Consider the following 57671-nt stretch of genomic DNA (forward strand, 5'->3'; position numbering starts at 1 on the left):
TGATCAGGCTTTATCCATACCGCATCTAAGCCAAATGCAGGGTCTTTGGTTTCAACCCCTTTAATAGGGCCAAATACTTGCCCAGGGTTGATGGCCAGTTCATCGCCATGTTTGAGTTCGCCTTCACCACTTGAAACACCCATCATGGTAATACGGTACGCATTAGGGTCTAACTCTAAGTTATCGCGAATATGTACAGGCGGTACCAAAAAGCCAAGCTCCTGAGATAACTTTTTACGCACCCCTTTAATTCGGTTGAGCAGCTCACCACCTTGAGATTGATCAACAAGCGGAATAAGCCTGTAGCCAACTTCTAAGCCAATAACGTCAATTTGTTGTACATCGTCCCATCCAAGCTCTTTTTGCTCTTGCTTATTTGCAACACCAGTACCGGCAACGGTACCACTTTCAGCCTCTTGGGCTGCTAGAGCAGCGGCTTTTAATTTTTGCTGCTGAGTAAAGTAAGCTAAGTAGCCAAGGAGTGCGCCTAAACTTAAAAAAGCAATATGAGGCATACCCGGAACTAACCCCATAATGATTAAAATACCTGAGGCGATAAATAATGATTTTTCGTTACCTAATTGGGCTTTAAATTGCTCACCCATGTTATGTGATTCGTTTTGGCGAGTAACAACAATAGCAGTACCAATAGAGAGTAATAATGAAGGGAGCTGCGCCACAAGGCCGTCACCAATGGTAAGTAAAGTATATACTTCCATTGCGCGGCTAAAGCTCAAATCGTGTTGGATCATGCCCACAAATAAGCCGCCAACAATATTAATAATTAATATCACGATACCGGCAATGGCATCGCCTTTTACAAACTTACTCGCCCCATCCATAGAGCCGTAAAAGTCGGCTTCGCGGGTTACTTCACTGCGGCGCTCACGTGCTTGCTCTGCACTAATAAAACCAGCGTTTAAGTCGGCATCTATCGCCATTTGTTTACCCGGCATAGCGTCTAGCGTGAAACGAGCCGATACTTCAGAAATACGCCCAGCACCTTTGGTTATTACTACAAAGTTTATGATGATCAGAATTAAAAACACCACTAAACCTACCGCGTAGTTTCCGCCAATAACCACTGAGCCAAACGCTTCAATTACTTTACCAGCCGCATCGCCCCCGTTGTGACCCTCAAGGAGCACCACGCGTGTACTGGCAACATTTAGGGCTAAACGCATAATTGTAGCGATTAACAGTACCGCGGGAAACATGCCAAATTCGAGGGGTTTCATGGTGTAAACAGTCACCAGTAAAACAACTAAGGCAAGGGCAATATTAAATGAAAATAATATATCAAGAAGAAATGGCGGCAGCGGTAAAATAACCATACCCAGCGCTGCAAGTACTAATAGCGGTGTGCCAACACCTTTGGCATACTCTTTTTTATCTTTGTTAAGTTGTTGTAATACCGCTTTAAAATCCATAACTCTACAATTCAATAAATTGACACTAGCCTGAAATTGCAATAACTATTCCAAGTATAGAGCCAGCAATAGATTCATTGAGTATTGATACAAAATTTAAAGCAAGTGAGAGACAAGAGCGAATGGGCTTTATGGTTTGAATTTGCAGCCCCGTGTTGGTATTTAGGCAAGGCGCCTCTTCAAAGTGTGGTTAGCTTACCCTAATCGTATTTAAAATCATCCGGAATAGGCAGTTTAGACTTAAGCGGAATAGGTCGTTTACCACGCCCTTTTTTAAAGCGTTTAAGCTGAAATACATAGGCTAAAACTTGTGCGACAGCGGTAAATAGCTGATCTGGGATCTGTTGGCCTATTTCGGCGGTATGATAAAGCGCCCGCGTAAGCATAGGAGATTCTACAATCGGTACTTCGTTACCTTTGGCTATCTTACGAATTTGCATAGCCAGTTCATCTACCCCTTTGGCAAGTACAATCGGTGCACCTGCTCGCTCAGTATCATATTTTAGCGCCACAGAATAGTGAGTAGGATTGGTTACAATTACGTCGGCATCGGGGACATCTTGCATCATCCTTCGCTGCGACATTTGCCTTTGTGTTTGCCTTATTCGCGCTTTAATTTGCGGATCACCCTCTGAGTTTTTGTACTCGTCTTTGATCTCCTGCATGGTCATTTTAAGTTGTTTGTTGTGGTTATAACTTTGATAAGGCGCATCTATTGCGGCAATAATCACCAAGGTGCACGACAACCCTAAAAACATCCACGAGAGTATTTCAAGGGCATGAATTATATTACTAGGTGCGCTTTCAATACTTAAATGCAAAATTTCATCAAAAAAAGTTTGAATCAAAAACACCGCAAAAATAGCCACCAGCGCAAACTTTAATATAGATTTTACAAGCTCTATCGCTGCTTGTGGGCCAAACATGCGCTTAAAGCCCTTCATTGGCGACATTTTACTGGGCTTAGGTGCTGCAGCTTCCCAACTAAAATTAAAGCCGCCGAGTAAGGTATTTCCTATAAATGCTGCAATAACAATAATTAAAACAAACATCGCCATAGGAAACAGCAGCGCACTGGCCACCTCACTCCACACCGCAAACATTTTAGTGGTGTCGTAGGTTTCACTGCGATTTAAAGACAGCATCCTACCCATAATATTGTATAAGCCTTTGCCTATTTCGGGCCCATACAACAGCAACGAAATTGCAGAAAAAATAAGTACAAACATAGTCCCTAGCTCTTTTGAGCGTGCTATTTGACCTTTCTTTTTAGCATCTTCGAGCTTTTTGGAGGTGGGTTCTTCTGTTTTTTCTTGTCCTGAATCTTCAGCCATTGCCCCTCCTACACCGTACAGCCAACAAGGCTACACATTAGCTCAATCATTTTTAACCACTGAAATTCAAATTGGGTTACAAAATTACCCAAGGTAGCCCAAATAATCATTAAACCGGCAACTAATGTAAACGGAAAACCTATTGAGAAAATGTTTAATTGCGGTGCTGCGCGGGTCATAATACCAAATGAAATATTAATAATGAGCATGGCCGTAAGGGGGGCTAAAGCCAATACCAGTGCAGTGGTAAACATCCAGCTGCCCCACGTTACTATGTCCCAGTAATGATCAACAGCCCACCACTGGCCGTTTATAGGCAACACCGAAAAACTATGCACCACCATTTGAATCATCATTAAATGGCCATTAAAAACAAAAAATAACAAGGTCGCTAAAATTAAGTAAAACTGGCCAACTGCAGGCACACTCGCACCATTTGAAGGGTCTATAACAGAGGCAAAGCCCAAACCGGTTTGCATTGCCAGTATTTGCCCAGCAAGCACAAAGGTATTTAGCATTAGCGTAGAAGCAAACCCTATCGCAACACCTATCAACATTTGCTGTATAACCACCAGCACCATTTCAAAAGAAAATAAATTAGTAAATGTTGCAGGAGGCAGCGCTGGCACCACTAAAAACGTTACCACTACCGCCAATCCCATTTTAATGCGCGTAGGTACGTTTTGTGCGCCTAAGCCCGCCATAATCATGATCATAGAGCTGATGCGAACTAAAGGCAGTAAAAAATCACTTAACCATTGAATAACAACAGAAAAAGGAAATTCCACAATTAGCCTGCAATTTCAGGAATGAGTAACACTAGGCGGGTAAAAAAGTCCATTAGCTCTTGAGTAAGCCAATGCCCACCTACAATAAGTGCCCCAATGGTAATTAACAAGCGCGGTAAGAAACTTAGGGTTTGTTCATTAATTGAGGTTGCCGCTTGGAACACCGCCACCACTAAACCAACAAGTAAACCAGGTACCACAATAGCTGATACCAGCTTAATAACTAAAAACAGTGCATCGCTAAGAATATCAACAAAAATCTCTGGTTCCATGTTGTACTCCTAATGTTTAAAAGTGCGAATGTAAAACATGGTTTATGTCCCTAAGCCAAAGCTTTTGGCTAACGTGCCCATTACTAAGCTCCAGCCATCGACTAGTACAAATAACATTATTTTAAAAGGCAAGGACACTATCATGGGCGAGAGCATCATCATACCCATGGCCATTAATACCGAGGCAACCACTAAATCCACAATTAAAAACGGTATAAAAAACATAAACCCAATAATAAACGCGGTTTGTAGTTCACTGGTCACAAATGCAGGTATTAAAACAATAAGTGGCGTGGCCTCTGGCGAGTCAAGCTGGTCATAACCTGCTATTTTGGCAAACGTTTCTAAGTCTTTTAATCGTACCTGCGAGAGCATAAAGGCCTTCATGGGCTCCTTTGCAAGCTCTAATGCTTGTACCGAAGTAACTTGTTCATTTAAATAGGGTTCTATCGCACGCTCGTTAACTTGCTGATAAATAGGTGCCATAATAAAAATACTTAAAAAAAGCGACATCCCTAATAAAACTTGGTTTGAAGGTGTTGATTGTAAACCAATGGCTTGGCGCAAAATGGCCAGTACAACAATAATACGGGTAAACGAGGTCATCATAATTATGGCGGCAGGAATAAAGCTCAGCGCCGTCATAATTGCCAGTACTTGCAAGGTTACAGAGTAATCTTGCGTCCCGTCGGCATTGGTTGTAATGGTTAGGGCGTCTATGCCCTCTGCACTACTTGCAGCAGGTACAAATAACACAGCTAAAATAATCAGCAGCCACTTTATCATAGGGTTAATTCTTTTTATTTTGATTCGTTTGCGGGTTTAGTAGTTTGCTAAATCGCTTAGCAAGTTCTGGCAGTTCTTTTTCACTTAACGGCGTGTCTAATTTATGTAAGTAGTTAATACTGTGCGGGGTGACCCCTAATAAATGCTGTGCATTATCTATTTCAACCACCATTAAGCGCTCTCGTGAGCCAAGCGGTAAGCTTCGTACCACTTTAAATTCTTCGCTATTAGCTAAATTTGGGTTAAGTTTTTTAACAAAAAATGCCAGCACTACAATCAGTACTAGCACCGCAATTAACGACAACACCATAGACAAAATGTCGGCCGTAGGTGTTAACGTTTCTGCCTTTGTAAATACTGAGTTTGTTAAAGCAGCAAGGGAGCTCATCGTAATTTTTTGATCCGCTCTACCTGGCTAATAACATCCGTTAAACGAATACCAAATTTATCATTCACTACAACCACTTCGCCATGGGCAATGAGCGTACCATTTACTAATACATCCAGTGGTTCACCGGCTACACGGTCTAGTTCAACAACAGAGCCTTGGTTTAGCTGCAGTAAGTTACGAATATTTATTTTAGAGCGCCCGACTTCCATAGAAATAGTCACAGGAATATCTAAAATTGTATCGAGTTTACGCTTTTCGTCACCGCTAAGTTCATGTTTAGCATCACTTAGTTCATCAAGCTCTGCTACATGCGCTTCGGCGCTCTCATCACCGCCTTCGGCTTCAGCTAGGGCTGCTGCCCATTCGTCCATTGTGTCTTGATCATCGCTCATACTTTTAACCTTTTAATCAATTACCAGTCTAAGTCTACACCGTCAGAAAGGTGTAAATCATCTTCTAGTTCTGCTAATTCTGCATCTGAATCAATTTTCTTGCCGCCTTTGGTAAATACATGCAGCTCAGATTTAACTGAATCAGGGCGTTTAATTTTTTCACTAATTTGTAGCGCAACGTTATCGCGAGAACGACCCATTTTAGCTCTAAATGTAGGTAACTCCTCAACAAATACCGTAATATGCTCTGGCATTTCTACCGGTATAATATCGCCCGCTTTGAGTTCCATTATTTGTTTAAGAGACAAATCCACCTCAAGAAGTTGAGTCGACATATCAACCTCAACGTCCATAATTTCATCGCGTAAAGCTTTGCTCCAGCGCAAATCGGTGTCTTCTGTATCCGATTGTACACCCGCATCTAATAGCTCTCTAATGGGTTCAAGCATTGAATACGGCAGAGCAATATGAAAATCGCCGCCACCGCCATCTAATTCAATATGAAAAGAGCTAATAACCACAACCTCAGTAGGGCTCACAATGTTAGCCATTGCTGGGTTTACTTCTGAATCGAGGTATTCAAACGACACGTCCATAACCGGCGCCCATGCTTCTTTGTAATCTTCAAAGATAATTTTTAGTAGCATTTGCACGATTCGACGTTCGGTAGGGGTAAATTCGCGGCCTTCAATTTTGGCATGGTAACGCCCGTCACCACCAAAAAAGTTATCTACCAAAATAAACACTAAACGTGCTTCCATGGTGATAAGGCCAGTGCCTTTTAGCGGTCTAAAACGCACCATATTTAAGCTTGTTGGTACAAATAAGGTATGAATGTATTCGCCAAATTTAATCATTTGTACGCCATTAATCGACACCTCTGCGGTGCGGCGCATCATGTTAAATAAGCTTATTCGCATATGACGAGCAAACCGCTCGTTAACAATTTCCAGGGTCGGCATGCGACCACGCACGATCCGATCTTGCGAAGAAAAGTCGTACTGTAATGTACTGCCTTCGCCGTCTTCACCTTCGTGTATATCTTCCTCTTCGACTTCATCAACGCCGTGTAAGAGTGCATCAATTTCGTCTTGGGATAATAAATCGCTCACGCTAGCCCCTTATTGCATCACAAAGCCGGTAAACAATACCCGCTCAATTACTTTAGTGCCTTCAACATCATTCAGCGCAGCTTGCACTTTTTCAAGCGCAGTAAAGCGTAATGTTTCTTTGCCTGCACTGGTGCTGAGCTCATCAGCTGTAGTGGTTGAAAACACGCTTAATAAGGTGCCTTCAATCAGTGGGATGTGCTTTTTAGCGGTTTCTTCATTTACATCGCCACGCACAAGTAATTGCACTTTTATTTGTACAATTCTATCTCTGCTTGACCCAGGTACATTAAACACAAAGGGTCTTGGCATAGCAACATACAAGGCACTGCCCATTTCAGCTGAAGAGCCTGAAGGTGTAGCCGAGTCGCTTTGCGCTGCGGTTGTTGTTTCTTCATCTAATGTTTCAACGGGTGCATCATCGCCCGCCATAAAAAAATAGCCTGCACCACCGCCAACAACAAGCAGGACTGCCACTATGATTATGATCAGCTTTTTTTTGCTTTTACCGGTTTCTTCTATTTCTAAACTTGTTTCTTCGGCCATTGTGATTCCTTTTTTAGCAAAGGTACTTGCTTGTTTTAGTTATTATAATAGCAGTACTTAGGCATAGTAATCTATTGATGATGAAGTTTGTTGTCGAGAACTTTGTGGGTTAGCCCCATCTTGCTCATCATTTTTATCCTGCTGTGTATTTTTATTAGCCGTTTGACCTTGTGATTGCCCTTCGCCTTCATCGCTTTGCTCACTACCAGATTGCCCGTAAGAAATCGTACTTTCACCTAAATCAATTCCCTGCTCGGCTAACATTTCACGTAAGCGCGGCATTGATTGTTCAAGTGCTTCTTTAGCTTGCTGGTTTTGCACTACAAAATTTATTTGTGCTTGTTCAGCATCACTTCTGATACGAATTTGCATGCTGCCCATTTCTGGCGGATCTAAGCGAATTTCAGCTTCTTTATTGCTAATGCTTAGCATTGAAGATACACGCTCTTGAAGCATTTTAGCTGCATCACTTTTAACAATATTAATAGCCTGCATCATACTTGCATCTATATTTACCTGCTTAACCTGCGCGGTGCTGCTTTGTAATTGCTGCGACTGTATAGCTTGGCTCTCTAAAATAGACTGCTCATAACGAGCGTTGTCGTACTGAGTATTTATTTGTGCCTGCGTGTTATTAATGCCATCGGTTATCAACGTAAACACCTGAGCTACACGCGATAAACCAGTATTTGTTTTAGGCTCTTTAAGTAAGCTTTCCTGCTCGGCCTCTAGGGCGTTTAACTCTTCTGGATTTACACCGTCTTGCTCAGTGCTAGAGTGTGCTTCAGCATTAATCATGGCTTTATTTTGCGGTGTATTCGCATTCATTGCAGCATTACTGGCTTGCTGCGCATTTAAAGCCGTATTTGCAGAGCTCGACACACTTTGCGCTTTGCTCTCACTAAGCTGCGTATCAAGCATAGTTTGTAAGTTGCTTATTGTTTCATTTACTTTTTTGAGTGTATCACCTGTTGGTTGCTCGTTACTCACATAGCTTTTCAATTGGCTAAGTAGCGCCTGCTTTTCATCGCTATTTAAGTTTTTTAACTGAGATTGAACTAGATCACCGCGCGTGCTTGTCTCTTTTTCGTTTTGTACGACAAACTCTGTCAGTAATTGTTTAACGGAGCTTGCACGATCATCACTTTCACTTGGCGTGGTTTCAGTAAATGAGCTTTTAACGTGCTCGTTTAATTGTGCACGTTGCGCTTCGCTTAATGAGTTGAGTACTTTAGATGTAGTTGATAGCTCTGATTGCGTAGATGAACGAGTCAGTTCTTTGGCTAATTGCTCTATGTCTGCATCGCTTATAGGCAGCGCACTTTCAGCATTTAATACAGTGCCTGGCGCTTTTGTATTCTCAGCACCTTTATCTTTATTATTTACAGAGGCTACACTGCTATTAGCTTTATTAATTTGTGTTTGCACCGCTTCTGCTATTGGATTTTTAGCGGCACTACTTGCTAGGCTCTCATTTTTTAAAGACGGGGCTAAATTATCTCCAGCGCTTTGCTTAGCTCCTTTAGTTTCAAGCTCGGCGTTCGTAAACGCGCTTTTTTTGCCATTGCTATTATCATCAGCTAAAAGAGTATCATCGGCTTTAGTCGTTATGGCATCGGCCTCACCAGTTTCACCTGATTGCGAAGCTAAAAAGCTGACACTTTTATCACTCTTTTTTGCACTTAAATCGCTAAAATCATTATCGCTACTGCCATGTTTTTTTACACTTACGTCAATCTCTTGCGAGGAGTTTATTTGTGCTAAAACGCTATCGCCAGATAATAACGTATCTTGCGTGTCATCACTTAATGAAGCTGTCGGTTTTTTGCTATTGGCTAGCTGCTTATCATCTGTTGGCAATAAAGAGCCTGCTTGGCTAGGAGCCTCAGAATTAGCAGGCAATACAAAGGGTTTGTCTGCATCTTGTAGCTGGCTTAAAAAAGCATCACCAGATTCGTTACCTGCAGGTAAGTTATTGTCTTTAAATGCTAAAAAAGAGTCTTTTTCAGCTGTTGCCAACATTGAAATATCGTTTATTGCCATAATTCACCTACACAGCACTGCGGCAAGTTGCCACCGCACTTTGCCAAAATTAATTACCACCTACCAACAAAGCAATAAACGCGCCAGAGTTATAAACTTTTACGGCGCTGAAAAAATTGATTAGCAGAAAACTCGTCCAGCATTTTTTGCTCACTCTTTGCCATTAACGCCGCTGCTTTTAGGTTTTGTTTTTCAATTAATTTTGCTACGGCTTTTGCTTTTACCTGTTGCTTTAACCACAAAGCTTTACGCTGTGTTACAACTTGCTTAGCGGTATTGACCGTACTGGCTTGCTGGCGAATCGCTTCTTCAATTTTTGCTATAAAGGCATGGTACTGGCCAAAGCCCGCGCTTGATAAACCGGACTTTCCTTTCACATGTAATTGCTGAGAGTATTCTAATCTAAAGTTATTTAACCCTTGCAGCTTTTGTTGGTTAGCTTGTAAATTTTGATTGGCTTGTAAGTAGCTCATGCGCAGATTTTCTTCTTTGTCGTTTTCGAGCTTAAGCAGTAAATCGAGCTTATTTTTTGCCATTATGCTTGTCCTAGTAATTGGGCTAGTCCGTGTAAACCATCGTCGTAACTTATTACATCGCGCATACCTTGCTGTAAAAACGCATTTACGCGCGGCATCAAGTTTATAGCTTGATCAAGCATTTGGTCAGCCCCTTTTTGATACGCACCTAAGGTGATCATATCTTTATTTTGCTGATACATTGAATACACTTGTTTTAATACGCGGGCCTGCTGCATATGAGGCTCAGACACCACTTGCGGCATAACACGAGAAATTGATTTTTCGATATCTATCGCGGGATAATGACCGCTATCGGCTAAATCTCGAGAAAGTACAATATGCCCATCTAAAATAGCACGTGCAGCATCGGCTATTGGGTCTTGCATATCATCGCCCTCACTAAGCACTGTAAAAAACGCAGTGATAGACCCTTGCCCTTCGCCGCCATTACCCGCTCGCTCCACCAGCGCCGGTAATTTAGCAAATACAGAAGGCGGATACCCTTTTGTTGCAGGAGGTTCGCCAACCGCTAGCGCTATTTCGCGTTGCGCCATGGCGTAACGGGTTACTGAATCAAGCAATAACAATACGTGTAAACCTTGATCACGAAAGTACTCAGCAATGGTCACCGCACTTTCACAGCCTTTTAAGCGCATAAGGGGCGATGCATCAGCAGGAGCAGCTACCACAACAGAGCGTTTGCGCCCTTCTACACCGAGTATCTCTTCAATAAATTCTTTTACCTCACGGCCACGCTCACCCACTAGGCCAACCACAATAACATCGGCCTCACTGCCGCGGGTCATCATACCTAAGAGGACCGATTTACCAACACCAGAGCCTGCAAACAAACCCATACGCTGGCCTTGCCCTACAGTAATAACTGAGTTTATAGCCCGTACACCTACATCCATAGGTTGGCTGATTGGTCTTCTAGCGAGGGGGTTTATGGGGTTTTGTGCAAACTTTAAATAGTGTTCGGCGTTAATTTTTCCTAGGCCGTCAAGCGGGCGGCCTAAGCCATCCACAACGCGGCCCAGTAGGCTCATACCAACGGGCAAGCCGGTATCATTTACTTGTGGAATAACACGCGCACCGGGTAACACACCGGAAATGTGGTCATTAGGCATTAAGTAAAGGGTTTGCTCACTAAAGCCCACCACCTCAGCATCTACAAACCCTGACATAGTTTCTATTTTGCATTGGCTCCCTACAGGCGCACGTAGCCCTTTCGCCTCAAGGGTTAAACCGACTACTCGGGTTAAAATACCCGCTACAGCAGGTTTAAACGCTGCAATATGTTGTTGGTATTGATTTAAGCGTTCGCTTAGAGGTGCACGTTGAGCTGCCATAACACGCCACAAAAAAGATTAGATACCGCTATTATGCAAAAAGCTATCCAACGTTTCTTTGACACGGGTTTTTAGGGTCATATCTAAAGACGATTGTGGCGTTTTAACTTCGCAACCGCCGCGCTCGAGTGTGGGTTCTGCAATTAGCTGCCAATTATTATCTGCAATAGTTTGCTCACCATAGCTTTGCTTTACCAGTTCTAGGTCATCTGGGTTTAAATGCACACGAACTTTTTCTTGCTCAGTATTTAATGCATCTATGCTTTTTTTAAGCGTATGTAAAATAACATCGGGCGATGTTTTAATTTCTTGATAGGTTATAGCTTCTGCCAACATAACCGCTAATTGCACTAAGTGCTTTTCTGCCAGTTCGTCCACTTTATCAAGCGGAGCGCTGAGGTTGTCGATTATGCTACGCAAGCTGGTTAACTGCTCTTCTATTAACGGCTTAACGTCTTCTTGGCCTTGTGTTTTACCAAGCTCTAAGCCTTCTTTGTAACCTGCTTCTTTGCCCTCACCAACCCCTTTTTCAAAGCCATCTATGTAGCCTTGTTCGTGCCCTTGCTTTAAGCCTTCCTCATAAGCATCTTGCCTAATGCGCTCAAGCTCAGCCATAGTTAACGAAGGCAGTTCAGGCTCTTTCGGCTGAGTGTCTTCTACAGCTTCTTCTTCAACTTCTTTTTTATACAAATCAGAAAGCGGTGTGCCAAAAGCCGTTGAACGATTGCCAAAACTGCGCTCATCAGGAGCAACGTCAGGTATTGGCCAGTTTTTTAAAAGCTCATCAGCTTCATCTGCATGTAAAGGGCGACCTTTTAATTTAGACATAGCTTACAGGAACTCCTCGCCACCGCCGCCGCCTAACTGAATCTCACCCGAGTCAGATAGACGCCTTGCTGTTGAAAGCACTTCTTTTTGGGCAGCTTCTACTTCACTTATTCTAACCGGTGCCATTGCTTCTAAGTCATCGGCAAGCATTTCGGCAGCACGTTTAGACATATTACCCAAAATTTTATCTTTAAGCGCTTCGTCAGTCCCTTTAATTGCTTTCATTAGTACGTCTTGCTGTACTTCACGCAATATGGCTTGAATACCGCGGTCATCCACATCCATAAGGTTTTCAAACACAAACATAAGATCTTGAATTTGCTGAGACATTTCTTCATCGTGTTCACGAATAGAGTCCATCAACTGCCCTTCTACATTTGTATCTAGGTAGTTCATGATATCTGCCGCGGCTTTTAAGCCACCCATTTTAGCGGCTTGTGCACCTGCTTGGCCGGCAAATTGCTTTTCCATAATTTCGTTAAGTTCTTGCAATGCTGCAGGTTGCACTTCTTCAAGGTTCGCAATACGCATAGTTAAATCTAGACGCACTTTTTCAGGAAATTGCGCTAGGATTTCTGCCGATTGCTCAGGCTCTAAATACGATAAAACAATAGTTTGAATTTGCGGGTGCTCATTACGAATAATATTGGCAACTTGCTTTGAGTCCATCCATTTAAGTGAATCTAAGCCTTTAGCGCCCGAGCCCATTACAATTTGGTCTATTAAACTAGCTGCTTTATCTTCACCTAATGCGGCGGTAAGCGCCTTTTTAATAAAGTCTTCTGACTGGAAGCCAATTGTACTAAAGCTTTGTATTTGTTCTATAAATAAATTGTGAACTGCGCTTATTTTAGATTGTGACAAGTCATCTAGCGCGGCCATTGCCATACCCACTTTTTGCACTTGCTTAGGCTCTAAGTGTTTAAGTATTTGCGCTGCGTCTTCTTCAGATAAGCTCAATAAAAGAATCGCGGCTTTATCTACGCCATCTAACTTGTCAACATCAAACGCTGGCGGGAGTTGTTTTTGTTCTTGATCAGTCATCTTCTGTTAACCACGCTTTCACTACTTGTGATGAGAGTTCAGGTTCGTTCGCTACAAGTGCTCTTACCGCTTTAAGCAAATCTTCGTCGCCATGTAAATCTGGCAGCTGTAGTGTACCATCGCTTGAGAAGCCTACAGAAGCAGAATCAAAGTCTTTATTTAGCATATCTAGCGTGCTATCGCCAATATCCACCCCAGAGCTTAATGCATCTTCATCGTAGTCTTCGAGCGTATCATCTGGGTATATTAAGCGTTTAAGCATAGGCTTAACAACTGCCATAATAAGCACAATAATAACCAGCGCACCCAGTACTAAGCGGACGATTTTCATAAACCAGTCCTGCTCCCACAGCGGTACTTCTAAATCTAAATCAACCGCTTCGCGCACAAATGGTACGGTTACCACCTCTAATGCATCGCCACGTTGCATATCAAAACCTACCCCACCTTGTAATAGACGACGTATATTTGACAAAGCCTCTACCGAGCGCGGCGCCATAGTTGTTTCGCCGTTTTCACCTACTTTAGGCACATAATCAACGGCAACCGAGACGCTAATTCTGCGAATAACCCCTGTTTGTTGGCGCTTATGCGAAATGGTGGTGTCTAGCTCAAAGTTACGTGTAGCCTCTTTATGCACTCGGCTTGGGTTCGTTGCCGTACCAGCATTGCCTTGACCTGCCACTTCTGGAATAGTTGAATTCATAGGTGGTTGATTAGTGAGTGCCCCAGGGATACCTACCGCTAAGCCACCAATGTTGTTCTCTTCAAATGTGGTTTCGCTTCTTACTGCTGGTAAGTCTGGGTTGTAGCGCTTTTGTGTTTCTTCTACTGAGCTAAAGTCCATATTTAAATCAACTTGCGCCGTGTAGTTACCTAAGCCGACTACAGGAATAAGAATACTGTCTATTTTTTCTAAATACTCTTGCTCACGCTTTCTTTCAATGTCGTACTCTTTACGAGAGCGTGCTGCTAATGAGTCTTGTGAACCTGAATTAAGTAAGCGGCCATTTTGATCTGTTACCGTAACACGTGAAGGCTCAAGCCCTTGTACTGCAGAGGCAATCATATCAACCACTGAGTCAATCTCTTCGCCATCAAGCATTCTGCCGCGCTTAAGAGTCAATACCACTGTGGCTGATGGCTTTTTCTCTCTGCGTGCAAATACGTTTTCTTTTGGAATGGCTAATAAAACTTTAGCGCGTGTTACGTTGTTTAATTCTTCTATGGTGCGGGCAAGTTGTTGTTCGCGGCCGTGTTTTAAGCGTTCACGCTCTAATCGTTGGCTAACACCAAAGCCCATATCTTGCATTATGATGTCGGTGCCTGAAGTAGGACCTTGCTCTAGACCTTCACGGGCCATCAGCAATTTAATGTTTTGATACTCGCTTTCATCAACCGAAATTACGTTGCCATCTAGCTCGTAGTCAATTTTTTGTGCATCTAAAAAATCAAGGGTTTGGATCAGCTCTTCTGTTGGCATTTTACCAAGTGGACGCATGTCTGGCTGACGTGCCCAAATAATCACGAATATGGCAATAGCTAAACAAATAGCCAGCGCAATAATAAGGGTGACTTGGCGAAGCACATCAACACCATTTAAGGCGCTTAAGTAGCCCGACTTTTGTTCTTGTTGCTCGTTATCTTCGCTTTGGTCAATACCGCCGCCAGCAAGAGCAAGATCTGTTGATTGATTAGATTGCGCCACAATAATTCTCCACTACCTACTTAAACAGGCATGTTCATAATTTCTTGGTATGACTCAACAAGTTTATTTCTTACTTGTACTGTAGCCTCAAATGCCACTGACGATTTTTGTGAGGCAATCATTGCCTCAGCAAGCGATACACTTCTATCACCCATTTCAACAGCCACTACTTTTTGTTTGGCATCTTGTTGTAAGCCATTAACCGTGTTTAATGCATCACTTAGTAAGTCACCGAATTGAGCAGACGATGTTGGCTGAGCTTGAGTAGGTAGCTTATTGATTTGATTTGTATGGCCTGCTTCTAAAGCCATTGATTGCATTTCTTGAAATAGCGCGCTGTTTTGAATTTTCATAATTTTCTCTGGCAAATGCAGTTAACGTTCATAAAGGGAATAAAGCACAAAGTGTGCCATAAAAATAAACCTTTAATTACATAAGGTTAACCATTATTTTTGAGAGTCAGAGATTTGACAACCCTAAACTAAGCGTGGTTAGTTTAGGGTTATATAGAAGAAAGGAATAAAGTTATGCGGGCAGCGAAATACCTAAATCACGCATTTGCGCTAGTTTATAACGTAAAGTACGCGGGCTGATCCCAAGTGTTTGGGCAACATCTTTACGTTTGCCTTGGCAGCGCGCTAGGGTCTCTAATATTATTTTATGCTCTTTATCTTTTAGCTCATCTTTATAGCTGCCAGTATCAACACTAGGCAGAGAGCTACTCGCCTCTGCAGGCGTTATTTTGTCATCATAATACGCGCCACTGGGAGTGTTCGCATGTTCAGCCGCTATCTCCTGTTTAGGCGTACTGTTAATTGGCGCTTGCATTAAGTTTTCAATAAAAATAGCCTGTTCGCCAATTACATTGCCCGTTCGCAAAATAAGCGCACGTTGAATTACGTTATCAAGCTCGCGTACATTACCAGGCCATGCATGGCTTAGTAATTTTTGCTCAGCGGCACTATCAAGCGTTGCTAGCGGCTCTTTACTTTTAACTAAATGGCGCTCTATTAAATGCTTAGCCAATACAATTATATCCCCTGGACGCTCACAGAGCGGTCGCCACATTAGGGGGAATACATTTAAGCGATAATATAAGTCTTCTCTAAATTGGTTATCTGCAACGGCTTCTTTTAGGTCGCGGTTACTGGTGGCGAGTACTCTTACATCGAGTGAAATTGTTTTACGGGCACCTAAACGCTCAACTTCACGCTCTTGCAATACCCGTAATAGCTTAGCTTGCAGCCCTAAGTCCATTTCGGTTATTTCATCAAGTAATATGGTGCCACCCTGAGCTTGTTCAAATTTACCTGGGCATGCCTGTATTGCACCGGTAAACGCGCCTTTTTCGTAGCCAAATAAAGTGGCTTCAAGCATGTTTTCGGGAATAGCCGCACAGTTTATTGCCACAAAAGGCGCATCGCATCGGTTTGATTTATCGTGAATGTAGCGCGCTAACACTTCTTTACCAGAGCCACTAGGGCCTAGCACCATAACACTTGCATCTGAGCGCGCCACTTTGCTCGCCAGTTCTAAAAGCGCAATACTGCTTGGGTCGGCAACAATTGGGCCGTCAGTGTCTTTTGGCTTTTCGGGTAAATACCGACTAACCATATTTAAAAGCACCTCAGGGGCAAATGGTTTAGCCATATAATCAATTGCGCCTAAGCGCATTGCCTCTACTGCATCATCAATCGTTGCATAGGCAGTCATCATTAATACGGGGAGATCTGGGTAGTTAAGCTTAATGCTCCTAAGTAAATCTAGGCCGCTCATTGCGCCCATTTGCACGTCGCTGACCACTAATGAAAACTCAGATTTTTTTAATTGGATCATGGCTTGCTCAGCACTATCGGCTGCAACACAGGCAATACCCGACATTTCTAACGTGTCTATGAGTGCTTCTCTTAAACCTGCATCATCTTCAACCACTAGTATTGTATTACTCATGCTGTTTTCTCCTGCGTTGAGGCCGTGCATATGGGCAGCAATAAACTAAAACATGCACCACCATTGGCATTATTAACCACTTCAACACGTCCTTGATGCGCATTAGCCACAGAGCTTACAACAGCAAGCCCAAGCCCTGTACCTTGGCTTTTTGTGGTATAAAACGGTTCAAAAATTTTCTCTATTTGGCTCAACTCTACACCAGGGCCGTTATCGCATACGCTAATACGCACGGTATCGGGTTCGCTGCTATCGCGCTGCGCTTTTAATGTCACCTGGGCTTGGCTGCCAATAATTTGAATACTATTGTGAATAAGGTTTTGAATAGCACTGGCCAGCGCGGTTTTATTACCGGTAATTTCTATGTCTGGCTCTGGTAGCTCAACAACAAGTGAGCTGTTATTTAAGGCTACCATTGCATCGGCACCTAGTTTTACCTCGTTTAAAAGCTGCTGCATAGAAACCTGTTCAACCACTTGTTGCTCGCCGCTTTTAGCAAAAAGCAGCATATCGTTAACTTGGGTTTCTAAATCTTTTAAACGTGACATTAACTTAGTTTGAAAGTTATCGCGAGATGACTCTGGTAGCTTTTTAGAACCCAAATTAGCCGCGTATAACATAGCCGCCGAAAGCGGTGTACGCACTTGGTGCGCAAGCGATGCCACCATTTTACCTAACGCGCTTAAGCGCTGCATATGGGCTACGCGCTTTTGCAAACGGCGCGTTTCTGTTAAATCTGTCATTAATATTAATTGCCCAGGCTCTGGCGCTAGCGCAGTAATATCAAGCTTTATAAGTCGCCCATCTTTGAGCGACACTTCATGTCCATCATCTTGGTGGGGACGAAAAGAGCGTTGAATAATGTTAAACCACTTCTCTCCTTCGAGCGGCTCGCCTAACATATCAATCGCGATTTGATTGGCTTTTGCAATAAGCCCTTTGCCATCAAGCACAACAACACCCGCAGGCATAGTATCAACTAAGTGCGACAGCCAACTTGCTTGCTGTCTTAAATCACTTAATTCACCAATGTACTCTTCTTGAAGTAAACATGGGTTATACTGTTTTGCAGTAATAAACTGTGGTTTAAGTACACTCGCAAGGGCCATAATCAAATCTCTTAATGATGTAGATATAGGGCTAAATGCACAATTTATACCAATATTATTTTATATATTTTTCATTTAGTTACCTTACAATATCGCGTAACAAAAAAATGACGCACACTAAAAGGAATAATAATGAGTGAGCAAAATAAATACCGTTGTGAGTGGCTCGACGCCACAAAGCCTGATTATGTGAAATACCATGATGAAGAATGGGGAGTCCCCCTTTATGACGACACGAAATTATTTGAATTTATTACCCTCGAGTCGGCGCAAGCGGGCTTAAGTTGGTACACCATTTTAAAAAAGCGCGCAGGCTATAAAAAAGCATTTGCTAATTTTAATGTGCAAAAAGTGGCTAACTTTACAGCCGATGATATAGAACGGCTAATGCAAGATGAGAGCATAGTGCGTAACCGCTTAAAAATTGCTGCCACAGTTAATAATGCTCAACAGTTTATTGAGATTCAAAAAGAATTTGGCAGCTTTAGTAATTACCAATGGCGATTTGTTGGCAATAAACCAATTATTAGTGATTTAAATAGTGTTGAAGACACCCCTGCAATTACCGAGGAGTCAAAAGCGTTTGCAAAGGATTTAAAAAAACGAGGTTTTAAATTTTTGGGCCCTACAACGGTATACGCACATATGCAGGCCTGTGGCATGGTAAACGATCACAGTAATGATTGTTTTAGAAGAGCCGAGATTATTAAAAATTATTAGCTGTAAGCTGTAAGCTGTAAGCAAGAAATTAAAAGAGCCAAACTCGGTAATTTGTAGTGATTCGGCACTTGCTAAGTTTGGCTAATCTCGCGATAGATTGTACTTTTTCATTTTTTCGACAAGCGTTGTACGCCTTACACCTAATATTTCTGCGGCGCGCGCAACAACGTAATCAAAACGCTCTAACGCTTGGGTAATTAAGCTTATTTCAAGCTCTGCTAAATAATCTTTAAGCTCTATGCCCTCTTCGGGTAATACGCCAGATCCCGGTTGGCTAAATTCAGGCTCTGGTTCATTATCATAATCGCTAAAGCCTGAGCTAAAAATATCGTTAAAGGCATCTTTTTCAAGTAGCTCTTCAGGGTATTCTGGCTCGTATGCGTCTACCTCGATGTAGCGATATTTATTGGGTAAATCGGGTACATCCACTACTTTTTCAGGGAACATAATCACCATGCGCTCCACTAAATTAGCAAGCTCTCGGATATTACCAGGCCAAGCATGCTCTTTTAGGCTCTCTACTGCGCGCTCTGTAAATTTAGCCGACGTACCACTTTGCTCATTAACACGGCGCATTAGCTCTTTAAGTAATAAAGGTATGTCGTCAGCACGTTCATTAAGTGACGGGTTTTCAATAGGAAACACGTTTAAACGGTAATATAAATCTTCCCTAAAGCTGCCCTTTTCAATCATTTCCTCAAGGTTGCGATGAGTAGCGGCGATAACCCGTACATCTGCTTGAATCGCTTTTGTGCCACCTACACGCTCGTAGCTGCGCTCTTGTAATACCCGCAATAGCTTAACTTGCATTTGCAGCGGCATATCGCCAATTTCATCTAAAAATAGCGTACCGCCTTGCGCTAATTCAAACCGCCCTTTACGTGCAGAAATAGCGCCGGTAAATGCCCCTTTTTCGTGACCGAATAGTTCGCTTTCTAGCAACTCTCCAGGTATGGCACCACAGTTTACTGGTACAAATGGCCCCGTATTGCGTTTAGATAATAAATGGACGTTACGCGCAACCACCTCTTTACCTGTACCCGACTCACCTAAAATAAGCACGTTTGCATCGGTTTTAGCCACCTGCTCAATTAAAAAGCGTACGTTTTTAACAGCATCGGTTTCGCCAACTAAACCATCAAATGTTTTGTGTGGTTTATGCTGCTTGTGGCTACCAGGCAACATACGTTGGTACTGTTGGCAGTCGTGTAATAACTGTGTGGTTACTTCGTGATTAAACGGCTCACAAATTAAGCCCACTACATTAGCAATACTTAATAAGGGCTTGAGTGTTTCACCAATCAGTAAAAAAGGCAGGGTTGGAAAACGCTTAATTAAGCTTTCATGATCTAAGCCTTGCAATGCACCTAAAATAACAATGCATTCTTGTTGTTGATACTTACTAGATACTTGCTCAAAATCACTTTCATCAAGCAACTGCACAGCTTCCCCAATAAAGGTAAGCGATGCATTTAATCCTATTGCACGGTTATTATTATTATCTAAAATCAAGATCATAGTTAGCGAGCCATAATTTCACTAATTTATTATATTAGCTAAATTGTAAGCGAGATCTGAATGGATGCAAGTAATAGCGGCGGTTTTTTGACATAAACGCCAAAAAATAGTCACTTAGCACTAAAATTTAATGCTAAAGAATTAAAGTAAACCTAATATAGATTCGGCTGAACGATTTTCCTGACCACGCAAGGCAATCGATGCTTGCGATAAAATGTCATTAGCTACTTGATCAGACAAAGCTTTTGCATAGTCAGTATCTTCTATTCGGCTTTGGCTCGCAGCAATGCTCTCTCGCTGGTCACCTAAACCTTTTATCGTACTTTCTAAGTTGTTTTAAAAAACGCCTAACTCAGCCCTTTGCGTTAATTTCCTCTGCTGCTTGGTCTAATATCAACGACAACTTGAGATCCTGTTCGACTTGTGGAAAGTGATTGAATATTCATGGCTGCCACCTACAAACCGATTGCTTAATTTATAGCTTAATTTGCCAAATTTTATACTTTGTACCATGGTTTAGATAAATTAACTTGGCATCTGACTTGCTTGTGTATTAGTTAATAGTTAAATTACTGAGAATTTGTGTCAAAATTCTCAATTTGCGTACTTCACTTTTATAAACAACTACGCCAATGATAAATAACTTAGGTAACACTATGTTCGACAATAAAACGATTTTAATTACCGGTGGTACTGGTTCATTCGGCAAAAAATACGTCAAAACGCTACTAGAACGCTATAAACCGAAAAAGATCATCATCTTTTCTCGAGATGAGCTAAAACAGTTTGAAATGCAGCAAGAGTTTGACCAACCGTGCATGCGATACTTCATTGGTGATGTACGCGATAAAGAAAGACTTCGTCGTGCCATGCGTGGCGTAAACTATGTGATTCACGCTGCAGCATTAAAACAAGTACCCGCAGCTGAATATAACCCGATGGAGTGTATCAAAACCAATATAAATGGGGCTGAAAACGTTATTGATGCTGCCCTTGATAATAATGTAGAGAAAGTCATTGCACTGTCGACTGATAAAGCAGCGAACCCAATCAATTTATATGGTGCGACTAAACTTGCATCAGACAAATTATTTGTTGCTGCCAACAATATTGCAGGCGGCCATAAAACAACTTTTGCTGTAGTAAGATACGGTAACGTAGTGTGTTCTCGAGGCTCGGTCGTCCCTATATTTCAAAAGTTTATCGACCAAGGTCGCGACCACATCCCAATTACTCACGAAGAAATGACGCGCTTTTGGATAAGCCTACAGCAAGGTGTTGATTTTGTTTTGACTAACTTTGAACGAATGTTAGGCGGCGAAATTTTTGTACCCAAAATCCCTTCAATTCGCATTGTTGATCTTGCCAAAGCCATGGCCCCTGACTTACCAATTAAGATTATCGGTATTCGCCCAGGTGAAAAGTTACATGAGGTCATGTGCCCTGCCGACTTATGCTTTGAAACTTACGAATATAACGATCATTTTGTTATCGCACCAGGCATCAAGTTTAGCAGCCGCAGTAATGACTTTACTGTGAATGCCCTTGGCGAAAAAGGTGAAAAAGTAGCGCAAGGTTTTGAATATAACTCGCTAGATAACACTGATTATATGAGTATTGAAGAAATCAAAAACTTCAATATCCAAGCGTTGCTGTGAAAACTATTATGACAAACAAGGTAATTCCTTACGGCAAGCAAAGTATTTCACAAAGTGACATTGATGCGGTTGTTGATGTATTAAAATCTGACTGGTTAACACAGGGGCCTGCGGTCCCGGCATTTGAAAGTGCAATTACAGAGTATTGTGGTGCTGACTATGGCTGTGCCACTAACAGCGCCACTTCAGCCTTACATGTAGCTTGCCTTGCTTTAGGTGTAGGTAAAAGTGATATCGTATGGACGTCGCCAATCTCCTTTGTCGCATCGAGTAACTGCGCACTCTATTGTGGCGCAGAAGTTGACTTTGTTGATATCGACCTTGAAACAGGCAATATGTCTGTTGGTGCCCTTAAAGAAAAACTAGTAATCGCCAAACAAAACAAGCGACTCCCTAAAGTCGTGATACCTGTTCATTTAGCTGGTCAATCATGCGATATGGAAACAATCAATGAACTTGCCGAAAAGTATGGTTTTAAGGTTATTGAAGATGCCTCGCATGCTATTGGCGCAAAGTATAAAGGCCAGCCTGTAGGCAGCTGTGTTTATTCAGATATTACTGTGTTTAGCTTTCATCCAGTCAAGATAATTACCTCAGCTGAAGGGGGCATGGCGGTTACCAACTGCGCTGAGCTTAACAAAAAAATGAGCCGCTTGCGAAGCCATGGTATTACAAATCACCCTGATGAACTGACCGAACCAAGTCATGGCCCTTGGTACTATCAACAGCTAGAGCTTGGTTTTAATTATAGAATGACTGATATGCAAGCTGCATTAGGGCTGAGTCAGTTGAAACAGCTAGATAATTTTGTATCAGCCCGTAACGATATAGCAAGCAAATATAATCATGCATTTGTAAATTCAGGTTTAGGTATAACTCACTTATCACAATCGGATGATTGTTACTCGAGCTACCATTTATATATCGTTCGTTTAACACAGTGTGAAGTAGAAAAGCACAAGTCAGTCATTACCGGTATGCGCAAGCATGGAGTTATTGCTCACTTGCATTATATACCTATCCATTTACAGCCTTATTATCAAGCTTTAGGCTTCTCGGAAGGTGATTTTCCTGATGCTGAAACCTACTACAAGCAGGCCGTTACAGTTCCACTTTTCCATGGCATGACTATTGAGCAACAAGGTGAAGTGATAAATCAGTTGAGAACGTTATTAAGATGTGAAACATGAATATAGCGATTATTCCTGCCCGCGGTGGTAGTAAACGTATTCCTCGTAAAAATATTAAAGATTTTCATGGTAAGCCAATGATTGCCTACTCTATAGAAGCCGCCTTAATCAGTGGTTGCTTTGATGAGGTATGTGTCTCAACAGATGATAATGAAATTGCCGAAGTAGCTTTACGTTACGGCGCTACCATTCCTTTTATAAGGCCGGCAGGCCTTGCTGACGATTATGCAAGCACCCAAGATGTGATGACACATGCACTTAACTGGTATAAACAAAATAACAGGGGTATTACACACGTGTGTTGTATATACGCAACCGCTCCTTTTATAACACCGGAAGCATTACAAAATGGACTTTCAGCGCTTAAGAGTGATGATTTAGATTATGCATTTAGCGCAACCAGTTATTCTTTCCCTATTCAAAGAGCAATAAAACTTACAGAACAGGGCACCGTAGAAATGTTTCAGCCAGAGCATTTATCAACTCGCTCTCAAGATTTAGAAGAAGCATATCATGATGCTGGGCAGTTTTATTGGGGAACCGCACCTGCATTTATAAATCGCAAACCCTTTTTCTCATCGAGAGCTAAAGCTATATTGTTACCCAGAAAATACGTACAAGATATTGACACACAAGAAGACTGGGAACTGGCAGAAGCACTGTTTAAGGCACTAAAATGAGAGTTGTGTTTCGTGTGGATGCTTCAATACACATAGGGAGTGGTCACGTTATGCGGTGCCTAGTACTCGCTCAAGAGTTAAAGCGCATAGGGTATAATGTATTATTTGCAACACGAGAACAAAAAGCAGACTTGAATACATTAATTAATACCCGAGGTTTTGAAGTAATCGCACTGCAAAAGCCCTACGAATGGTCCACTCCAAGTCATTCAAGTGACTACGCAGCTTGGCTGCAAATGACTGAAGAGCAAGACTGTCTTGATTTTATAAAAAAAGTAAAATATGCAGACTTAGTTATTGTTGATCATTATGGAATTGGCGCAACTTGGCATGAAATCGTTAAAAATAAATTAAATTGTATTTTAACGGTGATAGATGACCTTGTTAGAGTACATCGTGCCCACATCGTCGTTGATCAAACACTAAACAGACAGCCCACTAGTTATGAAAAAATATTTCCTTGTAAAGCACTGACAGGAACTGATTACGCACTATTGAGTCCAGAATTTACAAAGCAGAGACAAAATCAGCAACAAAACAGTCCAAGCTCCCATAATATCTTAATAACGATGGGAGGAATTGATAAACCTAATGCAACATTAGAAGTACTAAAGGCATTAGCAACAGTAAAAAAACCACACCCAACGACAGTGCTTATAAGCCAACGAGCTCCCCATTACTCAGCGATAAAAAAGTTCGCAGAAAAGCACCCTGACTGGGTAAAACATATTGAATTTGTTGATAATATGGCCAGTTTCATGAGCCAATTCAGCCTTGCGATAGGTGCGCCAGGTTCTACATCTTGGGAGCGAGCTTGCTTAGGTATTCCGTCAATATTAGTACCCATAGCAGATAATCAAAATGACATCTCAAAAGCTTTAGTTAATGCTAAAGCTGTAAAGCTCATAAAACTAGAAGATATTTCTAATCAGCTTATCTCCACCATTGAGTATCTAGTTAAGTATTGGCAGTACTACAGCAAGCAAAACTTAGCACTGTGTGATGGTATGGGCGTTAAAAGGGTTACACAAACACTACAAGAGGCCTTGCAAACATGCTGAAGGTTACATTAATCTGCTCAGATAAAAATCATCCTGTATTTAGGTGGCTGCATAAGTGGAAAACAGAAAATGAGCATCAATATGTTATTAACTTGCTCACGCGCTTAGCTGATATAACCAGCGAAGGGGACCTGCTTTTTTTAGTTTCTTGCTCTGAAATTGTCACAAAAGAGCACAGAAAGATGTTTCAATACAGCCTAGTGTTACACGCAAGCGACCTACCTAAAAATAGAGGGTGGAGTCCACATATTTGGTCAATTCTTAACGGAGAAAATGATATTACTCTATCTTTACTAGAAGCTGAGGATAAAATTGATACGGGGCGGCTATGGAAAAAAACAAAAATTAAACTTAATGGTACTGAGCTGTACGACGAAATTAATGAAAAACTCTTTAGTAGCGAGCTTCAATTAATATCTTGGGCATGTAAAAACCTTGGTTGCGTTACACCAACACTGCAAAATAGTAGCGCAGCCAATTATTTACCAAAACGTACTGCAAAAGACAGTGAGCTCGATATCTCAAAATCTCTTGAATCACAGTTTGATCTCCTAAGAGTATGCGACCCAAATAGATTCCCCGCTTTTTTTTACATTCGTGGCTGCAAATATAACGTTAAAATAGAGAAATGTTCTGATGAATGAGTACATTACAATAGGAGGCAGAAAGGTTGGTCCTCAGTTCCCTCCTTATATTATCGCTGAATTATCTGCAAATCATAACGGTGATATAAAAAGAGCAATGCAAATTTTAGAAATGGCCAAGCATAGTGGTGCAGATGCGATAAAAATTCAAACTTACACTCAGGATACGCTGACGATAAATTGTGACAAACCAGAATTTAAAATTAAAGGTGGCTTATGGAACGGCCGCACTTTATACGATTTATACACCGAAGCACATATGCCGTGGGAGTGGCATAAACCGCTTTTTGAAAAAGCTAACGAATTGGGCATCACAATTTTTAGTTCGCCATTTGACTATACAGCAGTCGACATGCTTGAAGAATTAGGCGCTCCAGCTTATAAAATAGCTTCATTTGAGGCAATAGATTTACCCCTTATCGAATACGTTGCTAAAACAGGCAAACCGATGATTATTTCAACTGGCATGGCCAATGAAAAAGAAATACGCGAAGCTGTAGATGCGGCAAAAAATGCGGGATGTAAAGAATTAGTTGTACTTCATTGCGTTAGCGGCTACCCCGCCCCTGCAGAAGATTATAACTTATCTACCATTCCTGATATGGCAAAACGTTTTGCCGTTTTGACTGGGCTTTCAGATCACACTATCGACAATACAACGGCAATTACCTCTGTGGCATTAGGGGCTTGCTTAATTGAAAAACATGTAACACTAGACAGGAAAGGCGGCGGCCCTGATGATAGTTTTTCACTCGAAGAGCCTGAGTTAACCCAACTATGCAGAGACAGCAAAACAGCCTGGCAAGCACTTGGAAAAGTAAATTATCAACGCAAAAAAAGTGAAGAAGGAAACATGGTTTTCAGGCGTTCACTTTATGCAGTTAAAGATATCGAAGAAGGTGAATACTTCACCACTGAGAACGTAAGAAGTATCAGGCCAGGTTACGGGTTAGCACCGAAGTATTTAAACGATGTAATAGGAAAACGTAGTAAAATAGCAATAAAGAAAGGTACGCCACTTTCATTAGAGCTAACTAAGAAATAATTCATCCACCTTAGGTGATGCCATCACCACCTAAGGTATAACTCATAAGGCTATAAACCAAACCTGGTAGTATAATCTTCTTTTATCGCCTCCAAGTAATTGCAAACAATTTGCGCACTTTGGCAATAATTTTCTAACGCTAATGACTCATCATAATGGCTATATAAAGAATTAACCAACATAGAATGAGTATGTAAAATAGTGCCGCGTAATAACTCATCAAAGTAGCTAATGGTCGTGTTGTGGAAAATTGAAAGCCTACGGACTTGCTCGTCTAATACTTCCAACACAGCTTCAGTAGAAGTCGGTCGGTTAGATAGTTGCTCAATAAATAAATTACATAAGTCTAAAAACAACGGTACATCATTATGGAGTGCAGCAAAAGCATCACTAGTATAAGTTTCTGGGCTTTTAATCATATTAGCTATATGTGAAACAAGTTCTGCCTTATTCTCTATCGGCGTACTAACTAATGAGTCGGTCTGAGTTGGCTTTGCACCTTCAACATAGGCACCATCACTGCAATTTTTTACCTTTAAATGTGGGTTTTGCGCTAACGTTCTTTCAAGTACAGAATGAGAGTACTTAAATATCTCATCAGTTTCTACGAAACAATTATTATCAAAATTACCTTTTAGTTTATATTTCGCTTTATGTCTATATAAGCCAGAGTCTTGGTTTCCTTTATAATACACACTGTTTTTAGAGTGGTGTTGCTCAGACTTATAACCCATATCAACACCAAATAAGGTGATATCAGTAAAACCTATTTTTTCACAAAAAGCCAATGCACAATTACTTACCGTTGGACTGCAGCTTACTAGCAAGGCAGGCGCTTTTTGTTGTTTAAGTCCTTGCAAAAAGATTTTACTACTTGCCTCCCCAAACTTTACACCTTGCACTTTATCTTCAAACATGGCAAAAACAGAAGGCAATACCGTATTTAATGCAAGCAAAGTAATCCCACTAAAAAACTCTTTATCATAAAATGACGCCAGTACGTCATGGGTTACTTGGCAGCGTTCCATTTCACAATGAAAGTCAGGCTTTAAACCATATTTGTATAAGGCGCTGAGCGCTGTGCCACAACTTATAATAATTGCGTTATCTTGATGCTTAATCAACCAATGTATGTCTTTGTCTAAAGATGGACCATTAGCAACTAAGTAAACAGGTATATTTGTAAACTCTTCTGACTTCTCAGCTTTAAGGAAAGGTATATCAAAATTCTTTGCAAAATTATCTATACTTAAAATAGCGTCATCGTAAAAACCTAATCCTAAAACATTACCAACAAATTGCTGTGATAAATTTTTAGCTATGAGATCTAGGTAACTATCATGATAATTTTTGTAAAGATAACTATATCCAGAATAAAATCGCCCAAACTTTTGAAAAACTGACTCCACCTCTTTGGTTATGCCGGAGTCATCATCAAATTCACCAACACTAAAATGAAGCTCTGTGCCGTTTTCATTTAAACTTTTAAAAATCTCATTCCAATCAGTTAAATATAAGCTCAGGTACAATAAATCAAAATAAGGTTCATATATGTATATTTTTTTTACAATATGTTCATTTAAAATTGATTGTATATGAAATCCAGAGCCTACCCCAAGCAACATTAAACTTGGTAGAAACTTAGGCAATATATTACTTAACTTCTTATCGTTTTGTTTTTTTAAATTAACCGCCAATTTATTTAAATAATAACTATGAATAAATCCATCGTTTATTTCATCACGAAAAGAAAACTTATTGGTAAGTACAAATGGTTTTTCTTGAAAACTCAAAAATTGCACTAGGGAGTCTTGATAAACATCCTGTTTGTACAAATAAACACCTTTTTTCGTATCATAAATATTTATATTGACCCCGTCCATACGCAGTTCAAATCGCGATAACCGATAATTCAAACAAACTCTATAGACATCTGGGTAGATTTCTTTAAAAGCTTGCATATTTGATTCAAACATTTTTTCTAAATCAAAATCAGGCCGAACAAAACCGCTAAGTGCATCCTCATATTTCTTTCGATTTTCAATTTGTACTTGCAGAAACTCGTGGTATTGTTCTAGTTCACCTAACTTTTCATTTATAGCTAATGTTAGATCATTCATTATCATTCGTTCCTTTAACCGCAGAATATATTTTTAGCTGTTTTTTCGTTTTATGCATCGAGGTCAATAATGTTTTCAACCGCGCTTTTTCATCATCGACTAAAGTATATAAAGTGACAGTCTCCACCTTAAGCTTTGCTATAAATATATTAATAAAAGTTTTACTCGATTCATCAAAGCTTTTAGATAACTCAAGCAACTCCGCTAAACAATTATTTTTCTTATCAATAACGTTGGCTAAACCTCTATAATCTTCACTCTTTAACATTGCACGTTCCTCTTCGAGCAACCTTTCTAGGCACTTACTAAGGTAAACAGCTTTATCATTATATGGCGTATTCACTTATGCACCACTTTTCTCTATAAGTGCAAAACCTTTTTGCTTATCTTCTTCAGAAATACCATCCCACGCTTCTTTTATCGGTGAAAATAGCTCATTAATTTCATCAAGTATCTCAATTGAGTTTTGTGTATTAGCATCTGATAACCTAATCACAAGGTAATCATATAAACTATCTAAATTGCTAGCTATTTCGCCACCTTGTTCGAAGTTCAACCCTCCTTTTAGACCCCCTATAATCCCTATAGCCTTCTTAATACTGTTATTTTTTGCTTCAATTTCTGAACGGCCCATAAACACTTTTGCCTGGTAAACTTGAGTCAAAAGTTCACGCATCAAAATTTGAATAACCTTGTGCGGATCTGCATCGGTAAGAGAAAGTTCTTTTTGTGCTTTTTGATAAGTATTTACGCGTAAGTTCATTTTTACCTCTTCAACTTAACTTTGGGAAGTATTAGTTAAAATACTCGAAATATATGAGCTAGAAGTTTGGTACTGCGCCATTACACTGTCTAAAGCGGCATATTGGCTTCTTAGTGACGCTTCAAGGTTAGCTAAACGTTCACTTAACGCTTCACGGTCACTTTCAACTTTCTCTAATGACTCATTTAAAGCTTGCTCCCTTTTAAGCAATGAACCATCGCTTCCGGTGTAAAGCTCAACTAAATCATCAACTTTTTTAACCAGCCCATCATCGTCGCTAAAAAAGCTTTGTAATGCACTGTATTTATCTGAAATTGTGGTACTTAATAACTCTTCACCACTTTGCATTGAACCTATTCCAATAGATGATATTTCCATTTCACCTTCACGGTTGAAGCTTATACCAATTTCCATTAAAGATTGTATATCAGTAGCACCACCTAACTCATTAGTAAACATTCTTTGCAATTGTTGTTCCATAGTTCTAACAGTACTATCAGCAGCAAGTGAACCCGACGATGAATTAGAAAGAGAATCCAGTTTACCTTTTAAGGTATTATAAGCATCGACAAATTCATTAAGCGTTTCTTTCACTACATCTTGATCCACAGATACACTAAATTCTTGCGCTTCTGTGGTTAATGATTTAAGGGTCAACGTTGTGCCCTGAATTTTGTCTTTTAGTTCATTCGTTGAGCTACTCACAGCTTGTCCATTTATCAATGCATTAGCATCTTGAGCTTGATGTTGAATAGATAAACCTGAACTACCACTAGGTGTACTTGTAGCAATACTAGCTAAAGAGTCGTCATCAGAAGTTACTGAAAGAGTGTTACCATCACCTGAAATTGATGAACTAAATGTTAGTACAGCGCCACTGTCACTATTAACAATATTCGCGCTAACGCCAAAGTTTTCACTTGCTTTATTTATTTTATTTCGTATGTCTTCAAGTGTATCAGTTGCTTCGATGACCACAGTAAATTCAGAATCACCAGCATTGAATGTCAAATTTCCGGCACCAACGGTACTGTCCACAGAGCCGAGCGCCGCTGATTGCAATTTAGAGCCTTTAGCAAGCTGAAGAACTTCAACAGAAAAATCACCTGCTTGCATTGAGCTGCCAACTTCAACATCAAACGCTTGCTCTGTATCATCCAAACCATTACTGAATGTAACGTTACGAGAATTATAAGTGTCTGCATCACCAAGTTTTGCTAAAACTTTATTAAACGAATCTAAGGCAGCCTTAAATGTACCAACGCCTGATAATTCTGTGGTGTAATTTATTTCTCGCTCATTGATCTGGCTTTCTTTTACGGTTCTCTCAGCATTAATAGTTGCAGAAATAATCGATTCAAGATCAAGCCCTGAACCAACACCCGCTGAAGTTATACTAGCCATACATTACTCCTCAAATTTTTTGGTCAAACAAAACCCCTAAAGGTTGCCCGAATATTTGCTCTTGAAGAGCATCTATTTTACTAGCAAGCTCTAATACTTCTTCACTCGGTATTTGCCTGATAACTTCATTTGTTGCTTTATCTGTAACAACCACCACTGAAGATTTTGTTTGCTCATCAATATGAAACTTAAATTGCTTTGAATTTAGCTGAGCTAGAGTTTCTAGCTTGTCGACAGAGTCAAGCAAGCTCTGTTCCACTTCGTCATTTTCACCCTGTTTATTAATACGCCTTGCTTCATCATTCACCGAATTTTGGTGATTTACACCTTTAGCAACTGGCTCTTTCTCAGGCTCTTTCATAGACATGTTAGCAAAACCGTCTTTATTGAAGTTGGTATTAATGTTATCCATTTTGACACCTCTAAAACCCAAAAAGGACCTGTACACTAGCTTTACCAGTACACAAGTCCTTCTAATTTTAGTTTAAAATTTATAGATTATAAAAGAGAAAGTGCAATTTGTGGTTGCTGGTTTGCTTGTGCAAGCATTGAGCTTGACGCTTGCTGTAAAACTTGGTTACGAGCAAGGCTAGCGCTTTCTTTAGCAAAATCGGCATCCATAATACGTGAACGAGACGCTGCTACATTCTCAGAGACATTTGTTAAATTACGAATCGTCGAGCTAAAACGGTTTTGCTTCGCACCTAGGTTTGCTCGAATATCATTTACACTTGTTAAAGCAGTATCTAACGCTGTTATTGCAGCCTGCGCACCACCTGCAGTGCTTATATCAAGTGCATTTGTAGCAAGCCCTGTTGAATTCATTGCGACTGAGACTTTGACAGAGATAGTCTGGTTTGCGTCTGCGCCCACTTGGAATTCAGCACCATAAGTACCGGTCAAAATATTTACACCACCAAACGTAGTATCAGATGCTACGCGATCGATCTCTTCATTTAATTGCACAAATTCTTTTTGTAATGCAGCTCTATCATCTGCACTATTTGAACCATTAGCTGACTGAATTGAAAGAACACGCATTCGTTGTAGCATAGAGGTTGTTTCTTCAAGAGCACCCTCTGCAGTTTGTGCAATTGAGATACCATCGTTAGCATTACGAGCAGCTTGGTCTAATCCCTTCATTTGAGACTCAAGGCGTGAACCGATTTGCAAACCTGCAGCATCATCTGCCGCACTGTTAACACGTAAACCTGAAGATAAACGTTGAAAAGACGTACTTAACTCATTTGTTGAGTTTGATAAGTTACGCTGTGAATTTAATGACATTACATTAGTATTTACACTTAAAGCCATGATAGCCTCCTAATAATTTAACTAGATGGGAATCAAGCTTTACAGTTTTGTATTTAGCTCAATGATTCCTGCCTGCAATTAAGTTATCGGCGCTTGATTAAGTTACTTTAGTGTTTTTTGAAAATTTTATTTTTTAAATGTTTTCAAAAAGTTAAAAGCCAGAGCATAGCTCTGGCCTATTGTTATATTACAATTTTAAAATTACTGTAACAGGGATAGGGCTATTTGTGGTTGTTGGTTAGCTTGTGCAAGCATTGAACTTGATGCTTGCTGTAAAACTTGATTGCGGGCAAGACTCGCACTTTCTTTTGCAAAATCCGCATCCATTATACGTGATTTAGATGCCGATACATTTTCTGATACATTAGTTAAATTACGAATCGTTGAGCTAAATCGGTTTTGCTTCGCACCTAAATTTGCTCGAATATCATTTACACTTGCTAAAGCAGAATCTAAAGTTGTTATTGCAGTCTGCGCACCACCTGCAGTGCTTATATCAAGTGCATTTGTAGCAAGCCCTGTTGAATCCATTGCGACTGAGACTTTGACAGAGATAGTCTGGTTTGCGTCTGCGCCCACTTGGAATTCAGCACCATAAGTACCGGTCAAAATATTTACACCACCAAACGTAGTATCAGATGCAACGCGATCGATCTCTTCATTTAATTGCTCAAACTCTTTTTGTAACGCAGCTCTATCATCTGCACTGTTTGAACCATTAGCTGACTGAATTGAAAGAACACGCATACGCTGAAGCATACTGGTTGTCTCTTCTAACGCTCCCTCCGCAGTTTGAGCAATTGAGATACCATCATTAGCATTTCGTGCAGCTTGATTTAAGCCATTAACTTGTGTCGCTAAACGAGTACCTATCTGCAGCCCTGCAGCATCATCTTTTGCACTATTAACACGCAAACCTGATGACAATCGTTGAAACGATGTACCCAAGTCATTAGTTGAATTAGCCAAACTACGTTGAGAATTAAGCGATGCTACATTTGTATTTACTGTTAATGCCATTTTACCATCTCCTAGGTTTAAACAGAGTGTGGTTCAACACGTTTTAACAGGAACCACTATTCGATAATTTCTAACAACTGTAAAAGCATTTACTGTGCCAACTTTTAAATAAATATAACTGTATGTTTTTAAAGTTTTTTATATCGAAATATTAAACGTTAATAATAAGTTATCTGGTTAGCTGGAGTGACGACAATTTATTGCCGCTATATTGAGGGAAGTTTTTGCCGCTTTGTATTCATTAAAGCGGCAAGGTATTTCTGCTTAAAATCTGTCTATAAGTAATCAAATAAAGAAAGGTTTGATAAACGGCCAAATGTAGCTTGCGAGGCTTGCAGTGCGGTTTCTTGTTTAGTGAGTTCACTAATGGCTTCTGCCATGTCTACCTCTACTAAATCAGAAAGGTTACTTTTGTTTTGAATGTCTTGCGCAAGATTTGAGTCACTCACGCTATCAACCGCATTCATCCGCCCGCCTAAGCTCGCTTGCGTATACACAACTTGCTCGCTGGCATTTTGAAGCTGTACTACACCATCGGCTAATACTTGCTGAAAATCATCGCCTTCAAGTGTGCCATCATTTAACCCCGTAATGAGTGATTGTAATGTATTAAGCACGTTTTCTTTGTGCGGCTTTTCGAGGGTAAAATCAAGCTGGCCTGGTGCTGCGCCTTCAAATTCGATTTTCATGCCTGCAAAATCGATTGGCTCATCCGTTACCACACCTACTTGTGCAGGGCTCAGCGACACACCGTCCCGCAAAATTTCATAAGTATCAGGGTCATTGGCGGTAGAGCCTGGTGTTATTACCACATTATAGGTGTTCGCTGTTGCCGCTGCAGTTGGATCAGCATTGTAATTTTCTTGATGGAAACGGTCGAACTCTGTTTGACCATCTACATAAACCGTGCCTGCTGTAATATTATTTGCAGGCGTAGTTACCGGAATCGCAGCTTGATTATCAGTAACATCAAGTCGTGCGTCGCTTTTCTCAAACGTATCAAAACCGTTATCGCTTGATTTAATACTTACCCCTTCAGCAATGGTTATAACATGCTGGCCTTGATCCCCATTATAGGTGTACTCACCTGTTGTAGAGTCAAACTGGTATGGTTGGATGCTGTCTTGGTAGCCTGAAAAAATAAATTTGCCGTCTTCTGAGCGGGTATTCATTAAACTCAAAATAGTTTGTTGTAATTCTTCTAACTCTTTGCCAATAGATGCTTTGTCGCTCGTACTGAGGGCACCGTTACCCGCTTGGATTGCCAGTGTTTGTGCTTTTTGAATTGCATCAGTTATGCTGCTTAATACAACTTCTTCTGTATTAAGACGGTTATTCAACTGGTCAATATTTTTAGCGTGCTGCTCATTTGTTTGTATTTTATTTGAGTAAAGCATCCCTTGCGAAATAGCAGCAGGTGCTTCTGAGGTAGTTAAATACTTCTGCCCTGTCGTTACTTGCTCTTGTGCATTAGCAACACTTTGTTGGCTATCGAGTATTTTATTAATGTTGTTTTGGTACATTAAGTTATTTGATAAACGCATAATTACCTCGCTGCACTTAATAAGGTGTCAAAAACTTCTTGGGCCGCAGCTAGTACTTGAGCTGATGCCGAATATGATTGTTGGAAACGTAGTAAATTGGCTGCTTCTTCATCAAGGTTTACACCTGAGAGCGACTCATACCACGCTTCTGATTGCTCTGCTAACGCATCAAATGCGCTGGCACTGGTAATGGCTTGGCCGGTTACTACGCCAATATCACTCACTAACCCTGAATAGGCTTGATTAAACGTTTCGTGATTGTCGGCAGTGGCTGTTGTCACTACATTTTTACGCACTAATTCGCCATTCTGTAAATCAGCGAGTTTTAAACCATTACGGTTATCATCAAAGCCGCCTTCGTTAAATTCAAGGGTGAAAGTGTCTCCAGTGGCTGGCGTGCCTTCAATGTCAAAGTCAAAGCCATAGTTGCTATAAGGTGCACCAGCCTGAGCCAGTATACCCTTTGCCGGTGGCGTTATAGTAAAGGTTGTGGTGCCATTTGCGTCTGTAATTTGATATTCGTTTGCAGTGCCTGTTTTAACTAACGTGATATCGCCATTGGCTAAACCAGGGGTAGTGTTAAAGCCACCCGAGGTAACACTTGATACTTCTCCAGCTGAAATAGTAGCAGTGCCTACATTATCTATGCTGTTAGCTGTACGAATAGGCGATGCCAGAGCTAAGTCTTCACCGCGGCTTGTCGCAAGGGAAATACTGGTCGCCGCCTCAGAGTTAAGTTTAATTTGAAACTGATCGCCAGTATTACCTGTACCGGCTACATTAATTTGTAAACCAAACGACTCCCCACTCGTAATGTCATCTGAGTCGATAACACCTGATGGCGGTATCGTCGCTAAAGAGGCGCTGCCTATCGGCTCCCCTTTATTATCTATAGGCTGAATGCTCACTTCATTTGCATTAGCGGTATAAGTAACAATAAAGTCGCTGGCAGGCAGTTCACTGCCTTTACCGGCCTCAAGCGTGGCAGTTAAACTGGCGCCGCCGGTATTAGCCTGGTATGCATAAGCACCCACGGTAGGTATATTAAATATATCACCGCCTAGCTCGCCGTTAGCATCCATACCCAATTTATTTTGCTCGTTGAACGCATCTGCAATGGCCAATCCCATTTGGCCAATTTGATTTTGTGCAGGCACGAGTATGTCGTCTCTAAAAGCCAACAAGCCGCCAATTTTGCCTTTTAATTTAGTTGCATCTATTTCTAGCGGCACAGCTTTGCCGCCATTAACGTCAAGCGCCAATTCTTTAAAATTAGGATCGGGGTCACCCGACAGTGAAAACAAGTTAAATGTACCGTTTTCCATAACTAAAGATTCACCGCTGCCCATAAAGACGAGTTTTTCGCCATTAGGGCCATCAAGTGTTTCTATATCAACAAGCTCTGATAATTCACGAATCGCTAAGTCGCGCTGGTTATAAATAGAGCTTGCGTCAGAGGCGTTATTTGTGCCATTTACGACTGCAATTTCTTGGTTTAACGTATTTATATTTTGGATAAGTGAGTTGGCTTCTTCAGAAAAAATCTCAAGCTGCTCATTCACTATACCTTGTTGCTCAAGCACGATACCCGAAAGCCTATCCATTTGATCAACTAAGCTTTGCGCATCGGTCATTACTAATGAGCGAGCAACCGATGAAGACGGCTGGTTTAGCGCCTCTTGCACGTTATTAAATAATGAATTTATGCCCGTTGATAAATTATTAGACTCTTCAGAAAAAATGCTATCTACACGGTTTGCCTCAGTAACAAACTGATCAAAAAATGATTTATTAGAGGTGTCGCGATTTAATTGCGACTGGGCAAACTCATTTAAAAGCCTATATGTTTCGCCTCGTCCTACTTGATTATCAACCATCGTAGTAAATTCAGTGCGCTCACGTACGTAGCCTTCTGTATTTACATTGGTGATATTTTTACTGGTCGTTTGCAATAGCTCAGAGCTTGAACGCACCCCAGCACTGGCAATATTTAATAAACTAAACGACATATTACTTCACTCCTTGGGTAAACGCGCTTGTTGCAATATTTTTAAGCTCACTGCTATTTAGCACTTTTTTTATTTTACTCGCGTAATTAGGATCGGTTGCATAGCCTGCTTTTTGTAGCGAATCTAAAAATTCGTTTGGCTGTGCTGTTTTTTGTAATGCTTCTTCGTAGCGTGGGTTTTGCGTTAAAAAATCGACAAAGTCGTTCACGCTTTCTTTTATAGAATCGTAAGCTCTAAAACTTGCTTGCTTTTTAACAGGGGTACCTTGCTCAAATTCAAGCGTTACTTTACTTGCTTTATCGCCTTCCCAGCTTTTATCTGATTTAATATTGAACAGGTTATTTGAGCTATTCCCGTCGCTTTTATTAATAATATGCTTACCCCACCCCGTCTCAAGTGCCGCTTGGGCCACCATTACTGCAGGGTTTAAACCAATTTTTTCGGCCGCTGTTTTAGCATGCTCCCACACTGCACTAACAAACTCTTCAGCATTATTAAATGACGACTGTGTAGGCTGTGTTGTGGTTTTAGTTTGTGTTGCCGCACTGCTGACTGCTGAGTCATCTTTATTTGCTTGCTTTACACTGTGCACCTTTTCGTGCGGCAGTTCAGAGCCTGCGCGTTTATCACTCATAAAGTCGTTAGTAGTTCTTAATACTGAGCCAGGCATAAAGTTCTCAGCCTCTGGAGAAAGCTGCTGAACAATTAAATCAGCCAAACCCAAAGACCCATTTGATGAAAGCTCAGAAGAGAGCTGCTGATCGTGCATTTCTTCAAAAAACTTTACGCCGCTAGAGTTAAACGGGCTGTCTTCATCTTCAAATGCTTCGTTGGCTTTACGCATCCCTTTTAGAAGCATTTGTGTAAAAATAGCTTCAAATTGTGCCGCTGCTTTTTTTAGCGCCGCTTTAGACGCATCAGTAGATGCATCACCGCTGTTTAAAGCGTCTTGACGTAAAGTATTAAGATTACTTAAATCAAAAAAGTTTTGCTTATCGAGGTGATTTGTTTCCATCAGCTTTTTGACACAAAAATGAATAATGCTTTAAGAAATGCAAAAATTGAGCCAAAGAAAGGTAAACAGTAAAAAGCTTAAGTACCTTTTGAGTACTTAAGCTTAATGTGGAAGGGTAAACATTCTTAAAAATAATTAAATAACAACAAGCTGTCCGTTAATTGCACCCGCTTCTTTAAGCGCTTCTAAAATAGCCATTAGGTCTCCAGGTGCTGCGCCTACTTCATTTATAGCACGCACTAAGTCATCTAAGCTAACGCCGGGGTTAAAAACAAACGCACGAGAATCATCTTGATTAACGTCAATAATACTTTGCTGTGTAACAACAGTTTCGCCTTCTGCTAACGGATTAGGCTGCGTTACATTTTGCTGTTCAGCAATTGTGACTGTTAGGCCGCCATGGGTTATTGCCGCAGGCTGTAGCTTCACATTTTTGCCAATGACAATGGTTCCCGTACGTGAATTAACAATAATTTTGGCTGAGGTATCAGCAGGCTTAAACTCTAAGTTTTCAAGCGTTGATAAATAAGACACTCGTTGCGATGCATCACGTGGCGCAATAACGCGTACTGAGGCAGCGTCAATAGCTTGTGCACTATTAGGGCCTACCAAATTGTTAATTGTTGCTTCTAAACGTTTTGCCGTTGTAAAGTCTGGGCGGTTTAAGTTAAAAGTAATGTAGTCGCCTTGCATAAAAGGGCTTTTAACTTCGCGTTCAACAGTGGCTCCGTTAGGTACGCGGCCAACTGTCGGGGTGTTAATGACCACTTTACTGCCATCAAGCCCTTGTGCTCCTAAACCACCCACAATTAGGCTACCTTGTGCTATAGCGTATACGTTTCCATCCACCCCTTTTAAGAAAGTTTGGAGCAAGGTGCCGCCACGTAAACTACCTGCACTGCCAATAGAAGATACCGTAATATCAATTGTTTGACCCGGCTTTCTAAACGGCGGAAGCTCAGCATGAACTGCCACTGCTGCTACGTTTTTAATTTTAGGGCTTTGTGTTGAAGGCAGCGTAATACCAAAACTGTTTAGCATGCCTCTAAAACTTTGTTGCGTGTAAGAGTTTTGCTCCCCTGTACCAGGTAGCCCCACCACTAAACCATAGCCAACCAATTGGTTAGCACGTACGCCTTCAACCATAGAGACATCTTTTATACGCTCGGCGCTGGCAGAAAATTGCCAGCCTAGCAGTATGATCAAAATAAACGCTTTAATGCTATTCATACTACTATCCTCTAAAACGGAAATAACGAGCTACTAAAGAAACGTGTTAACCACCCTGGGCTTTGCGCTTCTTGTGTTTGTCCTTTACCTGAATATTGAATTCGGGCATTGGCAATTCTATTCGACTCAACCGTGTTATCGGCGCTTACATCTTGCGGACGTACAAGGCCTTCGAGCCTAATAAACTCTTCGCCGGTGTTAAGTGTTAGCCATTTTTCACCACGAATAACTAAATTACCATTGGGTAAAACACGCATAACATTCACCGAGATATCACCCACTAAACTGTTTGACTGATTTGATTTAGAGTCACCGGTAAATGATGAATCACTACCAATGCCAAACTGAATACTGTCGCCACCTATATTTACTGGTAAACCACCTAACCCAATAACGGGGTCTAGGCTGGCTTCGGTTTCTTTATCGGTTTCGGTTTTAGCGGCTTTTGTAGCTTGTGTTGACTCTTCAAGCTTAACGGTAATTATATCGCCGGTTCTAAGTGCTTTTTTGTCTGAATACAAATCATTAAATGTATTGGTGTTAAACAACGAACCCGTTGCAACAACAGGCTCTGCTACAGGCTCTGGGTACATGGGTGCGTAGTAGGGGTCATCTTGAACCACTTCACTATTTTGCGTAGAAACACAGCCACTTAAAAATAAGGTGCCTGCTGCAAATAAAATAACATTACGCATAACTATCCCCTTGTGCACGGTTATAACTGTTGATTGATGTAGCTCATCATTTCGTCAACGGCCGAGATTACTTTTGAGTTCATTTCGTAAACACGTTGAGTTTCGATAAGGTTTACCAATTCTTCCGTTACATTAACGTTTGATGTTTCAAGCGAGCCTTGAATAATAGTACCTAAGCCTTCTACGCCTGGATTACCTTGAACAGGCGCCCCACTAACAGCGGTTTCGGTGTAAAGGTTTTGACCAATTGGCTCAAGACCCGATGGATTAATAAAGTCACTAATTGTTAGCTGGCCAATCACCACGTTATCGGCTTGCCCTGCAACGCGTACAGATACTTCACCATCTTGAGAGACTGTAATTGATTGCGCATCATCGGGTACATTCATTTCGGGCTGAACAACAAAACCTGCACCTGAGGTAACAATGCGGCCGTCTTCATCGGTAGTAAATTGCCCATTACGCGAATATGCTATATTGCCATCGGGTTGCAGCACTTCAAAAAAACCTTCGCCTGAAATCATCCAATCGAGTGAGTTTTCGGTGGTGAGCATATTACCTTGGGTAAACTCTTTTTGGTTAGCAACCACTTTTGCACCCGCACCTAGCATTAGGCCAGATGGCAGCTCGGTATCTTGTGAAGAGCGCCCGCCAGGCTGGTTGATGTTTTGATACAGTAAATCTTCAAAAATAGCGCGGCTTTTTTTGTAACCTACGGTACTGGCATTCGCCAAGTTATTTGAAATAACTGAAATATCAGTTTGTTGAGCGTCTAGCCCTGTTTTACTTATCCACAATGCAGGATTCATAAGTATGCCCTCATTTTAAAGTTAAACTATGCGCATCAACTGATCTTGACGTTCGTCAATCTCTTCAGCTGTTTTCATTAGTTTTACTTGTAACTCAAATTGACGTTGGTGGTTGATCATATCGACCATTTCGTGAACTGGATTAACGTTAGACATTTCCAGTGCACCACTTAACACTTTTACATTTGCAGAGGTATCGACGGTTTGCCCTGCTACAGGTCTAAATAAACCATCGTTGCCTTTTTCAAGCTCTCTGCTGTTTCCTTCAACAACGCGCAGCGTGTCTACTTCTTCTAAAAAATTGGCAGGCGCGCCTTGGGGGCGAACCTGTATGGCACCATCTTCACTGAAGCTTATTTTTTCAATAGGAACCGGTAAAATTACGGGGCCACCTTCGCCAATAACTTGACGACCATGACTTGTTACCAACATACCTTGCGCAGTAATGTTTAGCGTGCCTACTTTTGTATAGGCTTCGTTACCTGAGTCATCTTGAACCGCAAGCCAGGCGTTATCGCTCATGGCAATATCTAAATCTCGCCCTGTTTCGATTATGCCGCCAGAGGTCATGTTAGAACCCGGTCGCTCTTGCATTGAAAACACACGCGTTGGTAAGCCCTCGCCAAATGCTTGCATAGAGCGCGCTTGCGCAAAGTCAGCTTTAAAACCCGTGGTGTTTGCGTTTGCCAAATTATTGGCTTTAAGTGCAAGCCCTTGTAGGCTTTGCTTAGCGCCAGAGGCTGCAATGTAGACCATTTTGTCCATAACATTGACTCACATAAAAAATCTCTGAGCTGATAAATGCAAAATAGATGCCAGGTTAAATTTGACGCAGTATAAGGAAGGTATTGAACGGTTCAGCTAGGCTAATTTTAGCTACATAGCTACAAAAAAGGCTGCAAAAATGCAGCCTTAGAGTCTTAACCAAAAATAAGGTTAACTTATCGAATCTGCAAAATACTTTGCTGAATTGTTGAGTTAACTTCAAGCGCTCTTGAGTTCGCTTGGTAGTTACGTTGAGCGGTAATCAAATCAACTAATTCGTTTGTTAAGTTGGTATTAGATTGCTCAAGCGCGGATGAATTAATACTACCAAAAGTACCCGAGCCTGCTTCACCGGCCACTGGCTCACCAGAGTCAATGCTTTGCTTCCAGCTGGTATCGCCTACTTGTGAAAGACCTTGAGAGTTTGGAAAGCGAACCATAGCAACTTGGCCTAAGTAGGTTGAATCGCCATTGCTGTATGAGGCAACAATTTTACCGTCTGTGCCAATATCAATACCCGCTAAACGACCCACTGTAGAACCATCTTGGTCAAGTGCTTTTACTTCAAAGCCACTTGAGTACTGAGTTGGAATACGGCCAGCTGTGTTGTTTTCATCACGCCAGTTTAGCTCAATACCTGTACTTGGGAATGTTGCGCCGTTATCAAGCATTGACGATAAACCAGTACCTGCACCTGCCGGTAAATTAATTTCATCAAATGTTGTGGCGTTAGTATTTGCTACACCATCTGTTGTGGCGGGTAAACCGCTAGAATCAAAACCAAGTGTGGTAATAGGTGTATATGGTGTAGTTGTTTGCTCTGCACCAGATGTACCATCTACTACCTTGCCATCAAGTGTGGCATAAACATCCCAGCTGTTATCAGCCCCCCCAGAAGCTGCATCTTCTTCTTTTACAAAAAAGTATTGCAGAATATGTGGTTCACCTAATGAGTCGTAAACAGTAGTAGACGTCGACGAATTATAGGTACCGTTCGATGTCGGATCAAAATCGAGGCCTGTTGCATCAGCTGTTGCATCTAAGTTGAACGATAAAAATACGTTTTCGGTTGCGCGAGGTGAACCTGATGAGTCAGGAATTTGAATCGGGTTTGTAGTACTTAAACTAACCGATGTGGTATCACCTGATGACTCGTCTACTGGAAAAGCTTGCAAATAATTACCTTTGGCATCAACCATAAAGTTATCTTGGTTTAGCTTAAATGCACCTGCACGAGTGTAAGTTAAATCTTGCGACGAAATGTCGTCGGTCATTGCAAAATACCCTTCGCCGGTAATCGCTAAATCTAACGAGTTGTTAGTAAATTGCAGTGAGCCTTGATGAAATTGCTGTGCAACCATGGTTGTTTGCACACCATCACCGTTTTTAGTTTTACCTGCACTAAAAACAGATGCAGCGTATACATCGGCAAATTCAGCACGCGATTCTTTAAAACCGGTGGTGTTTACATTAGCAATATTGTTTGCTGTTACGTCTAAGTCTTTTTGAGCGGCAGCTAGGCCTGTAAGTGCGATATTAAAGCTCATAATTCACCTCTAACTTTGAATCTAATAGCCTGCTAGCAGGCGAAATACTTTTTAATTGGTTATGCGATCTCTGCGACATCAGTCAACCTAACCGCACCCTCTTTAGTGTTAATAATAATGCCACTAGAGCCATTGATATTAACGCTTTCAATGTTTTTGAATGTTGCCACCGGTAAGCTTGAAAACTCGCCGTTGGTACTGCCCTCTGCAGTAATAGTGTATTCACCCTCTGGTAGGCGCTCACCGGATTCATTATTACCATCCCAGCTAAAGCGCACTGCACCCGCTGCTTGCGAACCCATATCGATAGTTCTAACCAGTTGCCCAGAGGCATCTGTAACTTTAATTGTTAAATTATCAACAGCTTCTTCAGCAACCGCAGACCCTTTTGCCTCTCCGCTTTCGCCAAGCTCAAGCGTATTAGATTCTAAAAGCGCTTGCTTACCAACCAGCGTTGATGCTTGTAAGGCAGAGTTTGAGGTCATTGACGAGGCAAGTGACTCAAAATTTGTGTTTAAATCTGTGATGCCTTGCGCCATGGTAAAATTAGTCATTTGCGCAATCATCTGATCGTTATCAGCCGGATTACTCGGATCTTGATACGATAGCTGCTGAGTTAGCAACGAGAAAAAATCTTCCTGCGTTAATGCATCGCTCTCTTCAGTGGTTGTCGCTACTTGGGTCTCTTGCCAAGTTATAGAGTCCAAAAAAGATGAACTAGTACTAATATCGTTACTCATAACCTACCCTCGGTTATCGCTGCCCAAGTAACAGCGTTTTGCTTAACATTTGCTTAGCTGCATCGGCAACTTGCACGTTTGTTTGATAAGAGCGAGAAGCAGAGATCATATTTGCCATCTCCTCAACAACATTAACGTTGGGTTTATAGATATAGCCATTTTCATCCGCACTTGGGTGATTAGGGTTATATTCAATTTGTAGTGGTTTGTTACTCTCAACAATTCCCAGCACTTTAACACCAACAGCGGAGCCCTGAGGGTTGCTGGCTGAGGCAGACGCTTTCGTCAGCTCGGCAGCAAATACAGGTTGGCGTGCTCGGTAAGTTTTGTCTTGGGATGAACTAATAGTATTAGCATTCGAAATATTACTCGCGGTGGTATTTAAGCGAACATTTTGCGCACTCATACCACTGCCTGAAATATCAAAAACGTTATATAAACTCATAATTATTATCCTTGACTACCGAGCGCTTTATTCAGGCCCTTAAATTTACTACTTAAAAATTGCAGGCTTGCCTGATACTCCATCGCATTCTGTGTATACAAGTTTCGTTCCACCTGTATATCAACTGAGTTACCATCGCCTGTATCTCCTTGATTTGGATTGCGAAATAACTCAGAACCACCTACACTTCGAGTACCGCCAGCAATGTGTTTTTCATTGGTAGTAACCATGCTATTGCCGCTTTGCTGAGTTGACCTTGCCGCTTTTAATGCTGAGGCAAAGTCGATATCTTTTGCTTTATAGCCAGGCGTATCAGCATTCGCTATATTTGTGGCAAGTACTTCTGCCCGCTGTGAGCGGATCAACATTGCATGCGGGTGCACACCTAATGCTTTATCAAAACTGATAGCCATAACGTTCTCCAAAAAATTGACTTGCTTAAGTTAAAGCAATTTATAAGCCAGTAGTTTTTAGTTACGTTATTTTTTTATAGAGGGTTGTTATTAAATAAAAAAACGACGCTAAGAACGTCGTTTTTTAATAACAAAGTGATAGGATTATTTTTTTTGGTAGATGATTCCAGGGTTACAACGAACCATATCAAACTCATTACTTAAGCCCGTCATCGACTCCGACGCACCTAAAAATAAATACCCTTTTGGGTTTAGTGCTTGGGCAAACTGACCAATTATTTTTGCTTTAACCTCTGGTGAAAAATATATAAGGACATTGCGGCAAAAAATAATATCAAACTTCCCCATTAAGGCGTAAGAATCAAGCAAGTTTAAATGTCTAAAGCTCACCTGTTTTCTAACTGAGTCGACAACTTTTGCCATACCGTTGCCGCTATCCATAAAGTACTTTTTACGGCGCTCTGCTGATAGGCCTCGCGCTAATGCTAACGCATCATATTCAGCGTTTTTACACATATCGAGCATTGTGTTAGAAATATCAGTACCAATAATTTGAGCCCCCATACGCAACACGCCCGGTTGCTTGGCCTGAAACTCAGCAACAGACATGGCAATAGAGTATGGTTCTTGGCCTGAAGAGCTGGCCGCTGACCAAATTTTTAATGGTCGGCGGGCGTCTTTAAACTCTGGAAACAATTTATTTTTTAAAAGCTCAAATGGGTATTGATCCCTAAACCACAAGGTTTCGTTAGTGGTCATGGCATCAACTACAGCGGCTCTAAGTTGCCGCTCATGAGGGCCAAGCGTTTTACTCACTAATTGTGATAAAGATTCAACATTAAAACGAGCCATAAGCGGCGCAAGCCTACTTTTTACTAAATACTGCTTGTTTTCGCCTAGCACAATACCACATTGCTGCTCTAAAAATGAGCGAAACTGATCGTAGTCACTTTGCTGCAAATCTTTATTATTCAAATTAATAACACCTATTGTTGTTTAGTCGCAATGAACCCATTTTTTAACTGCTGTTGCCAATTCATCAGGGTTAAATTTTGCAATAAAATCATCCGCGCCTACTTTTTCGATCATCGCCTGATTAAACACCCCACTCAAAGAAGTGTGTAAAATAACATGTAGAGGCGCTAATTTTGGATCTGCTTTAATTTCTGCTGTTAATGTATAGCCGTCCATTTCAGGCATTTCAACATCAGAGATAAGTAAACCTACACGCTCAGTAATATCATTTTTACAATCAAGCTCGGCTATTTCTTTAAGCCTAACTAAAGCCTCTTTACCATTTTTTGCAAGCTCAGTTTGCACGCCAAGTGGCTCAAGTGCTCTTTTTACTTGGTTACGTGCAACAGCTGAATCGTCGGCAATAAATACAATACGCTCGCCTAAGTCTTTTTGAATTGCACTATCGGCAGCAAGGTCGGCACTAACTTCGGTATTTACTGGACAAATTTCGTTTAAGATTTTTTCTACATCGAGAATTTCGACCAATTCGTTTTCAATCTCGGTAACGGCAGTTAAATAAGAGTAACGCCCAGCTCCCGACGGAGGTGGCATTATTTTTTCCCAGTTCATGTTAACAATTCGCTCAACGCCGCCAACTAAAAAGCCCTGCACAGAACGATTGTATTCTGCAATTATTATGAAGCTGTCTTTAACATTTTCAATAGGGCGGCCGCCTACGGCCATTGATAAGTCGATAACTGAAATAGTTTGACCACGAATATGCGCTACACCCCGAATGTACGCATTTGATTTAGGCATACTCGTTAAAGGAGGACATTGCAGTACTTCTCTTACTTTAAATACATTGATCCCAAAACGCTGACGCCCTCTGAGCTTAAATAATAGTAATTCTAGGCGGTTCTGCCCAACCAACTGGGTGCGTTGGTTTACTGAGTCTAAAATGCCTGCCATTCAAATCTCCTAAAGAAAACAAATAATGCGGAACGATAATTGCTTTCTGTTTATAAAGCTACATAACATCGCGGGAGCGTCTACTTTTTGACGCAAAATATTTATACCCTGTTTGAAACCATAAGCATAGTCGAAACATTATGAGTTTGTTAAAAAAAGTCAGAAGATACAGTGTTTTTTATTTTCTTGCTAGCCTCTGCTTAGCAACACCTTTACATGCAAAAGTGTTTAGTAAAGATTTATTACAAGAAATAGCAACTTCTCATATTGCAGAGCAAGTTACCGTGCCACTTGAAAAAAATGTGGAGATTACCGCCCTTGCCCTCGATAGCCGCATTCCTGATAGAGTATGCGAAAACGAGCCAGAATTAGTCGTGCCAAATGAGCCGCCATTTACACGCCAGGTGACTGTACAAATAAAATGTAACGATGCGCAAAGCTGGACTCAATATGTCCATGTAAGAATCGTTAAAATGGCGCCCGTTGTGGTTGCCACGGCAAATCTAGCCCGTGGTGAAGTTATTACTAAGTCTCATTTAAGCGTACAAATGAAGCCTTCACAGTTTGTTAGGGTACAATATTTAGATGATCCCTTAATGCTTATTGGCAGCCGCAGTAAGCGAAATATAAGAAGCGGTATGCCGGTTTTGCTCAACCAAATTTGTATGGTTTGCAAAGGCGACGCTGTTAATATTTATGCGAGTATTAAAGGACTTAGAATAAAAACTACGGGGATAGCACTTGAAGATGGCACCCTTGGTGAGCAAGTACAGATCAAGAATAAAAAATCCGGTAAAATTTTGAATGCACGCGTAGATGGTGTAGAGTCTGTGCAAGTAAATATTTAATTTCGATTTATACTAAAGTATCCTATGTATATGCCGATAACTTGGCATAAGTTGGGTAATATACAGGTTTATTATTATGGTTAATCAAGTTAATGGCAGTAATCAACAAGCTAATGCGCTTACAAACGCTAAACAGCAACAAGTTGATATTAAAAAAGATAACGCTGCAAGTACACAAACAACACAGACTCCTTCGCCTAAAGCGGCAAGCGATTCAGTGAGCCTGACGCCGCAAGCACAGCAGTTAAAAACACTGCAAGATAAAGCACAGCAATCATCTGGCTTTGATAGTGAAAAGGTCGCTGAGCTTAAAAAAGCGATTACCGAAGGTAAATACCAAATTGATGCTGAAAAGCTGACTAAAAACTTAGCTGATTTTGAGTTTAACGTATATGGCTGATCACAATAGTTTAATTAGCGTTAAATTAAATGAACAAGTTAAATGCTTGGATTCATTATATGCGTTATTAAACGAAGAGCTTAGTATTATTGCCTCTCGTAGAGGTGAAGGTTTAAAAGAACTTGCCCAACAAAAAATGTCTTCTTTAACTAAGCTTACGCAGCTCGATAAAGAGTTGAATAAACTTTTTGCTGCAAATGATGAAAATGCCCCTGAAGTGACTGAACGAGTAGCGCAAGTTAAAGCGCAGTTAGCGCAGTGCCAAAAACAAAATAAAGTAAACTCACATGCTGCCCGCCAAGCACACTTAAGTGTAAAACAATTAAAAGATATTTTAATTGGCGCCCCAACCAGTATGACTTACGACCAAGGCGGTAGTGTGGTTAATACTGACAGCAAGCTGGTTCGTAACCTAAAAGCTTAACTGCTTTTATCTATCCTAATTTATTAAAAAAGCCCTTATTGAAGTCTCAATAAGGGCTTTTTTAGGTTTACTACTTAGCACAAAATAATAACCACACTTTTGATTAAGTGAGTTTTAGAAACCCACTTCAGCTATTTAACTGAAGTGGTTTACTGATTTAAATATCTGTTTGATTATTACCATTTTCAATTAAGTGTTTAATCATTTCCTCTGATTGATTTTGAACATCAACCGCTGGCGCTGCCTCATCAACACTTCCTCCACTTTGTGCAGGGCTATAAGCAATTGCAGAGCCTTCTTCATCAAGTAAGTTATTTAATGCAAGCAATTGCTCTGTTTCAGAGTCAATAATTACATCGTTTATATTAAGTGGCTCTGTTTCGCTCACTTGTACAACTTGCTCAGATGAACTTGCCATAGCCCTTGCGTTTGCTAAGTTGATGGTTTCGGTGCTCAACAGACCTTCATTTTGCGTATCACCCAATGCCGACTCTTCGCTAAATGACGAAGGCATAGTATCGCCAGCACCTGAGCCAGATTGTGGCGTGTATATATTGCCGGACTGCTCTACCTCGTTACCCGTATTTTTGATTAAGTAGTTTCCTGCTTCATCAACAGTAACAAAATAATATTGCTCCCCTCCACCAATGTTTAGGTTGGCTAAGTTTAATACCCCTCCCCAATCTCCATTGCTATCTGAAGTAAAGCTGCTTGAAAGTTCTAATACATCTAAATCTAGACCGAGTAAGTCAACGCCCAACAGCGAAGAGCCAATAATGTATACTTCAGTGTCTGGCTCTGTTGTACCTTCAACTGATGGGAATAAAATTCCTAATACTCCTGAACTAAAATCAGTAACCTCAAACCCTATTGGTGTTGTATCTATAACCAACCCAGATACGCTACCGCTTGATGTTGTATTGCCTGATGTATCCGTTGCTACCGCTGTTACAGAGTATGCACCATCAACTAAATCTGTATCTGGCGAAGCGCTCCATGCCCCGGATGCATCAGCGGTTACCTGTTTAGTGACTTCTGTTGCACCGCTAAAGGTGACTAATATAGTTTCACCAGCGCCCGCAGTCCCCGTAACAAGTGGGTTTTGATCTGCTGTTAGTTCTAACCCCGAGTCAATTGTAATACCTGAGTCAATTGCGCTACTTGTTGATTGTGTACCTGTATTACCTGCGCTATCAGCAATGCTTACATCTACGCTGTAATTACCCTCAGGAAGTACTTCTGCAGAGGTCACATTCCAACTTCCATCAGGTCCAACTGTTGTTTGAACATTGTGAGTAGCACCCGCTGAATCAGTAAACATAACGACTACTAACGCACCAGCAAAGCTTCCCGTTACTGAGCCTGTAACAGTAGGCGTAGTATCTTGCCCTACCGATATTGGATCTATGACGATAGTTGGCGCAGTGTAGTCTGTGCTTGACACCATAGTATCGCTAGAGGAGTTACCCGCAGTATCACTTATTGATGCTGTTGCACTAAAGCTACCTTCACTTAATGGAGTAGTCGCTGTTACTGACCATGTGCCATTGCCTGCAACTTGGGCAGTAAGTGTTTGTGAACCGTTATTAGCATCAGTAATAACCACGCTCAGTGTTGTACCTGCTGGTGCATCACTTATACCTGTAATGGTTGGTAGCGGATTATTAGTAACGGATAACTGGTCAACCTCAATTGTTGGCGGTGTTAAATCAACAATACCACCTAGGCTTGTAGAACTAGTAAGCCCTAAGTTTTCGACTGTCGCATCAACCGTAAACGCGCCTTCAGCTAATGGTGTGGTGGGTATTAATGTCCATACACCAGAAATAGCTTGAGTATTGTAGGTTGTTGCATTACCACTGCTATCTGTAATAACAACTTCTACATTACCGTTTATTACATCGGTAGTACCACTAATCGTAGGAGTTGTATCGCTTGTATCTATTATTGGGTTAATTAATAGGCCCGGTAAAGTGGTACTAACGGTGCCCGTTTGTGCCACTGTTGCTATATTTCCTGCATCATCAATACTAATAGCCTCAACGGTTAAGTCGCCCTCAGCAAGTGCAGGCGCAACAACAAGCCACGTGCCATCGCCTAATACTGTTGTAGTAACTTCATAAAGTGTGTTTGTAGAGTCGGTAATATTAACCGTAATTAAGCTACCAGCCTCTTCGTCACTGGTGCCAGTAATAGTTGGCGTTAGCGTGTTAAGTACACCAAAGGCGTCTATTTCTAACGATGGCGGTATGGTATCAATCGTCACTTGCTCAGTAGTAGATTGGCCTACATTACCCGCAGCATCAGTAATACTTGCAAATACACTATATATACCATCAGGTAGGCTCGTGGTTAATAACGACCACGTGCCATCACTCCCAACAAGGGCATCAAATACTGTTGCGTTGCCGTTACTATCTACCACAGTTACATCAATGTCCGTACCCGGAGCTTCCTCTGAAGTACCCGAAATAGTTAGTATGTCAGTATTGCTGACGCTCAACGGTAAAATATCTACTACAGGTACTAACGTATCAACAACAAACTCAAGCGTTTGCGTTACTACATTGCCAGCATCATCAGTGATACTCACGTTGGCAACATGCTGCCCTTCAGTCAGCGCATCCACTTCTAGTGAAAATAGACCTGCTGCATTCACTGTTGTGGTTAGTACTGAGCCGCCGTCTAACTGAATTTCTACCACACCATTAATTAAATCACTGGTTCCTTGAATGATTGGAGTAGAATCTGACGTTGTACCAATTACTTGTAAATCAAGTGTTGGCGAGATGGTATCTACTACACTACTAATTAGCTGTGTCGCTGTGATCCCAACTTCACTTAATACATTTACAGTTACAGTAAACACGCCCTCAGCAAGTGATTGAGGAACTTGTACAGCCCATGAGTTATCTTCCTGTACGATCGCAACGAGTTCTTGTACTACGTTATCACTATCAATGACTTCAACAAGTACTTTGGTGCCTGGGGCTTGGTCGGTCGTACCGCTAATGATTGGTAAATCCCCTTGCCCTGTGACAAAGTCAACCACTGCATTAAGTAATGGCGTTGACGCATCAACATCAGCCGTAGTTATAGTGGTTGTGTTACCTGCATCATCAGTTGCAGAGGCTTCTACAACTGATAAGCCAATAACATTAACCGCTAGGCCTAGTAATTCCCAATCACCATTGGCATCGGTGGTTACATCGTACGTTAAGTCAAGTAAATCACCTGCAAGCTCTAGAGTTACCGTAACGGTTTTGCCTTCACCTAAATCAGATGTACCAGATAAAGAAACGAGCTGCCCTAGCAAGAACGAAGGCACAATAGTAAGCTCTGGCCCTACTGTATCTACTTCGCCACCCGTTTTACTATCTACCGAAGTATTTCCTGCACTATCAGTAATCGTAGCCGTAACACTGTAGACACCGTCAGCTAAAATATTATCGGCAGCGGCTTGCCAGTCTCCATTTGCATCCGTTTGTACGGTAATTTGGTGCGATGCACCAACTGAATCCGTAAACGTAACGATAACGTTTGTATTTGGCTCGTTTGATGTGCCACTAATTAATGGCGTGCTGTCTTGGGTAAGTATTAATGAACTTTGATCAATACTAATTTCTGGCGCAATTGTATCTATATTAGCGTTAGTGATATTGCTGCCTGTATTTCCGGCATTATCAGTAATAAATACTTCTACTGAATATGCCCCTTGCGAAAGACTATTGCTTGCCTCTACTGACCAAGTTCCACCGGCTTGCACCGTTGTATTGACAGTATGCGCATTACCTTGGAAGTCGGTAAATACCACAGCAACCACATCTCCTACGGCTGCACCTGTTACACTGCCAGAAACGCTAGGTGTTAAATCTGTACTACCTACAATATCGTTAATGCTAACCACTGGTGCGGTTATATCAACCACACCGGTAGTGCCAGTATTTACAGGGTTCCCCGCGGTATCACTTGTTGATGCAGTAACAGTATACGTGCCTTCGCTAAGCGATAAAGGAGCTGCAACTGACCATGTGCCATTTGCACCAACTGTGGCATTAACTGTTTGCTCTGCGCCTAGGCTATCTGTGATCAAAATAGCGACTATGGCGCCTTGTGGGGCTGTACTTGTACCTGAAATTGTAGGCGTTGTATCATTGCTCGTTAGTAGCGGCGTGATATTCAATACTGGGGCTGTTAAATCTATCAGCCCTGTATCTGTTGCACTGCTGGTTAAGCCACCTTCAGTCACACTGGCTGAAACAGTAAACGTGCCCTCAGGAAGGATATTTGTCGCATCTACACTCCATGTATTATCAGTTACAGTGGTTGTAACCGTGTGCGAAACATTATTAACATCGGTAATAGTAACCGTAACTAGCGTACCATTTGCAGCACTACTCGATCCAGAAAGCGTAGGTGTTTGATCGTTTGTATCAACAACGGTGTTTATATTAATGGTAGGTGCATTAGTATTAAGCGTGGCAGTAGCATTTGCTTCACTACTGTTACCTGCAGTATCAGTAATACTTGCTGAAACTGTCACTTGTCCATCAGTTAATGGCGTGGTTACATCAACACTCCAGGCCCCGCCTGCCCCCACAGTCGTTGTGTAGGTATCAGTGCTATCACCATCAGTAATTGTGACATTAATTGTAGTACCTTCAACCTCATTAGATGTACCTGAAATAGTAGGCGTGCTGCTATTAATTGTACCTAATGCGTCAATGGTAATGGTTGGTGCTTGAGTATCAACAAGCCCTGTTCCAGTCGCTGAACCTGTATTATTAGCATCGTCGGTAATACTAACAACAACACTGTAATTTCCTTCAGGTAAATTAGGCGCTGTTGTTTGCCAATTACCATTTGCATCAACCGTAGCAGCTAACGTATGTATATCACCATTACTATCTGTAATAACAATATCTACATTTGTGCCAGTAGGTTCACCAGATGTACCACTAATAACTGGCGTATCTGTGTTAAATACGGTTATGTCGTCCAATGCGACTATTGGTACCTGAGTATCAATTGTTAAGTCGATTGTTGTGTTAGTGATATTATTGGCGTCGTCAGCAACATTAATTTGCGCCGTATAGTTACCATCGGTAAGTGCAGTTGGTACCTCTACCTGCCAATTTCCATCAGCATCGACTACCGCAAAAAAGGTTTGGCCATCAATGCTAATTATTACATCAGCACCTATAGCATCACTGGTGCCTGATAGGGTTGGCGTTGTATCTGCTGTAGTATCGATAGGATTAACGCTAAGAGTAGGTGCTATGCTGTCTATTTCACCTTGTGCTTGCTCAGTGGTTAAATTACCAACATCGTCTCTTACCTCTGCGGTAACAGTGTACTGTCCTTGTGCTAACTCGGTTGGCACTTCAACAGACCAACTTCCATTAGCTTGAACTATGGCCGTAAACTGCTGGCTTTGACCTGCACTATCTACAACGGTTAGTTCTATCTCGGTTCCTTGAACCATATCAGTAACACCAGAGATCACAGGCGTTGCATCATTCGATAATGCATCTACAGTAACGGTAAGCGCAGGTGCTTCATTATCAAAATTAAGTGAGTTGACGCTCGCAACATTGCCGGCTGCATCACTTGCAGTTGCAGTAACATACGCAAGACTAAGCAGAGGTACTGTTATGTTGGCAAGTCCCCATGTGCCATCAGCATTCGTGGTAGCAGTGTAGGTAGCGCCTACAGCACCGCCAACAAGATACTCAGTAATGGTGATCACTGACCCTTCTGGTAAATCAGAATCCCCTGAAAGAGAAACTAAGTTGCCAAGTAAGAACGAAGGAATGATCTCTAAAGTCGGTGGAGTCACATCCACTTCGCCGCTGTCTGTCCCTGTGCCCGTGTTACCCGCTGCATCCGTGATGCTCGCGCTGACGCTGTAGTTACCTTCAGCTAAATCAGTCGCTGGGGTGGCACTCCAATTACCATTCACATCGGTTTGTACATCAATAGTTTGTACGGCATTGGCTGCATCGGTAAAGGTTATCGTAACGGTGCTGTTTGGTGCATCACTGGTGCCCGTAACCGTTGGTGTGCTGTCGTTGGTGAGCGCTGGTGCATCCACACTCACACTTGGCGCGGTGGTATCGATGTTACCGCTGCCAGAGATATCAGTGTTGTTACCTGCGGCATCGCTAATGCTGGCCTCAATGCTGTAAGGCCCTTCTGCAAGTGCCGTCGGTACTTCCACTGAGAAATTGCCGCTCGCATCCACGGTAGTGGTAAAGGTTTGCTGGGCTCCTAAGTCATCGATAACCGTAAAGGTGATGACGGTGCCTTCAACCGCATCACTGGTGCCGCTTAGGGTCGGTGTAACATCATTACTTGAACCTGGGCTAGTTAAATCAAGTGTTGGCGCAATGGTATCAACCTCCCCTGCGCCTGTGGCGGTCGCTGTGTTACCCGCTGTATCGCTTACGCTTGCACTTACGGTAAAGTTGCCCTCAGCAAGGGCTGTTGTAACCGGAACTGACCATATACCAGTTGCGCCCACTGTGGCGGTAATGGTTTGCTGTGTACCGGCATTGTCTGTCACAATAATTGTGACTTCACTGCCTTGTGGCGCATCACTTGTGCCGGAGATCGTCGGTGTTGTGTCGTTGCTAACGCCGTTATCTGTAATAACAAGGCTCGGTGGGGTTAAATCAATCTCACCGGTTTCAGTCGCGCTGCCGATATTACCCAGACCATCGTCTACTTCTGCGGTCACTGTGTATTCACCTTCAGCTAGTTCACTCGGTGCAGCAACGCTCCACACGCCACCGGTTACGGTGGTATCAACAGTCGTAATATTACCCGCGCTATCTTCAAACGTTAAGCTAATGGTAGTGCCATCGGCTGCATCACTTGTCCCATTAATGGTTGGTGTGGTTTCGTTGGTATCAACCAAGGTATTAATGCTAATACTTGGCGCGGTGGTGTTCAGCGTGGCTGTTTCACTAACCGTGGTGGTGTTACCGGCGTTGTCGCTCACACTGGCTTCAATGGTTAGCTCACCATCAACCAGTGCATTTGGTACATCGGCTGACCAGCTGCCATTCGCTTGCACTGTGGCTGTAAAGGTTTCGGTGGTAATGCCATCGCTAACGCTAATGCTAATCACCGTGCCCGCTGGTGCATTCGTGGTCCCACTAATGGTTGGCGTGCTGTCGTTGGTGGCACCCACAGTGTCGAGTGTCAGTGTCGGGGCAAGACTATCAAGGGTGCCCGATTGCGTAGCGCCGCCTGTATTGCCCGCCGCATCCGTAATGCTGGCTTGTACACTGTAGCTGCCATCAGGTAATTCTGGGCTGATTGCTTGCCAGTTGCCGTTGACATCCACGGTGGCGGTGAGCGGTGTTTCATCGCCATTACTGTCGGTAATGACAATATTTACAACAGTGCCTTCTGGCTCAGTTGAAGTACCACTAATAAGTGGAGTACTGTCGTTACCAAGCCCCAGTGCATCCACGGTTACAACCGGGGTTATGGTATCTACATTGCCACTGCTGTTGGCGGTACTTTCATTGCCTGCGGTATCAGTAATACTGGCCGTTACAGTAAAGTCACCTTGTGCCAGGGCACTTGGCACTTCAATATCCCAATGCCCATCCGTACCAACGGTGGTGGTAATGGTTTGCACAGCACCATCACTGTCGGTCACGGTGAGTGTTACCGTGCCGCCAATTTCATTACTGGTGCCTTGTAATGTCGGTGTTAAATCATTTACATCACCCACGGTTTGCATGGTTAATGTAGGTGCTTGCGTATCGATGGTGGTGGTTTCACTCACGGTGGTTTCGTTGCCTACGCTGTCGCGTACGCTCACTTCAATTGTGCTTTCACCTTCACTGAGCGGAGTCGCTGGTGTGGCGCTCCACTCGCCGTTAGCATCAACAAGGGCGGTAATAGTTTGTGGGCTACCGTCACTGTCGGTCACCACAATCGTCACTTGTGCGCCTTCGCCTGCGTCACTTGTACCGCTGATTATAGGCGTGTTGCTATTGCTTTGTGCATCCACCTCAACTGTGAGTGTAGGTGGTGTGTTATCAAAGTCATCTGAGCTGATTGTGCGTGTGTTCCCTGCTGCATCTGTGGCTGTGGCAATCACTGAGCCTACATCCAGTAGTGATACATCAAGCCCCACCAAAGACCAATTACCGTTGGCATCGGTTGTGGTGGTGTAAGTTACACCCACTCCTCCGCCAATAAGTTGCTCGGTGATGGTGATTTCACTGCCTGCAGGCAGGTCAGATGTACCACTGAGGGTAACCAATAAACCAAGCTCGAAGGTCGGCGTAAAGGCAAGAGCCGGTGGAGTTACATCCACTTCACCGCTGTCTGTCCCTGTGCCCGTGTTGCCCGCTGCATCCGTGATGCTCGCACTCACACTGTAGCTCCCTTCGGCTAAATCAGTCGCTGGGGTGGCACTCCAATTACCATTCGCATCGGTTTGTACATCAATGGTTTGTACGGCATTGGCTGCATCGGTAAAGGTTATCGTAACGGTGCTGTTTGGTGCATCACTGGTGCCCGTAACCGTTGGCGAGCTGTCGTTGGTGAGCACTGGTGCATCCACACTCACACTTGGCGCGGTCGTATCGATGTTACCGCTGCCAGAGATATCAGTGCTGTTACCTGCATCATCGCTAATGTTGGCCTCAATGCTGTAAGGCCCTTCTGCAAGTGCCGTCGGTACTTCCACTGAGAAGTTGCCGCTCGCATCCACAGTGGTGGTAAAGGTTTGCTGGGCCCCTAAATCATCGATAACCGTAAAGGTGATCACGGTGCCTTCAACGGCATCACTGGTGCCGCTTAGGGTCGGTGTAACATCATTACTTGAACCTGGGCTAGTTAAATCAAGTGTTGGCGCAATGGTATCAACCTCCCCTGCGCCTGTGGCGGTCGCTGTGTTACCCGCTGCATCGCTTACGCTTGCACTTACGGTATAACTGCCTTCAGCAACTACTTGTGAGGCAGCCACACTCCACGTGCCATTAGCTCCTAGGGTCGTTGTAACCGTATGGGTCACATTATTACTATCGGTGATCTCTACAGTTACGGTGCTGCCTTGCGGTGCATTCGCGGTGCCGGTGATCGTTGGGGTTGTATCATTGGTAACAACTAGCTCATTCACTTCAATCGCTGGCATAGTGGTGTCAATAATACCGGTTTCTGTGGCGCTGCCGATATTACCCAGGCCATCGTCTACCTCGGCGGTCACTGTGTATTCGCCTTCAGCTAATTCAGTTGGTGCATCAACGCTCCACACGCCACCGGTTACGGTGGTATCAACAGTCGTAATATTACCCGCGCTATCTTCAAACGTTAAGCTAATGATAGTGCCATCGGCTGCATCACTTGTCCCATTAATTGTTGGCGTGGTGTCGTTGGTATCAACCAAGGTATTAATGCTAATGCTTGGCGCGGTGGTGTTCAGCGTGGCGGTTTCACTAACTGTGGTGGTGTTACCGGCGTTGTCGCTCACGCTGGCTTCAATGGTCAGCTCACCATCAACCAATGCATTTGGTACATCCGCTGACCAGCTGCCACCCGCTTGGACTGTGGCTGTAAAGGTTTCGGTGGTAATGCCATCGCTAACGCTGATGCTAATTACCGTGCCGGCTGGTGCATTCGTGGTCCCACTAATGGTTGGCGTGCTGTCGTTGGTGGCACCCACAGTATCGAGTGTCAGTGTCGGGGCAAGGCTATCTATGCTGCCCGATTGCGTAGCGCCGCCTGTATTGCCCGCCGCATCGGTAATGCTGGCTTGCACACTGTAGCTGCCTTCTGGTAATTCAGGGCTGGTTGCTTGCCAATTGCCGTTGACATCCACGGTGGCGGTGAGCGGTGTTTCATCGCCATTACTGTCGGTGATTACAATGTTTACAACTGTGCCTTCTGGCTCAGTTGAAGTACCACTAATAAGTGGAGTACTGTCGTTACCAAGTCCCAGTGCATCCACGGTTACAACCGGGGTAATAGTATCTACATTGCCACTGCTGTTGGCGGTGCTCTCATTGCCTGCGGCATCAGTAATACTCGCGCTGACAGTAAAGTCGCCTTGTGCCAGGGCACTTGGGATTTCAATATCCCAATGCCCATCCGTACCA

At 42.1% G+C, this 57671-nt stretch carries 51 protein-coding genes (2 of these 51 cut by a window edge); 10 read left to right on the top strand and 41 right to left on the bottom strand.

Features of this window, described 5'->3' with window-relative positions:
* The 18 genes from flhA to MTN96_RS10905 all read right to left on the bottom strand — a co-directional run.
* Positions 1–1430: the 5' portion of a flagellar biosynthesis protein FlhA gene (gene flhA, locus MTN96_RS10820; RefSeq protein ID WP_004588304.1), read on the bottom strand. It extends 682 nt beyond the left edge of the window; the window shows 1430 of its 2112 coding nt (coding positions 1–1430); it begins with the start codon at positions 1428–1430; its stop codon lies off the left edge, out of view.
* A gap of 200 nt (positions 1431–1630) precedes the next feature.
* Positions 1631–2764 (bottom strand): flagellar biosynthesis protein FlhB, encoded by a 1134-nt coding sequence (gene flhB / locus MTN96_RS10825; protein ID WP_121637798.1) that lies wholly within the window; start codon positions 2762–2764, stop codon positions 1631–1633.
* An 8-nt stretch (positions 2765–2772) separates the two neighbouring features.
* Complete coding sequence (gene fliR, locus MTN96_RS10830; protein ID WP_004588302.1) at positions 2773–3552, bottom strand: flagellar biosynthetic protein FliR; 780 nt, start codon at positions 3550–3552, stop codon at positions 2773–2775.
* 2 nt (positions 3553–3554) lie between these two features.
* The gene (fliQ, locus tag MTN96_RS10835) at positions 3555–3824 is read right to left on the bottom strand and encodes a flagellar biosynthesis protein FliQ (RefSeq protein WP_004588301.1); all 270 of its coding nucleotides are present in this window, start codon (positions 3822–3824) and stop codon (positions 3555–3557) included.
* 42 nt (positions 3825–3866) lie between these two features.
* Positions 3867–4610 (bottom strand): flagellar type III secretion system pore protein FliP, encoded by a 744-nt coding sequence (gene fliP / locus MTN96_RS10840; RefSeq protein WP_024032315.1) that lies wholly within the window; start codon positions 4608–4610, stop codon positions 3867–3869.
* A gap of 4 nt (positions 4611–4614) precedes the next feature.
* Positions 4615–4998: a flagellar biosynthetic protein FliO gene (gene fliO / locus MTN96_RS10845; protein WP_024032316.1), complete on the bottom strand. Its 384-nt coding sequence runs from the start codon at positions 4996–4998 to the stop codon at positions 4615–4617.
* On the bottom strand, positions 4995–5393 hold the full coding sequence (gene fliN / locus MTN96_RS10850; RefSeq protein ID WP_004588298.1) for a flagellar motor switch protein FliN: 399 nt from the start codon (positions 5391–5393) through the stop codon (positions 4995–4997). The genes fliO and fliN overlap by 4 nt, the downstream gene beginning before the upstream one ends.
* Positions 5394–5413: 20 nt before the next feature.
* Complete coding sequence (gene fliM / locus MTN96_RS10855; RefSeq protein ID WP_004588297.1) at positions 5414–6505, bottom strand: flagellar motor switch protein FliM; 1092 nt, start codon at positions 6503–6505, stop codon at positions 5414–5416.
* A gap of 9 nt (positions 6506–6514) precedes the next feature.
* A complete protein-coding gene (gene fliL / locus MTN96_RS10860) occupies positions 6515–7048 on the bottom strand; it encodes a flagellar basal body-associated protein FliL (protein ID WP_004588296.1) in 534 nt (177 codons plus the stop codon).
* A 57-nt stretch (positions 7049–7105) separates the two neighbouring features.
* Positions 7106–9091: a flagellar hook-length control protein FliK gene (locus tag MTN96_RS10865; RefSeq protein WP_248531552.1), complete on the bottom strand. Its 1986-nt coding sequence runs from the start codon at positions 9089–9091 to the stop codon at positions 7106–7108.
* An 89-nt stretch (positions 9092–9180) separates the two neighbouring features.
* Positions 9181–9627 (bottom strand): flagellar export protein FliJ, encoded by a 447-nt coding sequence (gene fliJ, locus MTN96_RS10870; RefSeq protein ID WP_004588294.1) that lies wholly within the window; start codon positions 9625–9627, stop codon positions 9181–9183.
* Positions 9627–10961, bottom strand: a complete 1335-nt coding sequence (fliI, locus tag MTN96_RS10875; protein ID WP_248531554.1) for a flagellar protein export ATPase FliI — start codon at positions 10959–10961, stop codon at positions 9627–9629. The genes fliJ and fliI overlap by 1 nt, the downstream gene beginning before the upstream one ends.
* Positions 10962–10979: 18 nt before the next feature.
* Positions 10980–11789, bottom strand: a complete 810-nt coding sequence (fliH, locus tag MTN96_RS10880; RefSeq protein ID WP_248531556.1) for a flagellar assembly protein FliH — start codon at positions 11787–11789, stop codon at positions 10980–10982.
* Between the two features lie 3 nt (positions 11790–11792).
* Positions 11793–12833 (bottom strand): flagellar motor switch protein FliG, encoded by a 1041-nt coding sequence (fliG, locus tag MTN96_RS10885; RefSeq protein ID WP_004588291.1) that lies wholly within the window; start codon positions 12831–12833, stop codon positions 11793–11795.
* Positions 12826–14541, bottom strand: a complete 1716-nt coding sequence (gene fliF, locus MTN96_RS10890; RefSeq protein ID WP_248531562.1) for a flagellar basal-body MS-ring/collar protein FliF — start codon at positions 14539–14541, stop codon at positions 12826–12828. Before fliF ends, fliG begins: the two co-directional genes overlap by 8 nt.
* A 20-nt stretch (positions 14542–14561) precedes the next feature.
* The gene (fliE, locus tag MTN96_RS10895) at positions 14562–14894 is read right to left on the bottom strand and encodes a flagellar hook-basal body complex protein FliE (protein WP_004588289.1); all 333 of its coding nucleotides are present in this window, start codon (positions 14892–14894) and stop codon (positions 14562–14564) included.
* Between the two features lie 172 nt (positions 14895–15066).
* Positions 15067–16491 carry a sigma-54 dependent transcriptional regulator gene (locus MTN96_RS10900; RefSeq protein WP_248531564.1) on the bottom strand — a complete coding sequence of 475 codons (1425 nt, stop codon included), beginning with the start codon at positions 16489–16491 and terminating at the stop codon, positions 15067–15069.
* Positions 16488–17600 carry a PAS domain-containing sensor histidine kinase gene (locus tag MTN96_RS10905; protein WP_024032324.1) on the bottom strand — a complete coding sequence of 371 codons (1113 nt, stop codon included), beginning with the start codon at positions 17598–17600 and terminating at the stop codon, positions 16488–16490. Before MTN96_RS10905 ends, MTN96_RS10900 begins: the two co-directional genes overlap by 4 nt.
* 132 nt (positions 17601–17732) lie before the next feature.
* On the opposite strand from MTN96_RS10905, the gene MTN96_RS10910 reads away from it, so the two are divergent.
* Positions 17733–18320, top strand: coding sequence for a DNA-3-methyladenine glycosylase I (locus MTN96_RS10910; protein ID WP_248531566.1), 588 nt, complete (start codon positions 17733–17735; stop codon positions 18318–18320).
* Positions 18321–18401: 81 nt separating this feature from the next.
* On the opposite strand, the gene MTN96_RS10915 is transcribed toward MTN96_RS10910, so the two are convergent.
* Positions 18402–19838 (bottom strand): sigma-54 dependent transcriptional regulator, encoded by a 1437-nt coding sequence (locus MTN96_RS10915; RefSeq protein ID WP_054982994.1) that lies wholly within the window; start codon positions 19836–19838, stop codon positions 18402–18404.
* Positions 19839–19979: 141 nt separating this feature from the next.
* A complete protein-coding gene (locus MTN96_RS10920; protein WP_308200610.1) occupies positions 19980–20156 on the bottom strand; it encodes a flagellin in 177 nt (58 codons plus the stop codon).
* 338 nt (positions 20157–20494) lie between these two features.
* Here MTN96_RS10920 and pseB point away from each other — a divergent pair, with 338 nt between their 5' ends.
* From pseB to pseI, 6 genes are read left to right on the top strand one after another with little or no spacing between them, the layout of a single operon-like run.
* A complete protein-coding gene (gene pseB / locus MTN96_RS10925; protein ID WP_054982993.1) occupies positions 20495–21496 on the top strand; it encodes a UDP-N-acetylglucosamine 4,6-dehydratase (inverting) in 1002 nt (333 codons plus the stop codon).
* 8 nt (positions 21497–21504) lie between these two features.
* Positions 21505–22686, top strand: a complete 1182-nt coding sequence (pseC, locus tag MTN96_RS10930) for a UDP-4-amino-4,6-dideoxy-N-acetyl-beta-L-altrosamine transaminase (RefSeq protein ID WP_096042542.1) — start codon at positions 21505–21507, stop codon at positions 22684–22686.
* Positions 22683–23366: a pseudaminic acid cytidylyltransferase gene (gene pseF / locus MTN96_RS10935; RefSeq protein ID WP_096041357.1), complete on the top strand. Its 684-nt coding sequence runs from the start codon at positions 22683–22685 to the stop codon at positions 23364–23366. The genes pseC and pseF overlap by 4 nt, the downstream gene beginning before the upstream one ends.
* Positions 23363–24427, top strand: coding sequence for a UDP-2,4-diacetamido-2,4,6-trideoxy-beta-L-altropyranose hydrolase (gene pseG, locus MTN96_RS10940; protein ID WP_096041356.1), 1065 nt, complete (start codon positions 23363–23365; stop codon positions 24425–24427). Before pseF ends, pseG begins: the two co-directional genes overlap by 4 nt.
* On the top strand, positions 24421–25071 hold the full coding sequence (locus MTN96_RS10945) for a formyltransferase family protein (RefSeq protein ID WP_096041355.1): 651 nt from the start codon (positions 24421–24423) through the stop codon (positions 25069–25071). Before pseG ends, MTN96_RS10945 begins: the two co-directional genes overlap by 7 nt.
* Positions 25064–26116, top strand: coding sequence for a pseudaminic acid synthase (gene pseI / locus MTN96_RS10950; RefSeq protein ID WP_096041354.1), 1053 nt, complete (start codon positions 25064–25066; stop codon positions 26114–26116). The genes MTN96_RS10945 and pseI overlap by 8 nt, the downstream gene beginning before the upstream one ends.
* Before the next feature lie 50 nt (positions 26117–26166).
* Here pseI and MTN96_RS10955 read toward each other — a convergent pair whose 3' ends face one another.
* The 20 genes from MTN96_RS10955 to MTN96_RS11050 form a co-directional block, all read right to left on the bottom strand.
* Positions 26167–28236: a 6-hydroxymethylpterin diphosphokinase MptE-like protein gene (locus tag MTN96_RS10955; RefSeq protein ID WP_157742991.1), complete on the bottom strand. Its 2070-nt coding sequence runs from the start codon at positions 28234–28236 to the stop codon at positions 26167–26169.
* The gene (locus MTN96_RS10960; RefSeq protein ID WP_096041352.1) at positions 28229–28579 is read right to left on the bottom strand and encodes a hypothetical protein; all 351 of its coding nucleotides are present in this window, start codon (positions 28577–28579) and stop codon (positions 28229–28231) included. The genes MTN96_RS10955 and MTN96_RS10960 overlap by 8 nt, the downstream gene beginning before the upstream one ends.
* The gene (fliS, locus tag MTN96_RS10965; protein WP_096041351.1) at positions 28580–28999 is read right to left on the bottom strand and encodes a flagellar export chaperone FliS; all 420 of its coding nucleotides are present in this window, start codon (positions 28997–28999) and stop codon (positions 28580–28582) included.
* Positions 29000–29014: 15 nt separating this feature from the next.
* Positions 29015–30403, bottom strand: coding sequence for a flagellar filament capping protein FliD (gene fliD, locus MTN96_RS10970; RefSeq protein WP_096041350.1), 1389 nt, complete (start codon positions 30401–30403; stop codon positions 29015–29017).
* 10 nt (positions 30404–30413) lie between these two features.
* Positions 30414–30815: a flagellar protein FlaG gene (locus MTN96_RS10975; RefSeq protein ID WP_096041349.1), complete on the bottom strand. Its 402-nt coding sequence runs from the start codon at positions 30813–30815 to the stop codon at positions 30414–30416.
* 86 nt (positions 30816–30901) lie between these two features.
* Entirely contained in the window at positions 30902–31717 is an 816-nt protein-coding gene (locus MTN96_RS10980; protein WP_096041348.1) for a flagellin, read from the bottom strand.
* A 201-nt stretch (positions 31718–31918) separates the two neighbouring features.
* On the bottom strand, positions 31919–32737 hold the full coding sequence (locus MTN96_RS10985; RefSeq protein ID WP_096041347.1) for a flagellin: 819 nt from the start codon (positions 32735–32737) through the stop codon (positions 31919–31921).
* Positions 32738–33012: 275 nt separating this feature from the next.
* The gene (gene flgL / locus MTN96_RS10990; protein WP_096041346.1) at positions 33013–34281 is read right to left on the bottom strand and encodes a flagellar hook-associated protein FlgL; all 1269 of its coding nucleotides are present in this window, start codon (positions 34279–34281) and stop codon (positions 33013–33015) included.
* A gap of 2 nt (positions 34282–34283) precedes the next feature.
* A complete protein-coding gene (gene flgK / locus MTN96_RS10995) occupies positions 34284–36290 on the bottom strand; it encodes a flagellar hook-associated protein FlgK (protein WP_096041345.1) in 2007 nt (668 codons plus the stop codon).
* Position 36291: 1 nt separating this feature from the next.
* The gene (flgJ, locus tag MTN96_RS11000; RefSeq protein ID WP_096041344.1) at positions 36292–37305 is read right to left on the bottom strand and encodes a flagellar assembly peptidoglycan hydrolase FlgJ; all 1014 of its coding nucleotides are present in this window, start codon (positions 37303–37305) and stop codon (positions 36292–36294) included.
* 135 nt (positions 37306–37440) lie between these two features.
* Positions 37441–38535 carry a flagellar basal body P-ring protein FlgI gene (locus tag MTN96_RS11005; protein WP_004588022.1) on the bottom strand — a complete coding sequence of 365 codons (1095 nt, stop codon included), beginning with the start codon at positions 38533–38535 and terminating at the stop codon, positions 37441–37443.
* A gap of 11 nt (positions 38536–38546) precedes the next feature.
* Entirely contained in the window at positions 38547–39230 is a 684-nt protein-coding gene (flgH, locus tag MTN96_RS11010; RefSeq protein WP_004588021.1) for a flagellar basal body L-ring protein FlgH, read from the bottom strand.
* A gap of 20 nt (positions 39231–39250) precedes the next feature.
* The gene (flgG, locus tag MTN96_RS11015; RefSeq protein WP_004588020.1) at positions 39251–40039 is read right to left on the bottom strand and encodes a flagellar basal-body rod protein FlgG; all 789 of its coding nucleotides are present in this window, start codon (positions 40037–40039) and stop codon (positions 39251–39253) included.
* A 21-nt stretch (positions 40040–40060) separates the two neighbouring features.
* Positions 40061–40804, bottom strand: coding sequence for a flagellar basal body rod protein FlgF (locus tag MTN96_RS11020; protein ID WP_024032339.1), 744 nt, complete (start codon positions 40802–40804; stop codon positions 40061–40063).
* Positions 40805–40980: 176 nt separating this feature from the next.
* Entirely contained in the window at positions 40981–42351 is a 1371-nt protein-coding gene (flgE, locus tag MTN96_RS11025) for a flagellar hook protein FlgE (protein ID WP_248531568.1), read from the bottom strand.
* A gap of 59 nt (positions 42352–42410) precedes the next feature.
* A complete protein-coding gene (locus MTN96_RS11030; protein ID WP_004588017.1) occupies positions 42411–43091 on the bottom strand; it encodes a flagellar hook assembly protein FlgD in 681 nt (226 codons plus the stop codon).
* Positions 43092–43104: 13 nt separating this feature from the next.
* Entirely contained in the window at positions 43105–43536 is a 432-nt protein-coding gene (flgC, locus tag MTN96_RS11035; RefSeq protein WP_004588016.1) for a flagellar basal body rod protein FlgC, read from the bottom strand.
* A gap of 5 nt (positions 43537–43541) precedes the next feature.
* Entirely contained in the window at positions 43542–43949 is a 408-nt protein-coding gene (flgB, locus tag MTN96_RS11040; RefSeq protein WP_004588015.1) for a flagellar basal body rod protein FlgB, read from the bottom strand.
* A gap of 144 nt (positions 43950–44093) precedes the next feature.
* The gene (locus MTN96_RS11045) at positions 44094–44924 is read right to left on the bottom strand and encodes a protein-glutamate O-methyltransferase CheR (protein WP_004588014.1); all 831 of its coding nucleotides are present in this window, start codon (positions 44922–44924) and stop codon (positions 44094–44096) included.
* A 21-nt stretch (positions 44925–44945) separates the two neighbouring features.
* Complete coding sequence (locus MTN96_RS11050) at positions 44946–45878, bottom strand: chemotaxis protein CheV (RefSeq protein WP_004588013.1); 933 nt, start codon at positions 45876–45878, stop codon at positions 44946–44948.
* A gap of 140 nt (positions 45879–46018) precedes the next feature.
* On the opposite strand from MTN96_RS11050, the gene flgA reads away from it, so the two are divergent.
* From flgA to flgN, 3 genes are all read left to right on the top strand, one after another.
* Positions 46019–46726: a flagellar basal body P-ring formation chaperone FlgA gene (flgA, locus tag MTN96_RS11055; protein WP_029773929.1), complete on the top strand. Its 708-nt coding sequence runs from the start codon at positions 46019–46021 to the stop codon at positions 46724–46726.
* A gap of 76 nt (positions 46727–46802) precedes the next feature.
* Entirely contained in the window at positions 46803–47126 is a 324-nt protein-coding gene (gene flgM / locus MTN96_RS11060; RefSeq protein ID WP_004588011.1) for a flagellar biosynthesis anti-sigma factor FlgM, read from the top strand.
* On the top strand, positions 47119–47550 hold the full coding sequence (gene flgN / locus MTN96_RS11065) for a flagellar protein FlgN (protein WP_029773930.1): 432 nt from the start codon (positions 47119–47121) through the stop codon (positions 47548–47550). The genes flgM and flgN overlap by 8 nt, the downstream gene beginning before the upstream one ends.
* Positions 47551–47707: 157 nt before the next feature.
* On the opposite strand, the gene MTN96_RS11070 is transcribed toward flgN, so the two are convergent.
* Positions 47708–57671 carry the 3' portion of an Ig-like domain-containing protein gene (locus MTN96_RS11070; protein ID WP_248531570.1) on the bottom strand. It continues 2090 nt past the right edge of the window, so only the last 9964 of its 12054 coding nucleotides appear in the window; its start codon lies beyond the right edge, outside the window; its stop codon occupies positions 47708–47710.

Source organism: Pseudoalteromonas sp. 2CM28B (assembly GCF_023161935.1).

Coding starts and splice junctions, on each gene's coding strand:
- flhB (WP_121637798.1), bottom strand. CDS start 2,764: ATGGCTGAAGATTCAGGACAAGAAAAAACAGAAGAACCCACCTCCAAA.
- fliQ (WP_004588301.1), bottom strand. CDS start 3,824: ATGGAACCAGAGATTTTTGTTGATATTCTTAGCGATGCACTGTTTTTA.
- fliP (WP_024032315.1), bottom strand. CDS start 4,610: ATGATAAAGTGGCTGCTGATTATTTTAGCTGTGTTATTTGTACCTGCT.
- fliO (WP_024032316.1), bottom strand. CDS start 4,998: ATGAGCTCCCTTGCTGCTTTAACAAACTCAGTATTTACAAAGGCAGAA.
- fliN (WP_004588298.1), bottom strand. CDS start 5,393: ATGAGCGATGATCAAGACACAATGGACGAATGGGCAGCAGCCCTAGCT.
- fliL (WP_004588296.1), bottom strand. CDS start 7,048: ATGGCCGAAGAAACAAGTTTAGAAATAGAAGAAACCGGTAAAAGCAAA.
- MTN96_RS10865 (WP_248531552.1), bottom strand. CDS start 9,091: ATGGCAATAAACGATATTTCAATGTTGGCAACAGCTGAAAAAGACTCT.
- fliJ (WP_004588294.1), bottom strand. CDS start 9,627: ATGGCAAAAAATAAGCTCGATTTACTGCTTAAGCTCGAAAACGACAAA.
- fliI (WP_248531554.1), bottom strand. CDS start 10,961: ATGGCAGCTCAACGTGCACCTCTAAGCGAACGCTTAAATCAATACCAA.
- fliH (WP_248531556.1), bottom strand. CDS start 11,789: ATGTCTAAATTAAAAGGTCGCCCTTTACATGCAGATGAAGCTGATGAG.
- fliG (WP_004588291.1), bottom strand. CDS start 12,833: ATGACTGATCAAGAACAAAAACAACTCCCGCCAGCGTTTGATGTTGAC.
- fliE (WP_004588289.1), bottom strand. CDS start 14,894: ATGAAAATTCAAAACAGCGCGCTATTTCAAGAAATGCAATCAATGGCT.
- MTN96_RS10900 (WP_248531564.1), bottom strand. CDS start 16,491: ATGAGTAATACAATACTAGTGGTTGAAGATGATGCAGGTTTAAGAGAA.
- MTN96_RS10905 (WP_024032324.1), bottom strand. CDS start 17,600: ATGGCCCTTGCGAGTGTACTTAAACCACAGTTTATTACTGCAAAACAG.
- MTN96_RS10910 (WP_248531566.1), top strand. CDS start 17,733: ATGAGTGAGCAAAATAAATACCGTTGTGAGTGGCTCGACGCCACAAAG.
- MTN96_RS10915 (WP_054982994.1), bottom strand. CDS start 19,838: ATGATCTTGATTTTAGATAATAATAATAACCGTGCAATAGGATTAAAT.
- pseB (WP_054982993.1), top strand. CDS start 20,495: ATGTTCGACAATAAAACGATTTTAATTACCGGTGGTACTGGTTCATTC.
- pseC (WP_096042542.1), top strand. CDS start 21,505: ATGACAAACAAGGTAATTCCTTACGGCAAGCAAAGTATTTCACAAAGT.
- pseF (WP_096041357.1), top strand. CDS start 22,683: ATGAATATAGCGATTATTCCTGCCCGCGGTGGTAGTAAACGTATTCCT.
- pseG (WP_096041356.1), top strand. CDS start 23,363: ATGAGAGTTGTGTTTCGTGTGGATGCTTCAATACACATAGGGAGTGGT.
- MTN96_RS10945 (WP_096041355.1), top strand. CDS start 24,421: ATGCTGAAGGTTACATTAATCTGCTCAGATAAAAATCATCCTGTATTT.
- pseI (WP_096041354.1), top strand. CDS start 25,064: ATGAATGAGTACATTACAATAGGAGGCAGAAAGGTTGGTCCTCAGTTC.
- MTN96_RS10955 (WP_157742991.1), bottom strand. CDS start 28,236: ATGAATGATCTAACATTAGCTATAAATGAAAAGTTAGGTGAACTAGAA.
- fliS (WP_096041351.1), bottom strand. CDS start 28,999: ATGAACTTACGCGTAAATACTTATCAAAAAGCACAAAAAGAACTTTCT.
- fliD (WP_096041350.1), bottom strand. CDS start 30,403: ATGGCTAGTATAACTTCAGCGGGTGTTGGTTCAGGGCTTGATCTTGAA.
- MTN96_RS10975 (WP_096041349.1), bottom strand. CDS start 30,815: ATGGATAACATTAATACCAACTTCAATAAAGACGGTTTTGCTAACATG.
- MTN96_RS10980 (WP_096041348.1), bottom strand. CDS start 31,717: ATGGCTTTAAGTGTAAATACTAATGTAATGTCATTAAATTCACAGCGT.
- MTN96_RS10985 (WP_096041347.1), bottom strand. CDS start 32,737: ATGGCATTAACAGTAAATACAAATGTAGCATCGCTTAATTCTCAACGT.
- flgL (WP_096041346.1), bottom strand. CDS start 34,281: ATGCGTTTATCAAATAACTTAATGTACCAAAACAACATTAATAAAATA.
- flgK (WP_096041345.1), bottom strand. CDS start 36,290: ATGTCGTTTAGTTTATTAAATATTGCCAGTGCTGGGGTGCGTTCAAGC.
- flgJ (WP_096041344.1), bottom strand. CDS start 37,305: ATGGAAACAAATCACCTCGATAAGCAAAACTTTTTTGATTTAAGTAAT.
- MTN96_RS11005 (WP_004588022.1), bottom strand. CDS start 38,535: ATGAATAGCATTAAAGCGTTTATTTTGATCATACTGCTAGGCTGGCAA.
- flgH (WP_004588021.1), bottom strand. CDS start 39,230: ATGCGTAATGTTATTTTATTTGCAGCAGGCACCTTATTTTTAAGTGGC.
- flgG (WP_004588020.1), bottom strand. CDS start 40,039: ATGAATCCTGCATTGTGGATAAGTAAAACAGGGCTAGACGCTCAACAA.
- MTN96_RS11020 (WP_024032339.1), bottom strand. CDS start 40,804: ATGGACAAAATGGTCTACATTGCAGCCTCTGGCGCTAAGCAAAGCCTA.
- flgE (WP_248531568.1), bottom strand. CDS start 42,351: ATGAGCTTTAATATCGCACTTACAGGCCTAGCTGCCGCTCAAAAAGAC.
- MTN96_RS11030 (WP_004588017.1), bottom strand. CDS start 43,091: ATGAGTAACGATATTAGTACTAGTTCATCTTTTTTGGACTCTATAACT.
- flgC (WP_004588016.1), bottom strand. CDS start 43,536: ATGAGTTTATATAACGTTTTTGATATTTCAGGCAGTGGTATGAGTGCG.
- flgB (WP_004588015.1), bottom strand. CDS start 43,949: ATGGCTATCAGTTTTGATAAAGCATTAGGTGTGCACCCGCATGCAATG.
- MTN96_RS11050 (WP_004588013.1), bottom strand. CDS start 45,878: ATGGCAGGCATTTTAGACTCAGTAAACCAACGCACCCAGTTGGTTGGG.
- flgA (WP_029773929.1), top strand. CDS start 46,019: ATGAGTTTGTTAAAAAAAGTCAGAAGATACAGTGTTTTTTATTTTCTT.
- flgM (WP_004588011.1), top strand. CDS start 46,803: ATGGTTAATCAAGTTAATGGCAGTAATCAACAAGCTAATGCGCTTACA.
- flgN (WP_029773930.1), top strand. CDS start 47,119: ATGGCTGATCACAATAGTTTAATTAGCGTTAAATTAAATGAACAAGTT.